Annotated in this window: 55 protein-coding genes and 1 tRNA gene (1 of these 56 running past the window's edge); 25 read left to right on the top strand and 31 right to left on the bottom strand. The window is 68.1% G+C overall.

Features of this window, described 5'->3' with window-relative positions; translation table 11 throughout:
* Nucleotides 1–585 precede the first annotated feature (585 nt).
* Nucleotides 586–831: a site-specific integrase gene (locus tag ACYVKR_RS19895; RefSeq protein WP_460482693.1), complete on the top strand. Its 246-nt coding sequence runs from the start codon at nt 586–588 to the stop codon at nt 829–831.
* 128 nt (nt 832–959) lie between these two features.
* Nucleotides 960–1,036, top strand: a tRNA-Arg gene (locus ACYVKR_RS19900).
* 68 nt (nt 1,037–1,104) lie between these two features.
* Here ACYVKR_RS19900 and ACYVKR_RS19905 read toward each other — a convergent pair.
* Nucleotides 1,105–1,836 (bottom strand): response regulator transcription factor, encoded by a 732-nt coding sequence (locus tag ACYVKR_RS19905; protein ID WP_460482694.1) that lies wholly within the window; start codon nt 1,834–1,836, stop codon nt 1,105–1,107.
* Here ACYVKR_RS19905 and ACYVKR_RS19910 point away from each other — a divergent pair.
* Nucleotides 1,835–1,996: a hypothetical protein gene (locus ACYVKR_RS19910; RefSeq protein ID WP_460482695.1), complete on the top strand. Its 162-nt coding sequence runs from the start codon at nt 1,835–1,837 to the stop codon at nt 1,994–1,996. The genes ACYVKR_RS19905 and ACYVKR_RS19910 overlap by 2 nt on opposite strands.
* 69 nt (nt 1,997–2,065) lie before the next feature.
* Here ACYVKR_RS19910 and ACYVKR_RS19915 read toward each other — a convergent pair whose 3' ends face one another.
* Nucleotides 2,066–2,713, bottom strand: a complete 648-nt coding sequence (locus tag ACYVKR_RS19915) for a transcriptional regulator (RefSeq protein ID WP_460482696.1) — start codon at nt 2,711–2,713, stop codon at nt 2,066–2,068.
* A gap of 372 nt (nt 2,714–3,085) precedes the next feature.
* On the opposite strand from ACYVKR_RS19915, the gene ACYVKR_RS19920 reads away from it, so the two are divergent.
* The 3 genes from ACYVKR_RS19920 (at nt 3,086) to ACYVKR_RS19930 (ending at nt 9,004) form a co-directional block, all read left to right on the top strand.
* On the top strand, nt 3,086–3,664 hold the full coding sequence (locus tag ACYVKR_RS19920; protein WP_460482697.1) for a hypothetical protein: 579 nt from the start codon (nt 3,086–3,088) through the stop codon (nt 3,662–3,664).
* A 17-nt stretch (nt 3,665–3,681) separates the two neighbouring features.
* Nucleotides 3,682–5,049 carry a CsgG/HfaB family protein gene (locus tag ACYVKR_RS19925; protein ID WP_460482698.1) on the top strand — a complete coding sequence of 456 codons (1,368 nt, stop codon included), beginning with the start codon at nt 3,682–3,684 and terminating at the stop codon, nt 5,047–5,049.
* 139 nt (nt 5,050–5,188) lie between these two features.
* The gene (locus ACYVKR_RS19930; protein ID WP_460482699.1) at nt 5,189–9,004 is read left to right on the top strand and encodes a beta strand repeat-containing protein; all 3,816 of its coding nucleotides are present in this window, start codon (nt 5,189–5,191) and stop codon (nt 9,002–9,004) included.
* A 64-nt stretch (nt 9,005–9,068) separates the two neighbouring features.
* Here ACYVKR_RS19930 and ACYVKR_RS19935 read toward each other — a convergent pair whose 3' ends face one another.
* The 4 genes from ACYVKR_RS19935 to yghU all read right to left on the bottom strand — a co-directional run bounded on the left by ACYVKR_RS19935 (nt 9,069) and on the right by yghU (nt 13,002).
* A complete protein-coding gene (locus tag ACYVKR_RS19935; RefSeq protein WP_460482700.1) occupies nt 9,069–9,959 on the bottom strand; it encodes a transporter substrate-binding domain-containing protein in 891 nt (296 codons plus the stop codon).
* Between the two features lie 44 nt (nt 9,960–10,003).
* Nucleotides 10,004–11,062, bottom strand: a complete 1,059-nt coding sequence (locus ACYVKR_RS19940) for a D-cysteine desulfhydrase family protein (RefSeq protein ID WP_460482701.1) — start codon at nt 11,060–11,062, stop codon at nt 10,004–10,006.
* Between the two features lie 127 nt (nt 11,063–11,189).
* The gene (locus tag ACYVKR_RS19945; protein ID WP_460482702.1) at nt 11,190–12,086 is read right to left on the bottom strand and encodes a LysR family transcriptional regulator; all 897 of its coding nucleotides are present in this window, start codon (nt 12,084–12,086) and stop codon (nt 11,190–11,192) included.
* Nucleotides 12,087–12,123: 37 nt separating this feature from the next.
* Entirely contained in the window at nt 12,124–13,002 is an 879-nt protein-coding gene (yghU, locus tag ACYVKR_RS19950; RefSeq protein WP_460482703.1) for a thiol:disulfide oxidoreductase, read from the bottom strand.
* A gap of 27 nt (nt 13,003–13,029) precedes the next feature.
* Between yghU and ACYVKR_RS19955 the strand changes: the two genes are divergently transcribed.
* Nucleotides 13,030–13,662 (top strand): glutathione S-transferase family protein, encoded by a 633-nt coding sequence (locus ACYVKR_RS19955; RefSeq protein ID WP_460482704.1) that lies wholly within the window; start codon nt 13,030–13,032, stop codon nt 13,660–13,662.
* A gap of 9 nt (nt 13,663–13,671) precedes the next feature.
* Here ACYVKR_RS19955 and ACYVKR_RS19960 read toward each other — a convergent pair whose 3' ends face one another.
* Nucleotides 13,672–14,586, bottom strand: a complete 915-nt coding sequence (locus ACYVKR_RS19960; protein ID WP_460482705.1) for a LysR family transcriptional regulator — start codon at nt 14,584–14,586, stop codon at nt 13,672–13,674.
* A gap of 173 nt (nt 14,587–14,759) precedes the next feature.
* On the opposite strand from ACYVKR_RS19960, the gene ACYVKR_RS19965 reads away from it, so the two are divergent.
* From ACYVKR_RS19965 to ACYVKR_RS19980, 4 genes are read left to right on the top strand one after another with little or no spacing between them, the layout of a single operon-like run.
* Entirely contained in the window at nt 14,760–15,965 is a 1,206-nt protein-coding gene (locus tag ACYVKR_RS19965; RefSeq protein ID WP_460482706.1) for a CaiB/BaiF CoA transferase family protein, read from the top strand.
* A complete protein-coding gene (locus ACYVKR_RS19970) occupies nt 15,962–16,978 on the top strand; it encodes an NADPH:quinone oxidoreductase family protein (protein ID WP_460482707.1) in 1,017 nt (338 codons plus the stop codon). The genes ACYVKR_RS19965 and ACYVKR_RS19970 overlap by 4 nt, the downstream gene beginning before the upstream one ends.
* Nucleotides 16,975–17,988 carry a Bug family tripartite tricarboxylate transporter substrate binding protein gene (locus ACYVKR_RS19975; protein WP_460482708.1) on the top strand — a complete coding sequence of 338 codons (1,014 nt, stop codon included), beginning with the start codon at nt 16,975–16,977 and terminating at the stop codon, nt 17,986–17,988. The genes ACYVKR_RS19970 and ACYVKR_RS19975 overlap by 4 nt, the downstream gene beginning before the upstream one ends.
* 56 nt (nt 17,989–18,044) lie before the next feature.
* Nucleotides 18,045–19,121, top strand: a complete 1,077-nt coding sequence (locus ACYVKR_RS19980) for a purine-nucleoside phosphorylase (protein WP_460482709.1) — start codon at nt 18,045–18,047, stop codon at nt 19,119–19,121.
* Between the two features lie 19 nt (nt 19,122–19,140).
* Here the strand turns inward: ACYVKR_RS19980 and ACYVKR_RS19985 are convergent, their stop codons facing one another.
* The 4 genes from ACYVKR_RS19985 to ACYVKR_RS20000 all read right to left on the bottom strand — a co-directional run bounded on the left by ACYVKR_RS19985 (nt 19,141) and on the right by ACYVKR_RS20000 (nt 24,619).
* Nucleotides 19,141–20,139: a catalase family peroxidase gene (locus ACYVKR_RS19985; protein ID WP_460482710.1), complete on the bottom strand. Its 999-nt coding sequence runs from the start codon at nt 20,137–20,139 to the stop codon at nt 19,141–19,143.
* A 205-nt stretch (nt 20,140–20,344) separates the two neighbouring features.
* Nucleotides 20,345–21,067, bottom strand: a complete 723-nt coding sequence (locus ACYVKR_RS19990; protein ID WP_460482711.1) for a PepSY-associated TM helix domain-containing protein — start codon at nt 21,065–21,067, stop codon at nt 20,345–20,347.
* 19 nt (nt 21,068–21,086) lie between these two features.
* Complete coding sequence (locus tag ACYVKR_RS19995; RefSeq protein WP_460482712.1) at nt 21,087–23,183, bottom strand: TonB-dependent receptor; 2,097 nt, start codon at nt 23,181–23,183, stop codon at nt 21,087–21,089.
* Between the two features lie 203 nt (nt 23,184–23,386).
* A complete protein-coding gene (locus ACYVKR_RS20000; protein ID WP_460482713.1) occupies nt 23,387–24,619 on the bottom strand; it encodes an NADH:flavin oxidoreductase/NADH oxidase family protein in 1,233 nt (410 codons plus the stop codon).
* A gap of 90 nt (nt 24,620–24,709) precedes the next feature.
* On the opposite strand from ACYVKR_RS20000, the gene ACYVKR_RS20005 reads away from it, so the two are divergent.
* Nucleotides 24,710–25,132, top strand: coding sequence for a MerR family transcriptional regulator (locus ACYVKR_RS20005; RefSeq protein WP_460482714.1), 423 nt, complete (start codon nt 24,710–24,712; stop codon nt 25,130–25,132).
* A gap of 184 nt (nt 25,133–25,316) precedes the next feature.
* Here the strand turns inward: ACYVKR_RS20005 and ACYVKR_RS20010 are convergent, their stop codons facing one another.
* On the bottom strand, nt 25,317–25,802 hold the full coding sequence (locus tag ACYVKR_RS20010) for a hypothetical protein (protein WP_460482715.1): 486 nt from the start codon (nt 25,800–25,802) through the stop codon (nt 25,317–25,319).
* A gap of 420 nt (nt 25,803–26,222) precedes the next feature.
* A complete protein-coding gene (locus ACYVKR_RS20015) occupies nt 26,223–26,366 on the bottom strand; it encodes a hypothetical protein (RefSeq protein ID WP_460482716.1) in 144 nt (47 codons plus the stop codon).
* 358 nt (nt 26,367–26,724) lie between these two features.
* On the opposite strand from ACYVKR_RS20015, the gene ACYVKR_RS20020 reads away from it, so the two are divergent.
* The 3 genes from ACYVKR_RS20020 to ACYVKR_RS20030 all read left to right on the top strand — a co-directional run bounded on the left by ACYVKR_RS20020 (nt 26,725) and on the right by ACYVKR_RS20030 (nt 29,099).
* The gene (locus ACYVKR_RS20020) at nt 26,725–27,831 is read left to right on the top strand and encodes a DUF4382 domain-containing protein (RefSeq protein WP_460482764.1); all 1,107 of its coding nucleotides are present in this window, start codon (nt 26,725–26,727) and stop codon (nt 27,829–27,831) included.
* Nucleotides 27,832–27,980: 149 nt separating this feature from the next.
* Entirely contained in the window at nt 27,981–28,313 is a 333-nt protein-coding gene (locus tag ACYVKR_RS20025) for a four-helix bundle copper-binding protein (protein WP_460482717.1), read from the top strand.
* A gap of 84 nt (nt 28,314–28,397) precedes the next feature.
* Nucleotides 28,398–29,099, top strand: coding sequence for a DNA/RNA non-specific endonuclease (locus ACYVKR_RS20030; protein ID WP_460482718.1), 702 nt, complete (start codon nt 28,398–28,400; stop codon nt 29,097–29,099).
* 8 nt (nt 29,100–29,107) lie between these two features.
* On the opposite strand, the gene ACYVKR_RS20035 is transcribed toward ACYVKR_RS20030, so the two are convergent.
* Nucleotides 29,108–29,332: a hypothetical protein gene (locus tag ACYVKR_RS20035; protein WP_460482719.1), complete on the bottom strand. Its 225-nt coding sequence runs from the start codon at nt 29,330–29,332 to the stop codon at nt 29,108–29,110.
* A 270-nt stretch (nt 29,333–29,602) separates the two neighbouring features.
* Between ACYVKR_RS20035 and ACYVKR_RS20040 the strand changes: the two genes are divergently transcribed.
* Nucleotides 29,603–30,046 carry an SRPBCC family protein gene (locus tag ACYVKR_RS20040; protein WP_460482720.1) on the top strand — a complete coding sequence of 148 codons (444 nt, stop codon included), beginning with the start codon at nt 29,603–29,605 and terminating at the stop codon, nt 30,044–30,046.
* Nucleotides 30,047–30,103: 57 nt separating this feature from the next.
* Here ACYVKR_RS20040 and ACYVKR_RS20045 read toward each other — a convergent pair whose 3' ends face one another.
* The 17 genes from ACYVKR_RS20045 to ACYVKR_RS20125 all read right to left on the bottom strand — a co-directional run bounded on the left by ACYVKR_RS20045 (nt 30,104) and on the right by ACYVKR_RS20125 (nt 46,565).
* A complete protein-coding gene (locus ACYVKR_RS20045) occupies nt 30,104–31,606 on the bottom strand; it encodes an AMP-binding protein (RefSeq protein WP_460482721.1) in 1,503 nt (500 codons plus the stop codon).
* 39 nt (nt 31,607–31,645) lie between these two features.
* A complete protein-coding gene (locus ACYVKR_RS20050; protein WP_460482722.1) occupies nt 31,646–32,818 on the bottom strand; it encodes an acyl-CoA dehydrogenase family protein in 1,173 nt (390 codons plus the stop codon).
* A gap of 20 nt (nt 32,819–32,838) precedes the next feature.
* Nucleotides 32,839–33,810: a tripartite tricarboxylate transporter substrate binding protein gene (locus ACYVKR_RS20055; protein WP_460482723.1), complete on the bottom strand. Its 972-nt coding sequence runs from the start codon at nt 33,808–33,810 to the stop codon at nt 32,839–32,841.
* Complete coding sequence (locus ACYVKR_RS20060) at nt 33,807–34,631, bottom strand: enoyl-CoA hydratase/isomerase family protein (RefSeq protein WP_460482724.1); 825 nt, start codon at nt 34,629–34,631, stop codon at nt 33,807–33,809. Before ACYVKR_RS20060 ends, ACYVKR_RS20055 begins: the two co-directional genes overlap by 4 nt.
* Before the next feature lies 1 nt (nt 34,632).
* On the bottom strand, nt 34,633–35,808 hold the full coding sequence (locus ACYVKR_RS20065) for a CaiB/BaiF CoA transferase family protein (protein ID WP_460482725.1): 1,176 nt from the start codon (nt 35,806–35,808) through the stop codon (nt 34,633–34,635).
* Nucleotide 35,809: 1 nt separating this feature from the next.
* Nucleotides 35,810–36,799, bottom strand: coding sequence for a Bug family tripartite tricarboxylate transporter substrate binding protein (locus tag ACYVKR_RS20070; RefSeq protein WP_460482726.1), 990 nt, complete (start codon nt 36,797–36,799; stop codon nt 35,810–35,812).
* A 24-nt stretch (nt 36,800–36,823) separates the two neighbouring features.
* Entirely contained in the window at nt 36,824–38,242 is a 1,419-nt protein-coding gene (gene lpdA / locus ACYVKR_RS20075; protein WP_460482727.1) for a dihydrolipoyl dehydrogenase, read from the bottom strand.
* On the bottom strand, nt 38,242–39,411 hold the full coding sequence (locus ACYVKR_RS20080; protein ID WP_460482728.1) for a dihydrolipoamide acetyltransferase family protein: 1,170 nt from the start codon (nt 39,409–39,411) through the stop codon (nt 38,242–38,244). Before ACYVKR_RS20080 ends, lpdA begins: the two co-directional genes overlap by 1 nt.
* A gap of 3 nt (nt 39,412–39,414) precedes the next feature.
* Complete coding sequence (locus tag ACYVKR_RS20085; RefSeq protein WP_460482729.1) at nt 39,415–40,206, bottom strand: enoyl-CoA hydratase/isomerase family protein; 792 nt, start codon at nt 40,204–40,206, stop codon at nt 39,415–39,417.
* A gap of 19 nt (nt 40,207–40,225) precedes the next feature.
* Nucleotides 40,226–41,203, bottom strand: a complete 978-nt coding sequence (locus ACYVKR_RS20090) for an alpha-ketoacid dehydrogenase subunit beta (RefSeq protein ID WP_460482730.1) — start codon at nt 41,201–41,203, stop codon at nt 40,226–40,228.
* Nucleotides 41,200–42,183: a thiamine pyrophosphate-dependent dehydrogenase E1 component subunit alpha gene (locus tag ACYVKR_RS20095; protein WP_460482731.1), complete on the bottom strand. Its 984-nt coding sequence runs from the start codon at nt 42,181–42,183 to the stop codon at nt 41,200–41,202. The genes ACYVKR_RS20090 and ACYVKR_RS20095 overlap by 4 nt, the downstream gene beginning before the upstream one ends.
* 11 nt (nt 42,184–42,194) lie before the next feature.
* Complete coding sequence (locus ACYVKR_RS20100) at nt 42,195–42,560, bottom strand: MaoC family dehydratase (RefSeq protein WP_460482732.1); 366 nt, start codon at nt 42,558–42,560, stop codon at nt 42,195–42,197.
* A 118-nt stretch (nt 42,561–42,678) separates the two neighbouring features.
* Nucleotides 42,679–43,071, bottom strand: a complete 393-nt coding sequence (locus ACYVKR_RS20105) for a hypothetical protein (protein ID WP_460482733.1) — start codon at nt 43,069–43,071, stop codon at nt 42,679–42,681.
* A gap of 8 nt (nt 43,072–43,079) precedes the next feature.
* Entirely contained in the window at nt 43,080–43,478 is a 399-nt protein-coding gene (locus ACYVKR_RS20110; RefSeq protein WP_460482734.1) for a Zn-ribbon domain-containing OB-fold protein, read from the bottom strand.
* On the bottom strand, nt 43,478–44,632 hold the full coding sequence (locus tag ACYVKR_RS20115) for a thiolase family protein (protein ID WP_460482735.1): 1,155 nt from the start codon (nt 44,630–44,632) through the stop codon (nt 43,478–43,480). Before ACYVKR_RS20115 ends, ACYVKR_RS20110 begins: the two co-directional genes overlap by 1 nt.
* Entirely contained in the window at nt 44,629–45,420 is a 792-nt protein-coding gene (locus ACYVKR_RS20120; protein WP_460482736.1) for an enoyl-CoA hydratase/isomerase family protein, read from the bottom strand. The genes ACYVKR_RS20115 and ACYVKR_RS20120 overlap by 4 nt, the downstream gene beginning before the upstream one ends.
* A complete protein-coding gene (locus ACYVKR_RS20125; protein ID WP_460482737.1) occupies nt 45,417–46,565 on the bottom strand; it encodes an acyl-CoA dehydrogenase family protein in 1,149 nt (382 codons plus the stop codon). The genes ACYVKR_RS20120 and ACYVKR_RS20125 overlap by 4 nt, the downstream gene beginning before the upstream one ends.
* Before the next feature lie 257 nt (nt 46,566–46,822).
* Here ACYVKR_RS20125 and ACYVKR_RS20130 point away from each other — a divergent pair, with 257 nt between their 5' ends.
* The 9 genes in view from ACYVKR_RS20130 to ACYVKR_RS20170 are tightly spaced (at most 46 nt apart) and all read left to right on the top strand, a layout consistent with a single transcriptional unit that may run on beyond the window.
* The gene (locus tag ACYVKR_RS20130; RefSeq protein WP_460482738.1) at nt 46,823–47,977 is read left to right on the top strand and encodes an acyl-CoA dehydrogenase family protein; all 1,155 of its coding nucleotides are present in this window, start codon (nt 46,823–46,825) and stop codon (nt 47,975–47,977) included.
* A 46-nt stretch (nt 47,978–48,023) separates the two neighbouring features.
* Nucleotides 48,024–48,992, top strand: coding sequence for a Bug family tripartite tricarboxylate transporter substrate binding protein (locus tag ACYVKR_RS20135; RefSeq protein WP_460482739.1), 969 nt, complete (start codon nt 48,024–48,026; stop codon nt 48,990–48,992).
* 1 nt (nt 48,993) lies between these two features.
* Nucleotides 48,994–50,142 carry a CaiB/BaiF CoA transferase family protein gene (locus ACYVKR_RS20140; RefSeq protein WP_460482740.1) on the top strand — a complete coding sequence of 383 codons (1,149 nt, stop codon included), beginning with the start codon at nt 48,994–48,996 and terminating at the stop codon, nt 50,140–50,142.
* Complete coding sequence (locus ACYVKR_RS20145) at nt 50,139–52,271, top strand: acetate--CoA ligase family protein (RefSeq protein ID WP_460482741.1); 2,133 nt, start codon at nt 50,139–50,141, stop codon at nt 52,269–52,271. The genes ACYVKR_RS20140 and ACYVKR_RS20145 overlap by 4 nt, the downstream gene beginning before the upstream one ends.
* Nucleotides 52,272–52,273: 2 nt before the next feature.
* Entirely contained in the window at nt 52,274–53,254 is a 981-nt protein-coding gene (locus ACYVKR_RS20150) for a Bug family tripartite tricarboxylate transporter substrate binding protein (protein ID WP_460482742.1), read from the top strand.
* 14 nt (nt 53,255–53,268) lie between these two features.
* A complete protein-coding gene (locus ACYVKR_RS20155; protein ID WP_460482743.1) occupies nt 53,269–53,712 on the top strand; it encodes a MaoC family dehydratase N-terminal domain-containing protein in 444 nt (147 codons plus the stop codon).
* A gap of 9 nt (nt 53,713–53,721) precedes the next feature.
* Nucleotides 53,722–54,138, top strand: coding sequence for a MaoC family dehydratase (locus tag ACYVKR_RS20160; protein ID WP_460482744.1), 417 nt, complete (start codon nt 53,722–53,724; stop codon nt 54,136–54,138).
* A gap of 22 nt (nt 54,139–54,160) precedes the next feature.
* Complete coding sequence (locus ACYVKR_RS20165) at nt 54,161–54,991, top strand: SDR family NAD(P)-dependent oxidoreductase (RefSeq protein ID WP_460482745.1); 831 nt, start codon at nt 54,161–54,163, stop codon at nt 54,989–54,991.
* A gap of 23 nt (nt 54,992–55,014) precedes the next feature.
* On the top strand, nt 55,015–55,016 hold a 2-nt sliver of the coding sequence (locus tag ACYVKR_RS20170; RefSeq protein WP_460482746.1) for an acyl-CoA dehydrogenase family protein. Its footprint extends 1,177 nt past the window's final position; only 2 of the gene's 1,179 nt are visible here; the start codon is cut by the window's right edge — 2 of its three bases fall inside, at nt 55,015–55,016; its stop codon lies off the right edge, out of view.

Below are 55,016 nucleotides of genomic sequence, written 5' to 3' on the forward strand. Positions count from 1 at the left end.
ATTGGACATAGTTGAACGAATTTGGTTGCGGATAAATTGTGCAGAATTCTGATTGTCAAAATATGTATCGATAGATTGCCAAGACGTTTTCATTTCGTCAAGACTATGGTTTCCACCATGGGTTGGATGATGCACAACGCCCCACCGAGCCAAACCAAGCAGATACATGCACAAATGAAGGTGCCGGCCTCTACAACTGGATGAACGTCATAGGCTTGCTTCGTGGCACAGCTCCAGAGGAGTCACAACGCCCCCCGAAGGTCACCACGTTCTTTCATTGAGGGGCGGCCACGCCGCGCTCGATGTACACCTGCCGCTTGAGCAACGCTACTGCCGCGTCTTGCCGGACAAGATCCTTTCGGAGTGGACTGCCCCTAGTCAGGTAGACAAATCTCAGCTTCACGCCCGGGCGCGCTCAAACGCTTCGGGATTAAATCCGCCCAGATGACTACAGCCCCCTTTCGTTTTGTGAGCGAGAACAGGCTAGCCGCTTTATTCGGGAGAATCGCTAAGCGGGAAACCGGACACAGGGCTGTGACTGCGGGCCTGCTGATCAATGCCTACGGCCGCGCCATGTCAAAGTAGATGTTGCACGACGCCTTTGAGCCAGCCCGGCTGGCCGCAGCCGACAAAGCAGCCGGCGAGCGAAATGAAGACCTGGCCACCGAGATCCGTGCAATGTGGTTCTACGACCTCCGCTCCAAAGCGGCCGACGACGTTGCCGATGATCGCGGCGAACTCGCGGCCTCCGAGCAACTGGGGCGCATTTCTATCCAGATCACGAAACGGCACTACCTGCGCCACAGCGCGAAGGTCAAAGCTACGAAATAGCGCGGGTCAAAAGCCGGCATAATAACGGGCGGTCATGAAGATGGCCGCCCTGCCGTTGCGGAGCGCTCCGCAATTGGCTCACAAATTGAACTCTGCGATAACGCAGATTATTCAATAAAATCAATCATCTGCCCGTAGCTCAGTTGGATAGAGCAACAGCCTTCTAAGCTGTGGGTCACAGGTTCGATCCCTGTCGGGCAGGCCATCCCCCGCTTTCCAGCCGCGAAAGCCCATGCCGCCACCGGCGGCGCCCGGTCACAAGTATGGTCGCCCCTAGGCCACCACCTCCATCTCGGGCATGAAGATGAATCCCTTGCCGAACACATTGCGCACCGGCAGCACCATGCCGGTGGCCTGCAGGGTCTTGCGCCGCAGGCGGGTCAGCTGCGACTCGACGCGGTGGAAGGCGTCCTTCTCGTGCAGGTAGCCCAGGGCCTGCAGCAACTCAGCCTTGCCGACCAGTTCGCCGCGCGCCGAGACCAAGCGGTGCATCAGCGCCAGTTCGTTGCCGGTGAGCTGCACCGTGCATAGGTTGGGAGCAATCAGGAAGGCCGCCGTGCGCGAGAGCTGCCATGACGGTGCTTCCTCGCCACCGGCATCGGGCTTGCCTTCGGCCGCGGGCCTGACGGTATGGCGCAGGATGGAACGTATGCCGGCCACCAGTTCGCGCGTGTCCGCGGGCTTGACGAAGTACTGCAGCGCGCCGGCGTTGAGGCCGGCAATCCGGCTTTCCAGGTCGCCGCGCGAGGTGAGCACGATCGCCGGTACCTTGCGCGTGGCCAGGCGCTGCACCAAGCTCAGGCCGCCCTCGCCGGGGAGCCCCAGGCCGGCCACCACCAGATCGGCCTTCCTGTGCAGCAGGCTCACATAGAAATCTTCCGCGGACGGCGCCGCCCATGCGTGAAGACCCGCTTCTTCGATGGCGCCGCACATGTCGGCACGGATGCTTTCATCGTCGTCGACGATGGCCACGGTGAATTCGCAGGGAGCAGAAAGGTGCTGCATGAATCGTCCCCACATGGAGCAGGTATTTTTATTCCTACAAATTATAAAAGTCTGGAACAAAAATGTTCAATTCTCACATTTAAAAATAAAGTCAATAAAAGCAAGCGCCTGCGGGTGGTTGGCATGGCCGGAGGTTGCGGTTGTTAGCCGCCAGCGGTGAAAAGGAAGGAGCGTGGCATCGCTGCTGGACGCAGCGCGTAAGCAGGTGCCGCGCGGGCAGCGGGAATCGCTAGGACTCGCTGACGAAGGCCGGCAGCACGCCCTGGCGCTGCGCGGTGGTGACGGCCTGGGTGCGTGTCTGCGCGTCGAAGTGGCGCAGGATGTTGACGACCTGGTTGCGCACCGTGTATTCGCTCACGTCCATGCGCTTGGCAATGGCCTTGTTGCTGAAGCCCTGCGCCATGAGCTTGAGCACTTCGTACTGGCGCGGCGGCAGCGAACCGCCTGCGCCTGCCGGGCGGCCCAACCGGTCTGGCGGCGCCTGCATCGGCTCCGCCCCGCCCTGCTGCCCCAGGCAATGCTGCACCTGGGCGCAAATCACCTCGGGAGCCCAGGCCTTGGACAGGAAGCCGACGGCACCGCTCTGCACGGCCTTGTGCATCAGCTCCTGGTGGTCGTGGCCCGACAGGATCACCACCGGGACCTGCGGCCACCGCTCGCGCAGCCGCGCCATGCCGCTGAGCCCGTCGCAGCCGGGCATGCTGATGTCCAGCAGCACCAGGTCGACCGGTGCATCGAGCGCGACGGCCTCGGCGATGGAGCCGGCCTCGTGGAAATCGGCCTGCACCAGTTCGCTGGTCGACAGCATCATGCGCAGCCCGGTCCTGAACAGGGGATGGTCGTCCACCAGCAGTACGGAGGGCGGGGAGGAAGTCATGAGGGCGCGTTCCATGCGGCTCGGCAATTGGGGCATCGCTGCGGTTTGGGTATGCAGGCAACGTTACACACCAAAGGCGCGAACACCAATAGCGCATCTGCACCAATACTCACCACGCGACGGGAGGTAAAAATTTTAATAGATCAAAAAAGGTAACAAACAGTTGTTTTTGAATATTTTTTTCACTAGATCACTACTCACACACCTCCTCGGTTCTCACTGAATTAGTACATTTGGGCCATTTACATAAGTTACACAAGACACAAAGATGAACAAATGTGAACGCACGGCATGGCTGCGACACATAGGCACCCCTTGTCCCGGGTGATCGCCCGCGGGGCGTTCGCCGAGACCCAACCGAGTGAGGCCCCCATGACACGAGCACCGTTCCTCTTCACCACCGCAGCCCTGCTGTGCATGGCCCCCGCCATCCATGCGCAGGGCTGGCTGGGCGAAACCGTTCCCTGGCAGTTCCAGACCAGCGCCGACCGGGCCAACCGCGCCCTGGTCAACGACCTGGTGGAGAAGAAAAAAGGCGGCTACTACGACTCCTTCCGCAGCACCTACATCACCAACATCGAGCGCCAGGTCAACTGCAACTTCCAGCCCACCGCGGCCGGCAACAGCAACTCGTCCGACCAGGCTTCGCGCGTGGCCTCGCCCGATACCACGGCCACCAGCGGCAACAGCGCCTCCAGCCTGGGCAGCCAGTACCAGAGCACCGACAACCTGGGCCGCGGCGGTGTCTCCAACAACACCCAGGGCAACTCCGGCGCCATCAGCAGCGGCGTGCAGGGCAGCCCGTCGTCGACCACGATGGCGCCCATCAACAGCGATCACAGTAGCGGCCAGCAGGACATGCAGATCGCCCAGAACAACAGCGGCAGCCAGACCACCAGCGTCAGCGGCAGCTCCGCCTGCCAGTTCAGCGCCGGCGGCGCCATCAACTGAGCGCCCAGGGAGACACCATGCAAGACCCCATCCATACCTGCCAGGCTGGCCGGCTGCCGGCCCGCATCGCCAAGATCCACCTGCCCGCGCTGGCCAGCGCCCTGCTGCTCGCCGGCTGCGCCCTGCCCAGCTACCAGCGCGTGCAGATGGCCGAGGACGAGGCCGCCGTGATCCAGGGCCCGAGCCCGCGCCACAACGGCACGCCGCTTGACGGCGTGCTGGCCTGCCTGTCGCACCGCATCGTGGCGCAGAACCAGGGCAAGCCGCCGCTGTCGATCGCCGTGGGCGACATCAAGGACTACACCGGCAAGTACTCGCAGGGCGACGGCAACGTGCTCACGCAGGGCGGCGCGCTCATGGTCTATTCGGCGCTGGGCAAGCTGGGCGGCGCGGTGGAGGTGCGCGAGCGCTTCGACACCCGCGTGGCCGAGCTGGAGTTGGCCTACACCGACCGGCGCCAGCTGGGCGACGGCGGCCAGCATGCGCTGCGCGACGACAAGGGCCAGCGCGCGGTACCGTGGATTCCCTACTACGGCGGCTCCATCCTCAAATCCGACTACTACATCATCGGCGGGCTGACCGAACTGAACTACAACATCCAGTCCGGCGGCATCGAGGCGCAGGTCAACCAGATCGGGCCGCGCTTTCGCGTCTTCACGATGAACGTCGGCGCCGACCTGCGCATCGTCGAGACCCGCACGCTGCGGGTGGTGCGCGCGGTGAGCCTGCAAAAGCAGATCGTGGGCCGCGAGATCGGCGCCGGCATCTTCCGCTTCTTCGGCAGCAATCTCTTCGACATCAACGCCGGCTCCAAGGACCTGGAGCCCGTGCAGCTCGGGGTGCGCACCACGCTGGAGCAAGGCGTGGTCGAGCTGATCGGCGCGGTCACGCAGACGCCGGCGGCGCCCTGCCTCGACAAGCCCAACCCTGGCGAACAGCAGGCCAAGGCCGCACCCGCGGCCGAAGCGCCCGCGGCCGCGCCGGCCGCTCCCCCTCCTGCCCCAACGCCGGCCGCCGCGCCCAGCGAACCGCTGCAGGAGAGCACGTCCGCCGCGCTCACCGCACTGGACGTGGTGTTCGAGGAAAACTCCAGCCGCATCGCCCAGCAATCGTCCACCGCGGCCGAAACCGTGGCCACCCGCCTGCGCGCCGGCCAGGGCGTGCGCATGGCCGTGCTGGCCCGCGAGAGCGAAACCGACCAGAACCCCACCCGCCGCGACGAGCTGACCGATGCGCGCATCCAGGCGCTGCGCGGCCTGCTCGCCCAGCATGGCGTGCCGCCGGAGCAGGTCAACATCATCTGGCGCCCCTCGCCAGGCGACAACACCGTGCACCGCTATGGCGCCGGCTTCCGCCTGCTCGCCAGGCTGCAGGTCGAGCCCTGAACGACCCCGCTTCGCGCGGGCTCCATCCATCACTATCAAAAACATAGCTTTCAGCGCTTGATACATAAGCGCCAGAGGCCGATTTCGCTCAAATTTCCCGTTTCCGCCACCGCTAGTTCCATCGTCAAAGGAGTACGCCATGTCACGCAAACACGCCCCTCTTCCGCGCCTGGCCCCGCTGGCCGCCGCAGCCGCACTGCTGTGCGTGGCATCCGCGGCCACCGCGCAGCAATACATCTCGGTGCCGCAGGTGCAGAACGGCACCACCTCGGCGACAGCGACCTTCACCCCCGGCCCCGGCGGTGCGGTGACGCAGACCTTCAGTCCCACCAACACGACGATCAACAGCAACGGCTTCAACGCCTCGGGCACCGGCAACCAGGCGACCAGCACGCATTTGATCTCCAGCCAGGTGCCGTCCACGCCGACCGTGACCGTCACGCAGACGGTCAACGCGGCCACCTCCGCCACTACCAGCCCCGGCAAGATCGGCATCGACACCACCAACCTGCTGTCGCCGGGCAACGGCGGCAACCGCACCGGAGCCCATGGCACGGTCAACGGCAACAACACCCGCTCCACCGCCACGGCCAATGACAACACCGCCTCGCTGGACCTGCAGAATCCCGCCGGCGTCACGCTGGGCACGCCGGCCACGGTAGGCTCTGGGCAGGCGGCCAACGCCAACGTGACGGCCACCACGCTCGACAACCTGCTCGGCATTGCGCTCACCAAGCGCGCGCAGAGCCTCTTCAGCGACACCTCCTGGTCCGGCCTGGCCCTCGACGTGAACAGCAACAATGCGGCCGCCACGGCCACCGCCAACCAGACCAGCCAGCACCTCGGGATCGACACCGCCGCCGACCTGAATATTTCCGCGCCCGCCGCCAGCAACGTCCTCCAGGTGCAATCGCCCAATGCCAGCGTCGCGGCCGGCAACACGGTCAATACGCTGGGCATCACGCTGGGGCAACAGCTCGGCATCTTCGTTCCACAGGGTCCCAGCGGCAGCAGCTTCAATGTCAATGACAACAGCGCCGCCGCCACGGCACAGGGCAACCAGGTGAGCAATGAGCTGCTGGTCAATGCCTCCAACGTGAACGGCACAGGCGCCGCATCGCCCATGGCTGCGGCCTCCAGTCAGTCGAGCGGCGCCGTCGGCGCCAACAGCAATGTCGGAACCCTGGGCGTGCAGAACAACACGCTGACCTCGGTGAACAACGCCTACGCGGTCAACCAGAACGACGTCACCGCCAGCGCCACCGGCAACCACGGCAGCAACCAGGCCCAGGTCGATGCCTCGGCCGGCATCTCCAACCTGGTGCTCGGCGCCAGCAGCACGCAGGCCAGCGGCGCCGTTGGCGCCAACGCGCAGGTCGGCACGCTGGGCGTGTCCACGGTCGGCTCCGCCGGCGACCGGGTCAACGTCAACCAGAACACGGTCAGCTCCAGCGCCATGGGCTCGTCGGCAGACAACCTGGCCGCAGCCACGGCCGGCAGCGGCGTGACCGGCAGCAGCGTCGGCGCCGCCAACCTGCAAGGCCACGCCGCGGGCAACATCAGCGCCAGCTCCAGCGTGAACACGCTGGGCGCCCAGACCGGGGCCAGCCTGAACGGCAACCAGGTGGTCAACGGCAACAGCGTGCAAGCCAGCGCACAGGATGCCTATGCCCGCAACCGCGCCGTGCTGCAGGCCAGCAGCGCAGTCACGAACGGCACTGCCGGCGCCGTCAACAGCCAGACGCATGGCGACGGCAATGTCAGCGCCACCAGCCAGGTGAACCTGTTGGGCAGCACCACCACCCTGCTGTCCGCGGGCGACACGGCCGTGGTCAACGGCAACGCCGTCGATGCCTCGGCGATGGGTCTGGAAGCCAGCAACCTCGCCGCCGTGAGCAGCGCCAGCAGCGTGACCGGAGGCGTCGCCAACGTGCTCAACGGGCAGGCCCATACCGCGGGCGATGTCAGCGCCAGCGCCAACGCCCCCGTCCTGGGGACCCAGGGCCTGCTCGGCACCGTGAATGGCAACCAGACCATCGCCGGCAACCAGGTGACGGCGGCGGCCCAGGGCATGGCGGCCGACAGCCAGTCCACCGTCCAGGCCGGCAGCTCCGTCACCAATGCCTTCGCCGGCGTGACCAGCGTGCAGACGCATACCAGCGGCAACACCAGTGCCAACAGCTCGGTGGGCGTGTTGGGCCGCAACACGCTGCTGGGCTCCAGTGGCGACATCTCGGTGGTCAATGACAATGCGGTCGGCGCCAGCGCGCTGGGCATGCAGGGCAGCAACCTGGCCTCGATCTCCGGGCTGAGCGATGTGTCCGGCGCCAGCGCCCCGGTGCTGAACACGCAGCTGCACAGCGCGGGCGATGTCAATGCCCGCGCCACCGCCGTCTCTATCGGCACCATCGCCCTCACCGGCAGCCAGAATGGCAGCCAGACCGTCAACGGCAACAGCGTGGCCGCCGATGCCATGGGCTCGCAGGCCGACAACGAATCCACCGTCAAGGCCGGCGGCGCGCTCACCAACGCGGTCGCTACCGTGGGCAACAGCCAGACCCATGTGGCGGGCAACACCATGGCCTTCGCCGGCGCCGGCTTGATCGGCAGCGGTACCGCGCAATCCACCAACGACCAACTGGTGGTGAACGGCAACCAGCTGTCCGCCAATGCCACCAGCCAGCAGGCCAGCAACACGGCGGCACTCGACGGCTCCTCGATCACCGCCACGCTGCCCGCCGGGGCCGCCGTGGCCAACGACCAGGTGCACAACTCGGGCAACGTGACCGCCATCGCGGCCGGCGTGGCGTCCAGCAGCCCCTCGCCGACGCTGGCGGCGCCCGCCATGATCGGCACCACGCGGGGCTCCACCGTCGGCGGCAGCGCCCAAGTGTCTAGCAACGAGGCGCAGGCCAACGCCAACATCAACCTGGCGGCCAATACCGTGAGCCTCAACAGCGGCACGGACCTGGACACGCAAGGCGTCGGGCTGGCCAACACCCAGACCGTGAACCAGGGCGACGCCACGGCGCTGGTTCGGGTCAACTACGGCCTCACCGGCACGCGGGCCGGCGGCAACACCGTAGTGGTGTCGAACAACCACTCGGCATCCGCCGCCAGCCAGAACCAGGCGATCAACACCGTCACGGTGAAGGCCGGCAGTGCGCTGGGCTCGATGGCACCCGCCATCGTCAGCGCCCAGACCTCAAGCGGCGCGACCAGCTCCACCACGCAGACCCAGCTGCTGAGCGGCGTCGGCACGGCTGGCAGCAGCAATGGCGACACCACCATCTCCGGCAACCAGTCCAGCAGCAACGCCCGCGCCAACGTGGCCAACAATGCGCTGACGATCGACTCGGGCACGCTCACCTCCAACCTGGGTGGCTCGCTGACCAACGGCCAGACGAACTATGCCACCGGTGTCGTCACGGCGGTCACCAGCGTGCAGATCCCGATCGGCTCGTCATCGACCAACCAGTCCATGGCTGGCGCCACCACGGTGTCGGGCAACTCGGCCGACGCCCTGGGCGTGGGCAATGCCGCGCTCAACTCGATCGTGGCCAGCGCCGGGACTGCGCTGAACGGTGGTTCGTCGCTGAGCCTGCTGAACGGCCAGTACAACTACGGCGCCATCAACGCCACGACCACGCTGGACGTGCCGGTGTTTTCCAGCGGCAACAGCGGCAACGTCAACGTGGTGAACAACACCGCCACCGCCACGGCGATCGGCAACAACGCGGTCAACCAGATCACCGCCACGGCACTGCCCAGCCAGTTGGTGGCCAGCGTGGGGCTGACCTCGACCCAGATCAACTCGGGCAACGTGACTGCCACCGTGGTCGGCGGCTTCACCAACACCGGTGGCGGCGCCGGCGTCAACATCTCGGGCAACCAGGCGAATGCCGTGGCCGTGGGCAACCGCGCGGTCTCGAGCACCACGATCGGCGTGCAATAAGCGCCGCCTGCCCGCAGCAGCCCACCTTCGGGTGGGCTTTTTGCTGCCCGGAAGCCCCCTGCGCTCAGTTCGCGTAGGCCTCCACGGGCTTGTCGTTCGGCTCGCGCAGCAATTGCTGGAGCGCGGCGCTCATGGGCAGGTTCAGGGACTGGTTGGTGGGCGGTATGGGCTGCATGAACCACTTGTCGTAGATCCTGGCCACCTCGCCGGACTTCATCATCGCCATCAGCGCACCGTCGACCGCCTTCTTGAACCCGGGATCATCGCGGCGGAAAAGCACGGCGATGGGCTCCGATCCCAGCACCTCGCCCACGATCCGGTAGCGCTCGGGCGCCTTGGAGCCGGCGATCAGGCCCGCCAGCAGGTTGTCGTCGATGACGAAGGCATCCGCGCGGCCAGACTCCAGCATCAAAAAGCTCTCGTACTGGTCCTTGCCCAGCAGCGTGTTCAACTGGACGCCATGGTCGCGCCCGAACTTGCGCAGCAGCTGCACCGCGGTGGTGCCCGCGGAGGCGACGATGTTCCTGCCGTCCAGCTGCTTGAACGAGCTGATGCCCGAGTCTGCGCGCACGGCCATGCGCACCTGGCTGACGTAGGTGGTGACGGCAAACGCGACCTCTTTCTGGCGCGCGAGGTTATTGGTCTTGGGGCCGCAGGCGATGTCGATGGTGCCGTTGTTCACCAGCGGCAGGGTGTTCTGCGGCGTCATGGCCATGTATTCCAGCCGGGCTTGCGGCGCGATCCGGGCCAGCGCCTTCTCGCACAGCTCGACGTGGTAGCCCATGTAGCGCCGGTCCGCGCCGGTGGCATAGGACATGGGCGGGGAGCTTTCCAGCACGCCCACCACGACCTTGCCGCTGGCCTGGATCTTGTCGAGCGTGCCGCCCGTGGATTGCGCCGATGCGGTGTTCACCGCCATGCCGGCCAGCACCAGGCCGGCCCAAACGAGCTTCATATTGCCTCCTTCAAGAAATCAGCGAAACCAGGCGCCGCAGCGCGTCACCGGCCGGCCTGCGCGCGGGCGCGGGCGCGGGACTGGAACTCCGGGCCATAGGCGAACACGGCGGGCAGGCCCCCGGTATGGACAAAGACCACCTGGGCCCCGGAAGGGAGATGGCCATCCTCCTTCAGGCGCGGCAGGGCGGCAAACGCCTTGCCGGTGTACACGGGGTCGAGCAGCAGGCCGTCCTGGCGGGCGGCCTGCAGCAGGAAGTCGAGCAGGCCCGGCTCCGGCAGCCCGTAACCCGTGCCTAGGTTGCCGTCGAAGACTTCGACATCGCGCTCGTCCACAGGCGCCTCGACGCCCAGCATGCGGCCCAGTGCGCGGCAATGGGCCTGGATTCTTTGGTGCTGCGACGGTACGTCCCTGCGCACGCTGACACCGAGGACACGGGCCCGGGAGCCCAGCAGGCGCAGGCCGAACAGCAGGCCGGCCTGGGTCTGCCCGCTGCCGGATGCCAGCACCACATGCGTCATGCCGGGCTGCTGTGCCAGCAACTCTTCGGCAGCATGCAGGTAGCCAATGCTGCCCAGCGGCGCGCTGTCGGGTTTCAGCGAAATCAGGTAGGGAACCTCACCGCGCTCGCGCAGCCCCCGCGCCATGGCACTGATGGCGGCATGGGCGCCCTCTTCGTCGTCGGCATCGGGAAAGTGGCTCACCGAGGCGCCGTAGATATCGCTGAGCAGCACGTTGCCGGAATGGCGGTAGCAATCCGTCTCCATGCTTGGCACCCGGTTTTCGAGCTGCACATGGCAGCGCAGACCCAGCTTGGCGGCGACGGCGGCGGTCGCCCGGGTGTAGTTGGACTGGATGGCCCCGCTGACCAGCACCGCCGTCGCGCCCTGCTCGCGGGCTTCGCCAAAGTAGTACTCGAGCTGCCGGATCTTGTTGCCGCCAAAGGCCAGGCCGGTCAGGTCATCGCGCTTGGCGCTCAGCTGGATATCCAACTGCCTGCCGAGGTTCGGCAATGCCTCCAGCGGCGTCGGCGTGAGCGCCAGTGGCACCCTGGGCAGAGGGACCTGGATGCGGCCCCGGTCCTCGGAAAGCAATCCTTGCATGGTGAATCTGATGCACAGCGAATGGGTTCGGGGCATTGAATCACGGATCACTGCGCAGTTCCTGCATGAACATATGCAGGAATGCATAGACCCCCCAGGGCATAAGCAGCCAGGCACCCGCCGGCGGTCAATGGACCTGTTGGCGCAGGAAGCTGGTGAAGCTGCGCAGTGCGTGGTGCGCGATCTCGTGGCGGGGAAAGATCAGATGGCAGTCCCAGCCCATGGGCTCGTCAAGCCGCAAAAGCTGGACGTTGCCCGCCGCCGCAGGCAGGTACCGGGCATCGACCAAGGTCACGCCCGCGCCGCACTCGGCCATCTGGAAGGCGATGCGCTGGTTGCAGGCCTCGATGACCATCGCCGGGGCCAGGCCCAGGCGCGCAAACTGCTGGTCGACCAGCTGCCGGAACGGGCTTTCGGGCAGCAGGCCGATGAAAGGGTGGCTGGCCAGCTCGGCCCAGGTGACGACGCCGGACTGGCCCACGCGAAAGCCCGCGGGCGCCACGGCGACCACCGACCTGCGTTCGAGCAGCGAGCTGCGGACATCGGTGCGCCCCTCGGCGCTGGCCCCTATCCCCAGCTCGAAGCGCCCGGTGCCGACCTCGTCCATCACCCGCGCCATGCCGCCGGCCTCCACCTCGAAGCGGAGATGGGGATGGAGGACGGAGAAATGGCCCACCGCCTTGCCCACCAGCGTGTCCAGAAAAACCGGCAGGCAGATGATGCGGATGCGCCCCAGCTGCTGGCTGCGGATGGCGGTGGCCGTGCGGCCGATCTCCTCCAGGCCGTCGGACATCTTCTCGACGATCTCGAACAGCCGCAGCGCGTCGACGGTCGGCTTCATCCGGTTGCCGTCCCGGGTGAAGAGCACGAAGCCGATTTCTTGCTCCATCGCGCTGATGGAGCGGCTCACCGAGGACTGCGACACCTCCATGGCGTGCGCGGCGGCAATGGTCGAGTGCAGCAGCATCACATGCCGGAAGCACTCGACGTGCCGGAAGCTGAGCTGGGGCTTGCCGTGGGTCAAAGGGGTCTCCAGCCGGGGACGTGCTTCATGCCGCCGATCAACCGCCCGATGCCGCCAGCTTGTCCTGCGTCCGGGTGTCGAAGTCGCTGGCATCGTGCCGCTCGTGCAGCTGGCTGGCCGGCTGGCCCGAGACACGGTTGACCATACGGCCGCGCCGTGCGGCCGGGCGCTGCGCGATCTCGTCGGCCCAGCGCAGCACATGGGTGTATTCCTGCACCTGCAGGAACTCGCCCGCCTCGTAGAGCTGGCCCTTGGCCAGCGCGCCATACCAGGGCCACACGGCGATATCGGCGACGGTGTAGTCGTCGCCAGCCAGGTACCGGCTCTCGGACAGGCGCCGGTCCAGCACATCGAGCTGCCGCTTGGCCTCCATCGCGAAGCGATCGATCGCGTATTCGATCTTGGTGGGCGCATAGGCATAGAAATGGCCGAAGCCGCCCCCCAGGTACGGCGCGCTGCCCATCTGCCAGAACAGCCACGACAGGCATTCGGCGCGCGCCGGCTGCTCGGTGGGCAGGAAGGCGCCGAACTTCTCGGCCAGGTACAGCAGGATGGCGCCGGACTCGAACACGCGCACCGGCTCGGGGCCGCTGCGGTCCATCAGCGCGGGGATCTTGGAGTTCGGGTTCACCTGCACGAAGCCGCTGCCGAACTGGTCGCCGTCGCCGATGCGGATCAGCCAGGCGTCGTACTCGGCGCCGGCATGGCCCAGCGCCAGCAGTTCCTCGAGCATGACCGTGACCTTGACACCGTTGGGCGTGGCCAGCGAGTACAGTTGCAGCGGATGCCGCCCCACGGGCAGCTCTTTGTCGTGCGTGGGCCCGGAGATCGGGCGGTTGATGCTGGCGAAGCGGCCACCGTTTTCCTTGTTCCAGGTCCAGACGGCGGGCGGCGTGTAGGCAGGCGAATTCGACATGCAATAAGCTTCAGGAGTTCAAAGACGATGATGATTCTCTACGACTGCGCCACGGCACCGAGTCCCCGCCGCGCACGCATCCTGCTTGCCGAAAAGGGTATTGCCCACGAGACGGTGAACATCGACCTCGCGCGCAGCGAGCAGCTGAGCGACAGCTTCCGCCAGGTCAACCCGCTGTGCACCGTGCCCGCGCTGCGCACCGAGGAAGGCCCCGTCCTCACGAACAACGCCGCCATCGCCGCCTACCTGGAGGCCCACCGCCCCGAGCCGCCGCTGCTGGGCACCACGCCGCTGGAGAAGGCCGAGATCGCCAGCTGGAACTGGCGCATCGAGTTCGAGGGCATGACGGCCGTGGCCGAGGCCCTGCGCAATAGCACGCCCGCGATGGCCAACCGCGCCCTGCCCGGCCCGGTGAACTACGCCCAGATCCCCGAGCTGGCACAGCGCGGCCTGGCGCGGCTGCAGCAGTTCTTCACCACGCTGAACGAGCACCTGGCCGGCCGCGACTACATCGCCACCGAGCGCTTCAGCATCGCCGACATCACGGCCGCGGTGGTCGTGGACTTTGCGCGCGTGGTGCGCGTCAAGCCCAGCGAGCAGCACCCGCACCTCGTGCGCTGGCGCGCGGCGATGGCGCAGCGGCCGTCGATGGCGCTGTGAGCCGCACGCCTATTTGAAATCCCAGTTCCTGGCGTATTCCACGATCGCCGCCTTCAGGAACTCGATGAAGGCCACGGCGGCCGAGGTCGGCTGCCGGTTGGGCGCCCGCACGATATAGAGCGCGTCGCCCACGCCTTTCACGGCCATCCGCTTGAGCACCCGCACCAGCGTGCCGGCCGCCACCGCGTCGGCCACGGCATAGTGGGGCAGCAGCACCACGCCCAGGTCGGCGCAGGCCGCGTCGAAGAGGAACTGGTAGTCGCCCGATTGGATCGCCGGCTGGTGCTGCACCCAGATGGATTCGCCCGTGCCGGACTGCAGCAGCTCGATCCGCGGGCCGGTGGCCAGCGGCGTGATCAGGCTTGCGGCCTTCAGGTCGCCGGGCGTGCGGATGGCCCGGCCCAGCCGCTGCAGATAGGCCGGCGTGCAGAACAGGCCCCATTGGATGCCGCACACCCGGGTGGCGACATGGTCCTCGAACGGCGTCGAGGTGATGTGGATGGCCAGGTCCACCTTGGACGCGACCAGGTCGTGGATCTGGTCGTTGATGACCAGCTTGAGCCGCAGGCCGGGGTAGTCGCGGCAAAAGCCCAGGATCAGCGGCTTCAGGTAGAAATGGCCCAGGCCGGTGGGGATGCGCACCCGGATGTCGCCGCTGACCGTGCGGTGGATCTCGTCGATGCGGCTGCGCGCGGACTGCAACTCGTTGACGGCCTGCAGGCAGTGGGCATACAGGATGCGGCCCGCCTCGGTCAGCTCGACGTGGCGGGTGGTTCGCCGCAGCAGCTGCGCGCCGAACTCCCTCTCCAGCAGGCCCAGGCGGCGCGACACGTTCGAGCGCGTCACGCCCGAGCGCGCGGCGGCATCGGTGAGGTTGCGCGCCTCGGCAATCGCGATGAACAGACGCACCAGATTCAGGTCCATGGCCAGCCTCGTGGGAACAGGCGGGCATCTTATCGCTGGCAGCCGCCTCGATTGTTGACTGGCAATCAACACCCATGGGTATTTTCTGGTGGTTCCGCCTGGCAACCGTGCGTCTTACGATGCACCTCATACCAACCAGCGGCGCCCAGGGGGCCGCTCCAGGAGACCGATTCGTGACCGCTCAATCAACACAGGGCTTTGCGCCGCTGCAAGGCTATACCGTGCTGGACCTCAGCCAGGGCGTGGCCGGCCCCTACTGCGCCGAGCTGCTGGGCCACCAGGGCGCGAAGGTCATCAAGGTCGAGCCGCCGGAGGGCGACTGGGCGCGCCATGTCGGCGTGGCGCAGCAGGGACAGAGCACCCTCTCCACCACCTACAACGCCGGCAAGCAGAGCCTGGCCATCGACGCCAGGCACCCGCGAGGCAAGGCCCTGGTGCTGGAGCTGGCGCGGCAGGCCGACATCGTGGTACAGAACTTCCGGCCCCAGGCCATAGCGCGCCTGGGCCTGGACTTCGCCAGCCTGAGCGCGCTGGGCCTGCAGCCGGTCTATGTCTCGATCAGCGGCTACGGGGCCAGCGGCCCGTTCGCGGACCACCCCGCCACCGACTCCGTGATGCAGGCCGACTCGGGCTTGATGGCCACCAACCGCGATGCCGGCCACACGCCGCAGCGGGTCGGCTTTCTGCTGGCGGACATCGCCACCGGCGTCTACGCCGCGCAGGCCTGCACCGCCGCGCTGCTGCAAAAGGCCCGCAGCGGCCGGGGCGTGCATGTGGAGATCAACCTCTTCAACGTCTGCTGCGCGCTGCAGTCCAGCGTGTTCTCCGAGCAGATGCTGTCCGGCCAGCCGCCGCGCCCCGCCGTGAGCGCACCCAATGGCGTGTTCCAGGCGGCGGACGGGTTCCTGACGATCCTGGCGCTGAACAACGACCAGTTCTCGCGCATCTGCCTGGCGCTGGATGCGCCCCACTGGGAGGCGGACCCGCGCTTTGCCAGCAACGAGCTGCGGCTGCAGCACAAGGAGGCGCTGCATGCCGAGCTGGCCGCCCTGGTCCGGCCGCGCGCCATGGCCGAGCTCGAAGCCACCCTCCAGCGGCACAACGCGCTCCATGCCCGCATCCGCACCGCGCCGGACGTCGTCGCCCACCCCCAGGCGCTGCACCTGGGCACCTTCCAGCCGCTGGAGCAGCCCGGCTTCGGCCCGGTGTATCTGGCCACTCATCCCTGGCAGTGCCATGCCGGTCCCGCAGCACCAGCGCCGGCCATCGGCGAGCACAGCCGCGACATCCTCGGCGCGCTGGGGCTGGACGCCACTGATATTGACGCGCTGGTGGCCGAGCGCATCGTGGCTACCCCTTCGAAAGGAACCCCCGCATGAAAGCCATCGTCTGCCACGAATTCGGCGCGCCCGAAGCCGTGACCTCGGTGCAGCACTTGCCCGATCCGCCCGCGCCCGGGCCGCTGGAGGTGCTGGTCGAGGTCAGCCATGCCAGCGTGAGCCACGCCACCGGGCTGCTGATCGAAGGCCGCTACCAGAAGCACCCGCCGCTGCCCTTCGTGCCCGGCACCGAAGGCGTGGGCACCGTGCTGCAATGCGGCGCCGGGGTGTCGCATGTCAAACCCGGCGACCCGGTGGCCTTCATCTGCGACTGGGGCTCGTATGGCAGCCGCGTGCTGGTGCATGGCGCCACGGTCTACCCGATTCCCCGCGGACTCGATCCGCTGCAGGCCCTGGCCCTTCCCATCTCGTACGGCACGGCCTACACCGCCCTGCACTGGCGGGCGCAGATCCAGGAGGGCGACACGCTGCTGGTGCTGGGCGCCGGCTCGGGCGTGGGCGCGGCCGCGGTGGAGCTGGCCCGGCAGATTCCCGGCGTGCAGGTGATCGCCTGCGCCAGCTCGGCCGCCAAGCGCAACGACGCGCTGCGCCGCGGCGCCCACCATGCCGTCGAGCCCGCGCACCTGATCGAGCAGGTCAAGCAGGCCACCGGCGGCAAGGGCGCGGACCTGGTGTTCGATCCGGTCGGAGGCGACCTGCTGCTGGCGGCGCTGCGGGCCACGGCGCAGTACGGCAAGATCATCAGCATCGGCTTTGCCAGCGGCACGATCCCGCAGCTGCCGATGAACATGGTGCTGGTCAAGAACCTCACCGTCTACGGCTATTTCTACGGCCAGTACCTAGGCTGGACGCCCGCCAACGAGCGCGTGCGCTACCAGGCCCCCATGCAGGCCATGATGGCCGAGCTCTTCGCGCTGGCGGCGCGAAAGGCCATCGAGCCGCACATCAGCCAGGTTTTCCCGATGGAGCAGCTGTGCCCCGCGCTGCAGGCGCTGCACGGGCGCGAAGTCCTGGGAAAGATCGCGATCCGCATCGAAGGAGACCCCGCATGAAGCCAGCCCACACCCCCACTTCCACGCCTTACACGCTCTCCAGGCGCCGCGCCCTGCAGGCCGCGGCCGTGGCCGCCCTCGCGCCCTTTGGCACCCTGGCCCGGGCGGCGGCGGACTATCCCAAGGCCCCGATCAAGCTCGTCGTGCCCTACCCGCCCGGCGGCCCCACCGACCTGGTGGGCCGGCTGGCGGCCGTGGCCATGGGCGAGAGCTTGAAGCAGACCATCTTCATCGACAACAAGCCCGGCGCCAGCGGCATGGTCGGCGCGGCCCTGGTGGCCAAGGCGCCGGCCGACGGCTACACGCTGCTGGCCAATGCCTCGCTGCAGGTCATCAACCCCACGATCTACGCCAAGGTGCCGTACGACTCGTTCAACGACTTCGCGCCCATCACCCAGATCGTCGACGTGCCCCTGGTGCTGGTGGTCAGCAGCCAGATGCCGGTCTCGACCGTGCAGGAGCTGATCGCGCACCTGCGGCGCAGCAGCGGCACTGTGAACTTCGGCTCGGCCGGCAATGCCTCGTCGCAGCACCTGTCGGGCGAGCTGTTCCGGCTCAAGACCGGCATCGCCATGCAGCACGTGCCCTACAAGGGCAGCTCGCCGGCACTGACCGACCTGATGGGCGGCCAGATCCAGCTGATGTTCGACTCCATGCCTTCGGCCATGCCCTTCATCACCTCGGGCAAGCTCAAGGCCCTGGCCGTGACCACGCGCAGGCGCTCCAGCGTGCTGCCGCAGATCCCGACCATGGAGGAATCCGGCGTGGCCGGCTTCGAGACCAGCACCTGGTACGGCCTGTGGGCGCCCCGGAACACGCCGGCGGATATCGTCGAGAAGCTGGCCCGCACGGCCCAGGCCGCACTGCGCACGCCCGAGGTCGTGGCCCAGTACCAGCGCATGGGCGCGGAGCCCGTGGGCTCGTCGCCGCAGGAGTTCCTGCAGTACATGAAGTCCGAGGAGAAGAAATGGGCCGAAATCGTGCGCCTGTCGGGAGCCAAAGCGGACTGAGGCGGACAGCGCCTGCGGCACAATCGGGCCTTCTCTTTCCAGCCCAAGGAACCGCCATGCACGCCCGCCCGCCCCGCCTGACTTCATTCATCCCCGCCGCCGCCTGCGCGCTGGCGCTGGCCGGCTGCAGCAGCAACCCGGCCATGCCCACCGGCACGGCCGCCGGCATCGCAGCAGCCGCGCCCGCCCCGGCGCCGGCCCCCATCGAGGTCAAGGTGTTCATCGCGGCGATGTTCGAGATCGGCCAGAACACGGGCGACCGCGCGGGCGAGTTCCAGCACTGGTACGAGCGCTACTTCCGCAACGCCCAGCCCATCGCCGTGCCTGGGGCACTGAGCCCGGTGTTCTGCAACGCCGACGGCGTCTGCGGCAGCGTGCTGGGCATGGGCAAGGTCAACTCGTCGGCGTCGATGCAGGCCATCGTGCTCAACCCGCGCTTCGACTTCGGCAAGGCCTACTACGTCATCAGCGGCGTGGCGGGAACGCCGCCGGCGCGCGGCACCATCGGCGACGTGACCTGGGGCAGCTGGCTGGTGGACTACGACCTGGGCCACCGCTGGGCGCCGCGCGAGGGCAAGCCCGGCGCGCCGGTCTTCATGCCGCGCAAGGGCTACGAGGAGTACCGGCGCTTCCAGCTCAACCAGGCGCTGGTGCAGGCCGCCTACCGGATGACGCGCGGTGTGGCGCTGCAGGACAGCGAATCGGCGCAGCGCTATCGCATGCGCTACCCCGATGCGGCGGCGCGCAAGGCGCCGGCCGTGCATGTGGGCACGCACATGACGGGCGACACCTTCTTCCACGGCCCGGGCCTGTCGGCCGAGGCGCAGTACATCGCCAAGCTCTACGGCGCCGACGACTACGTCGCCACCGAGATGGAGGCCGCCGCCATTGCCCTGGTGCTGGGGCGCACCCATGGCACGGACCGCATCCTGAGCCTGCGCGGCTCGGTCAACTTCGACCAGGGCAACCCCAACGAGACCACCCAGGCTCACCTCGACCCCAAGCCCGGCGAAACCGCCGGCGGCTTTGCCGAGACGGTGGCGAATGTGGCCAACGTCGGCGGCCGCTTTGTCGACACCGTGGTGACCGGCTGGGCGCAGTGGAAGGACGGCGTGCCCGCCGCCCAGCGCTGACGCGCGCCGGCTCAGCCCCTCACTGGCCGCTCAGCCGCTTGCCGAAGGACACGGCATAGGCCTGCGAGCGAAAGCGCAGCACCGGGTCGTTGGTCGGCGCAATGCCGTCGGCCATGACCATGGGGTCGAAGTTGACGGTCTCGCAGGCCGCGCCCTTCTGGGCCGAGGCGCTGGCGATGGTCAGCGTGCCGGCCTTGAACTCGAGCCGCCCGGCCGGCCAGGGCTGCGTGGGATCGTCCTGTGGATCGCCAGCCTGCCCCACCGACACCAGCATGTCCCAGCGCACCGGCTGCTTCGCCGTGGCGTCGATCAAGGCCTTTTCCAGGAAGTCGGCGCCGGCCGTCTTCAGGGCCTCGTCGCTCAGGGGCTTGTCGCCGCCCTGCGGCACGAAGCGCCAGCGCACCGGCGTTACCTTGTCCTGCGCGCCGATGAACTGGAAGGTGTGGATGCCGAAGTAGCTGCTGTGGGCGTAGCTGTCCGGCGGGTTGTGGCCGGCCAGGTACTGCGCCTGGGCCTGGTTGTCCGGGTGCGCGGCCTTGAAGGCCTTGAGCTTTTCCGGGTCGGGCTTGCCGGTGGCCGGATCGGGGCGCTGCGCCAGCGTCAGGTCGAGGAAGGTCTGCGGGCTGGCCGCGCCGAACATGGGCGTGTTCAGCATGGCCATCTGGTGCAGCTTGCCCTGCGGCAGCTTGAACTGCAGCGCCATGCCGCGCGGGCTCTTGGCCACGTCGGGCGCCTTGGGGTTGCCGCCGGCCAGCGAGAAGCGCGCCACCACCGGCACGGCCTGGCCGGAAAACAGCGCCGAGCGCGAATACTTCGCCGCCTCGGCGGTGCCGGTGAACTCGCCCAGCGCACAGGTGCCCTTGGTGTGGTTGCGGCGCACGCCGGGGTGCACGCCGAACGTGCCTTCCAGCGCCTCGACCACCTGCGGCCCGGTCACTTGCGGGCCGGCGGCCTGCGCGAACATCGGCGGCAAGGCCAGCACACTGGCCACGGCGAGACTGATTTTCCTGCGGGTCATGGATTCTCCTGGGATTGAACCGCGGTAAACAGTCCCGCCCGGCGGTTTATTCCCGGCCGCCGCACAAATTTGGCTATCGGTTATCGCTCTTTATTTGATAGCTTCTAGCGCTTACCATTTGCCATATTCAGATACTTTTTATTTTGAATTCAAGGCATAGAAAGCGCTAATAGCTCTTTTTTCAATAGCAACCTACCCAGCCGGTCTACCACCCCGTGGCCGCCAGCACCAGCGCCAGCGTCAGGCAGGTGCCCACCAGCCCGGCGGCCCGCAGCCGCGAGCCGTGCAGCCGCGTCCACAGCAAAATGCCGGTGAGCGACAGCGCGATGAGCCCGCCCGCCAGGGTATCCGTCAGCAAAATCCAGGCCGCGCTGGCGCCCGTGGCCATGTGCAGGCGGCTGAGCCGGGCCAGCAGATTCGGGTCCATGCGCCGCACCGACACCGAGGCATTGCCCACCCAGTACTCGGCATTCACCGTCTCGCGCGGCGTGGCGAAGGCGATCGTCCAGCGCTCGGGCTGCGTCGCGCCGGGCCAGGGCGTGGGCCCCGCGGCCTCCACCTTCTTCTGGTGCGGCGCACGGTCAATGCGCAGCTCCTGCTGCAGGTAGGCGCCGAGCGCGCCGATGTCCGCAGGCAGCGGCTGGGGCAGCTGCAACTGCCACTGCGTGTTGGTGTAGCTGGCGCCGGGGATCTTCATCGTCGCCCGGTGGTTGAGCAGCAGGCCGGTGAAGCCGAACAGCAGCCCCAGCACCGCACCCCACACGCCCAGCCAGGCATGCGTGCGCCGCAGCCACTTGAGGACGGCCGGCCGGTGCCAGCGCCACGGCACGAAGAGATGGCCCGTGCCCTCCTTGCGCACCGCCGGGCGGCGGCTTTTTGCCCCATGGCCGGCACGGCCGCTCTCTTCCAACGCGATGTCCCGATTCACGATGTCATTCCTTGCCCGTTCAGAAGCGGTAGCGCGCGGTGAGCTGCACCGAGCGCGGCGCGCCCGGCAGGTTCAGGTTGGCGCTGCTGCCGTGGCCGGCGACGATGTAGCGGCGGTCGAACAGGTTCTTGAAGGCGAGCTGCAGGTCCACGCCGTTCATGCGGTAGTAGGCCATGGCGTCCACCGTGGTGTAGCCCGGCAGCGTGACGGTGTTGCCGGGGTTGGCGAAGCGGTCGCCCACGTAGTTGATGCCGCCGCCCACGCCGAAGCCATTGCCCAGGGCCTTGGTGACCCACAGGTTGGCGCTGTGCCGGGGCGTGAGCGTGGCGCGCTTGCCCTGCACGGGCTGGCCTGCGTCCACGGCGGGCGACGAGGTCATCTCCGTGTCGAGGAAGGCATAGCCCGACCAGACCTGCCAGCCCTGCGGCAGCTGGCCGGTGAAGGTCAGCTCCAGGCCCTGGGTGCGCTGCACGCCCAGCGGCACCAGGGTGTTGGTGACGGGGTTGACGCTCTTGATGTTGGTGCGCTCGAGCTGGAACAGCGAGGCCGTGGCCGAAGCCTGGCCATCGAGCAGGTCCCACTTGACGCCGACCTCGCGGCTGGTGGTCTCCTCGGGCGCCATCTGCGCGTTGTTGGCCGCGAGCGCGAAGGTCTCGCCCGAAGGCTGGAAGGACTTGCTGAACGACGCGTAGTACGACCAGTTCGCCGACGGCTGGTAGACCAGGCCGACGCGGGGGCTCCAGGCGGTGTCGGTGCGGCCCAGGTCGGGCTTGCCCGGCTGGCGCTCGTGGGTCTCCTGCTCGAAGCGGTCGTAGCGCACGCCGGCCAGGGCCTTCCAGTGCGGCGACAGCGTGACCAGGTCCTGCACATACAGGCTGGTCACCTTGAAGACGCTGTGGTTGTCGGCCGCGGGCGTGCCGCCGACCAGCAACGGCAGCGTGGGCAGCACCGGGTCGAGCAGCGACACCGTCGCCACATTGGCGCGGCTGTACGACAGCAGGTCCTTGTTCTGCCGGCCGAACTCGAAGCCGTAGAGCATCTGGTGCTGCATGCCGCCCAGGCTGAGCTTCTGGCTCAGCTCGGTCTGGTTGAAGAAGCCGTCCTCGTCGCGCATCACGTTGCCGTGCGTGAGCGATGCGGTCATTGCCTTCTCGTTGACCGAACCGACCAGCGTGTTGTTGCGGTCCAGCGAGTAGTCGTAGTAGCGGAAGGCATTGCGCAGCGAGAGGCTGTCGTTGAAGCGGTGGTTCAGCGTCATGCCCAGCGACGAGACCTCGGCGCGGCTCACGTCCACATCGCGCGCATTGGCCGCGCCGTAGTAGGTGCCGGGCGGCACGTTGACCGGCCGGCCCTGGAACGCGGGCACGCCGAAATCGGTGAGGCGGCTGTCCTTCAGGTAGTCGGCCTGCAGCAGCACATTCGTGTCCGCGCTGGGCTTGATCAGCACCGAGGCGGCCAGCGCATTGCGGTCGAGGAACTGCTGGTCGCGGTAGCTGTCGGAGCGCTCGATGGCGCCGGTGAGGCGGTAGGAGACGATGCTGTCCTGGGGCGCGCGGGCGATGTCGAATTCGCCGCGGCGCTTCCAGTTCCCCACGACCACGCCGACTTCGTTGAGATCGATGCCCGGCTTCTTGGTGATGCGGTTGATCAGCCCGCCCGACGAGCCGCGCCCATACAGCACCGACGCTGGCCCTTTCACGACCTCGACTTGCTCGATGTTGGAGAGGTCGCGGAAGTACAGCGCATCGTCGCGCAGCCCATCGACAAACTGGTCGGCAATGGCCGAGAAGCCACGGATCGTGACCTGGTCGCGCTGGCCGTCGCCGTGCGACAGGCCGATGCCGGGCACCGCCTTCAGCACATCTTCCATCGATTGCGCCGCCTGGTCGCGCAGCAGGCTCTGTGGCACCACGTTCACGGTCTGCGGAATGTCGCGCAGCGGCGCATCCACCTTGGTGGCGCTGGTGGCCGTGGGCGGGTTGTAGCTGGGCTCCAGATTGCGATTGCCCGTCACCTGCAGGGTGTCCAGCGTGGCCTCTGCGCCCTGCTGCGCCACGGCGCTGCCGGCAAACGCCATGCCCAAAGCCGCCACCAGCGGCCTGTATGTTCCAACCATGTGGTCCTCGTTATATGGAATTTTTTGAATGACAGGACGTGGCTGGCCTCGGACCGATGGCAATCACCGTCCGCACGCTGGCTAAAGTCAGGCGGCGATTGTATGTTGACAAATGCGAATCATTATTAATATCGATTAAGAAACCACGGCGACAGCATTGCGCAGGCTATGGCGCAACCCGCCCACCCGTGGAGCCACCCTGCTTAAGCGCCCTGGGCCATGATCCAGCGGCGGTAGCCGCGGGCACGGCACCTGGCGTGCGCCTGCGAAACGATCAGCGCCCACAGCGGTGACACCCGTGGCTTTGGCTGCCGCTGGCGGCTCATGCGGGCGAGCTGGTAGCGCACGGCGGCCATATGCGCCATGGCGGCCAGCGGCTTGTTGCGCCAAGCAATGGGCCGGAGCATGGGTGCCGGCGCTGCTCCGAGCTGCCATTGGCGCGGCAGGCCCGGCTCGATGGCCAGCGCGGTGGCGATGCCGGCCATTGCCACGCCGCTGTCGAGCACCTGCTGGGCCACCTCGCGCCGACGGATGCCGCCCGTCACCATGAGCGGCATCGAGGCCACGGCGGCAATGCCCTGGGCAAATTCGAGGAAGTAGGCCTCGCGCGCCAGGGTGCGCTGGTCGCGGGCCGCACCCATCATCGCCGGCGCCTCGTAGCTGCCGCCCGAGAGTTCGACCAGGTCCACGCCCAGCGGCGCCAGCATTTCGACCACCGTGCGCGCCTCGTCGGGCGAGAATCCGCCGCGCTGGAAATCGGCCGAATTGAGCTTGACGGCCACTGCAAAGCCTGGCTCAACCACTGCGCGCACGCCGCGCACGATGTCCAGCAGCAGGCGAGCGCGATTCTCCAGGCTGCCGCCCCAGCGGTCCTGCCGCCGGTTCGCCAACGGCGAAAGGAACTGGCTGAGCAGGTAGCCGTGCGCGGCATGGATCTCCACGCCGGTGAAGCCTGCCCGCTCGGCCAGCACGGCCGTGGCCACGAACCGGCGCTGGACGTCGGCGATGTCCGCCTCGGTCATCTCTCGCGGCACCGCAAACTGCCTGGACTGCGCGCCCAGGACCAGGCCCACCGCCGACGGCGCCAGGGTCTGCGCGCCCAGGCCCGCGGGCATCTGGCGCCCGGGGTGGTTGATCTGCATCCACATCTGCGCCCTGCCCGAGCGCCCGGCCGCGGCCCAGGCCGCGAAGCGGTCGAGGTGCCGTTCGTCCTCCAGCACCACGCAGCCCGGCCCGGTCACGGCCCGAGGGTCGACCATCACGTTGCCGGTCAGGATCAGTCCTGCCCCGCCATCGGCCCAGGCCTGGTAGAGGCGCAGCAACCGGGCCGAGGGCGCATGGCGCTCGTCCGCCATGTCTTCCTCCATGGCCGCCTTGGCGATGCGATTGGGAATGACGGCGCCATTGGGCAGCGTGAGGGGTGAGAAAAGGTGCATGTAAGGTACTCCGGGTGAAAATCTGCGGGCACCTTAACCTTGAAGCCAGGTTCAATGTCAAACTGCCACCGAACCCGGAGGAACGCGGACATGAAAATCGGAGAACTTGCCCAGCGCACCGGCCTAGCCCCGTCACGCATCCGCTTCTATGAGCGCATCGGCCTGCTGAAGACCGTTCGCCGCGAGGCCAACGGCTACCGCAGCTATCCGGCGGATACCGTGCTGGCGCTGCAGCTGATCGTGGCCGCGCAGCAGGCAGGCTTCAGCCTCGACGAACTGCGCACGCTGCTGCCAGGCAACCTGGCGAACTGGGAGCATGTCTCGCTGATCGACACGCTGCGCCGCAAGGTGCAGGACATCGAGGCACTGCAGGCCGAGCTGGCGCGCAGCAAGGCGCACCTGCTGGCGCTGGTCCAACAGATCGAGGCCAAGCCGCAGGACATGGATTGCGCCGCGAATGCCAAGCGGGTGCTGTCGGAGATGCGGCTGGATGGCCCGGGGCTCAAGCCATGATTCTTGCGAAAACAGTCCGCTTACACGTTTATTGATCATCAAATCCATATGAAAAAGGGCTTGGCCTTTTTCAGAACCAAACCCTTGCATGGATACCCAAAAGCATAAAAACAAATTCAACCAATCGACCTTTTCCCTTCAACCGCCACTTCACCCTCCATACCACTTTTCCTCAGTGAATCATTTAATTGGGGCAGTAATCCGGAATAGCCAAGAAAGAGCGTGAAAAAGTGCCATCGGGCACAATGGAAATATTATTGGTGGTATCCGTCAGCAAAACATTCACATATTTCACACAGGCCAGCATCAGTTCCTGGCCGCCCGGGCAGGTCAGATCACCCTCGCTCGGCGGGCCGGCCTGAATGCTGCCTCTGACCCGGCCGTTCTTGGTCACATTGAAGGGAACATCCGCCAGCACCTCGCCCGAGACCGCGGTCTTGTTGGAGGCCTTGGGGTGCTTCCCGCCGCCGTTGATGCAGGCATACACGGCCTCCGTATCGGCGCTCAGGCTTTCCAGCACCGAGGCGTTCCCCAGCCCCGCCTCGTCGAAGCTGACGGACAGCATCCCGTTGGAGTTCACCGACGCATCGGCATCCACGAAGTGGGGCCCGGCATAGGCCTGCCCGACCCCGCATACCAATGCCGCAGCCAATATCCATGACTGTTTCATAGCATTCTCCCAAGAAGAGTGAATAGACGCCAGTTCCTGGGCGCACCGAGGCATGGAAAACAGGTCGACAAACAGCAGTCGCTGCGACCCGAGAACGCCATTTATTCTAGGCCTCGCCATTTCAGCGTCAATACGAGAAATGGAAATGTGATTAAATATGAGAGCCGACCGAATAACCACCATGAGAGGCGGGAGAATAAGCCTTCGCTATTAGCTCTATTTTCCAAGAGCATCCCATATATGGACTGCGCTCTGTTTCAGGCAAGGGTAATTGCCTGCATGGCAGCCAGGTGTCTGGCACGCATGGGCGCTGAACGCAAAACAGCCGCGGCACGGCAATGCTCACGGCATGGACATGGGGAAGCCATGGGAGCTTCCAGCTTGCGGAAACGGCCGATGCGGGAAGGCCAGCCCTTGGCGTCAGCAGTTGCCTTTTTTCGCCTGTCCCGGCGGGCAGAAGTCGTTGCCGCGTCCGCCCTTGCGAGGCTCGACCGCCACGGGCGTGTATACGGCGCATCCCGCCAAAATCGAGACCAGGACCGCCAGGCCAATGAGTTTTTGCATGGTTCTATTTCTCTCGTGGGTTTCGCCGGAGTCTATCGCGCCACTTGCCCTTCCAAGGGGCTCCACGTAACCGACTTCACTCATTCGCAACCGCCATACACAGGCACCTACACAAAGTGCTTGTTCCTGAATGACAAGCAGCAAACGAAAGATACATAGAGAAACATTCGTCACGGATGGATGGCCTTTATTTGGCCCGCCGCGCACAGAATGGCGCCCCGCCTGCTGGGTCTTGGAGCGTACCGCCGGCGGTCACCCACACCAATACATAAAGAGGTCCGCCATGCCATCCCTGATGAACGCGCTTTCCCATTTTCCCCGCCCCCTGCGTCATGCAGTGGGGACTTCCAGCTTGCTGGTGCTTGCCGCCTGTGGCGGCGGCGGCGATGGCGGATCCAGCGGGACCGGCACGCTGCGGCTGGCGCTGACGGACGCGCCCAGTTGCGGCTATGACGCGGTGAATGTCACCGTCGAAAAGATCCGGGTCCACCAGAGCAGCACTGCCGGCGACAACGATGCGGGTTGGTCCGAATTCGTGCTGTCGCCCTCGCGCCGCGTGGATCTGCTGACGCTCACCAACGGCGTGCTGCTGGAACTGGGCCAGTGGCCCCTGTCCCCCGGCAAGTACACGCAGATGCGCCTGGTGCTGGCCACGAATGGCACGGCGCAGCCGATGGCGAACTCCGTGGTGCCCAGCGGCAAGGCCGAAGTGGCGCTCAAGACCCCCAGCGGCCAGCAGTCGGGGGTGAAGGCGAACATCGGCATCGACATCGCCGCCGGCAAGATGGCGGACTTCGTGCTGGACTTCGATGCCTGCAAGTCCGTGGTAACGGCGGGCCAGTCCGGCCAGTACCTGCTCAAGCCAGTGTTGTCGGTCATTCCCCGCTATATCTCCGGCGTGCAAGGCTATGTGGATGCCGGCGCGACCGCCACCGTCACACTGCAGCAAAACGGCGAGGTGGTTCGCGCCACCGTGCCGGACGCTTCCGGCCGCTACCTGCTACAGCCTGTGGCGCCCGGCTCGTACACCCTCGTCATGACGGCGCTGGGCCGCACCACGGCCGTGGTTACCCAGGTGCCGGTGACGACCGACGTGGTGACCGCGCTCGGCTCCGCCGCCGCGCCCGTGCCGCTGCCGCCTTCGCCCACCGGCACCGTGCAAGGCTCGGCCCCGGTGGATACGCTGGTGCGCGCCCTGCAGCCCACCACCCAGGCCGGCAGCGTGGAAGTGGCGGCGCGCAGCGTGGACGCCGTGACGAGCAGTTACCTGTTCACACTGCCCACGGCAGCTCCGCTGGTCGCGCCCTATGCCGTGGCTCCGGCACCGCTGGTCTTCACCGCCGACGCAGCCGCCGCAGGCAAGTACATCGCCCAGGCCCGCCTGGCAGGCTATCCGGACAAGCAGGCAGCACTGCCGACGCTGACGCCGGGCGCTACGCTGACTGCAGGCTTTACCTTTCCCTGAACTTGACCGAGGTGGACGCAGGCACACTCTCAGCAGTGCGCCCGCCCACCTGATCGGGCCGACAGGCAATGGGCCCGACGACCTACACCTGGCGGCGCGCCACGGCGTTGAAATGAATTGCTCCAACCACCTCAGCACTGGAGCACTCCATGAACCCGACCTACCCTTACCAGACCTGCATCGAGGCCTGCGACGCCTGTGCGGCCTCGTGCAATGCCTGCTTGTCCGCCTGCCTGCTGGAGGACGACGTGAAGATGCTGGCCCGCTGCATCTCGCTGGACATCGACTGCGCCGCGATGTGCCAGCTGGCGGCCGCCGCCATGGCCCGCAACAGCGAGATGGCCAAGCACCTCTGCCGGATATGCAGCGAAATCTGCCTGGCCTGTGCCAACGAGTGCGGCAAGCATGTCCACGAGCACTGCAAGCAATGCGCGGAGGAATGCCGCCGCTGCGCCAAGACCTGCCTGGAGATGGCCAACTGACCTGCAGCAGAAAGCTGCTGCTGAACAGCGCAGAGGCTGAGGCACCTGGGCGGCGGAGGGCCGAATCGCAACGACAATAGCCGCATGTTCAAGCCTGTTCTCGCGGCCAGTGCAGCCGCGCTTTCCTTCTCTGTTTCTGCGGCGGGCTTCGCTGATTGCCCCCGATTCTTTCCTGCCAAGCCGCCCACCGTTTCCGAGTTCGGCGCGCTGCGCGAACTTTGCTTCGATGAGTTCGCGGTGCTCCACTCCGGGGAAACGAAGACGCCGATCTATGTCGTGCAGCGGCTCAATGCCCGCATGCTCAAGGCCGGCCGCAACCTCAAGCGCAAGGACGACTTCTACCCGGAGGCACGCCTGCCTTTCCGGGAGCGTGCCCAGCTCGAAGACTACCGGCGCTCCGGCTTCAGCCGCGGGCACATGGCACCGGCGGGCGATATGTCCACACCGCAGGGCAAGGCCCAGACGTTCAGCCTGGCCAACATCGTGCCACAGGACGCTACGCACAACGGCGAAGCCTGGCAGCAGATCGAGAAAGATACGCGGAGCTACATCAGGCGCATCCGCGGCGACGTGTATGTCATCACGGGGCCGGTGTTCCGCAGCCCGTACCGGACGGTCGGCGGCGGCCAGGTGCGCGTGCCGGAGGCCATCTTCAAGCTCGTCTACGACTCGGCTACCGAAAAATCCTGGGTGTACTGGCAGCGAAACGCAGCAGACACCCGCGTGACGCCACCCATCAGCTATGCGGAGTTCGTGAACCGCACCGGCCTTCGCTTCCTGCCCTAGCCGCCCGGCTAGGCATCGCCTGATGGATCCTGCAGCAGGTCTTCCAACAGCGGCTGGGGCGGGCCGGTTGCATTGATGGCATGGACCACCCGCTCGATAGCATCAAGATCGCCAATGGCGACCGCCACCGATTCATCGACCCGGTTGCCGACAGCGCACCCCAGCAGGCCGATCGGGTTGCAGAATGCCAGGCGGGTCTGGGTATTGACCCAGGCAACATATTGGTTGGCCATGTACTCTTCCTTGCCTCTGATGAACCAGCTCCGGCTGGCAAAGCAGCCACGATATGGGGCTGCATGTCGCTCCCATGGCCGCCTCTGCCAAAGCCGCTCGTCTACACCCCATAGGTATCACATCGATCCGGCCCTGTCTATCGGATGATGGGCCGCGCCGCATAGACGCCAAGCCCAGCACCTCCGGCTTTCATGCGTGGCATCATGGGCAGCCGGGCTTCCCGCCGGGAAGGTCGAGCCCAGCCCATGCCCCCTCGCAAGGAGAAAGCCATGCCCAATACGATCCGCCTGCATCGCGTCATCCCCGCCAAGCCCGAGAAGCTCTATCGCGCCTTCGTCGAAGCGGATGCGATTGCCAGCTGGCTTCCGCCCTATGGCTTCACCTGCACCGTCCACGAACTGGACGCGAAGGTGGGGGGCAAGCACAGGATGTCGTTCCGCAATTTCACGACCGGCCACAGCCATTCCTTTGGCGGCACTTATCTGGAGCTTGTTCCCGGCAAGCGCCTTGTCTACACCGATAGCTTCGATGACCCCAACCTGCCGGGCGAGATGAAGGTCACGGTGGATCTGCGGGCCGTGTCGGTCGGCACCGAGGTGAACATCGAACAGCAGGGCGTGCCCGATGTGATACCGACCGAGGCCTGCTATCTAGGGTGGCAGGAATCCCTGCGCAAGCTCGCCGGGCTCGTGGAGCCCGAGATCAACCAATAAAGGCCCCGAAGGCTTGCACCAACGGCTCACGCCTCCGAAGGCATGGAGGCACCGGGATCAGCCAGGCAGCGCATACTGCTCCCGCAGTTGGCGCTTGAGCACCTTGCCCGAGGGATTGCGGGGCAAGGCCTGCGCAACGATCAGGCGCCTTGGCATCTTGAATCCACCCAGCTTGCCGGTGCAATGCTCCCGCAGCTGCTCCTGGCTCAGGCTGGCGCCCTCGCACAGCACCACCACCGCGGTCACGCACTCACCCCAGCGAGGGTCGGGAAGCCCGATCACCGCAGCCTCGGCCACCTGCGGCAGCTGGTACAGCACGCGCTCGACCTCGGATGAGGCGATGTTCTCGCCGCCGCTGATGATCATGTCCTTCTTGCGGTCGGTCAGGAACAGGAAGCCCTCCGCATCAAGGTGCCCCACGTCACCTGTGCGGAACCAGCCATCGACGAAGCAGGCCCGGGTTTTGGCCGGATCATGCCAATAGCCCTGGCTGACCTTCGGTCCACGCAGGCAGATCTCCCCGTTCTGGCCTGCCGCCAGAGGCTGGCCCGCATCGTCGAGGATCGCGACCTCGACATGGGCCAGCGCCCTGCCTGTGGAACCGATCTTTTCGATCTCGCGGCCGGCCTCCATCATGGTGTCGCCCGAGCAGGATTCGGTCAGGCCATAGGCATCGATATACCTCGCCCGCGGAAACAGCGAGCCAAACTCGCGGATACGCTCTTCCGGCGTGCGCTCGCCGCCGCCTATGAGCCAGCGCAGGCTGGACAGGTCGAAGCGCCCGCGCTCGGGCAGCGCCAGGCAGCGGTTCAGCATCACCGGTGCCATCCAGCCGCCGGTGATGCGTTCGCGCGCTATCAATGCCAGCGTCGCCTCGGCGTCGAAATCGCGCTCCACCGCAAGCAGGCCGCCCATCTGCCATACCGCCACACCGGGCAGGTCGAAGGCGCCCACGTGGTACAGCGGCCCCACGACCAGCAGGCGCTCCTGGCCCGACAGGCCCAGCGCGGCCACATGGTCCATGCACTTCCAGGCCATGTTGCCGAAGCTGTGCATCACGCCCTTGGGCCGGTCCGTCGTGCCCGAGGTATACATCAGCCGGTAGAGATCATCGGGCCGCCGGTGGACCGGTGCGCACAGCGGGGCAATGCCCGCGTGTTCGCCGAGCGCACGGCTATCGCGCTGCGCCGCGTCGCCCAGCAGGATGGCAGGCACACGCTTGCCTGCCGCGGCCTCGAACTCCGCATCGGCAAACAGCAGCTTCACACCCGCATGGTCGAGGATGTAGTCCACCTCCTCGGCGCCCAGCCGGTAGTTGATGGGCAGCAGCACGCCGCCCGCGTGGGTGACGGCCAGCGCGAGTTCCAGGAAGGCCGCGCTGTTCTTCATCAGCAGGGCCACCACGTCGCCCGGGCCTATGCCACGGCCGGCCATCAGGCCGGCAGCCTGCTCCACGCGCGCCTGCAACCCGCCGAACGAAATGCGCTGCCCCTGGTAGATGAGCGCGTCGCGCGTGGGCTCGGTGCGAGCCCACCAGGCCACACTGGCAGTGATGGACATGTTCGTCTCCTTCCTTCGCTGAATGGCTGCGTGAAGCGCCTAGTACGACCGAGGCATGCCCAGCTCGTGCATCGCCACATAATTGAGCAGCATCTCCTCGGACACCGGCGCAAAGCGGAACAGGCGCGCATCGCGCCACAGACGCTCGACGTGGTATTCCTTGGCGTAGCCCATGCCACCCATGGTCTGCATGGCGCGCTCGGTCGCGCGGGCCACGGCCTGCGCGGCGATCAGCTTGGCCGCGTTGGCCTCGTTGCTGTAGGGCAGCTCGGCATCGAAATTGGTGGCGGCCTTGTGGTTGAGCAGGCGGGCCGATTCGATCTCCACATGGCACTGCGCCAGCGGAAACTGCAGGCCCTGGTAGCTGCTGATGGCCCGTTCGCCGAACACCTTGCGGTCATTGGCGTACTGCACGGCCAGCTTGATGGCCAGCTCGCCCGCCCCTACCAGACCGGCCGTGGTCACCATGCGCTCGGTGTTGAGCACGTCGAGCAGCTCACGCCAGCCGCCGTGCAGCGTGCCGATCAGCTCGTCGGCTTCGACGCGCACGTTGTCGAAGAACACGCTGCTCGAATCCAGCGTGCAGGTGCCCAGCTTGTCGATGGGGGTGTGCGTCAGCCCCTCGCGCTGCACGTCGATCATGAACATGCTCAGGCCGTCGGTGCGCGAGCGGGATTCGGCCAGCTTCCTGGTGCGGGCGATCACCAGCATCTTCTGCGCCGAGGCCACACCGGTGATCCAGATCTTGCGGCCGCTCAGGCGCCAGCCTTCGCCATCTGCGGAGGCAAAGGTCTTGATCTCCAGCGTATTGGTGCCGGCGTCCGGTTCGGTCAGCGCCATGCAGCAATTGATCTCGCCATTGATGATGCCGGGCAGGACCTCGCGCTTCATGCGCTCACTGCCAAAACGCGAGATCGACACGCCGCCGAAGATCGGGTTGATCATGAACAGCTGCCCCACCGTGGAGCCGCCACCGGTGGCCGCCAGCGCCTCCACGATCAGCGACATCTCCATCATGCCCAGGCCACTGCCGCCCTGCTCCTCGGGCAAGGCCACGCCGCAGAGGCCGGCCTCGCATACCGCCTTCCAGTAGTCGGTGGGAAACTGCTTGCGGGCGTCGAGGTCGCGCCAGTACTCCAGGCCGAAGCGCTCGCCGATCTGGCGTGCCGTATCGACCATCATGCGCTGCTCGTCGTTCAGTCGAAAGTCCATGCAATGCTCCTTGGTGGCGGCTAGTCCGCCGTGATGTGGTTGGCCTGGATCACTTTTCTCCAGTTCGCTATCTCGCCGTCCAGGCGCTGGCGCGCGGCGGCGGGCGTATCGGCAATCGGCTCCAGGCCCTGCTCGCGCAGCCAGGCGGCCATTGCAGGGGCTCTCAGGATGGCGACGAACTCACGGTTCAGCCGCTCGACCACCGGCCGCGGCGTTTTGGCGGGCACGAACACGCCATACCAGACCGAGGCATCGAATCCCTTCACCCCGGCCTCGGCCACCGTGCCCATCTCGGGCCACAGGCTGCTGCGCGCGCCGGTAGTGAGCGCCAGGGCGCGCAGCTTGCCGGACTCGGCGTACTTGCGGGCGGTGGCAAGCGGGTCGAGGATCAACTGCACATCGCCGGCCATCGCCGCGGTCAGCGCCAGGCTCGCGCCCTTGAACGGCACATGCACCACGTCCATGCCGGCCGCGGACTTCAGGTACTCGGTCGTCAGGTGGATGGAACTGCCGATACCGGGCGTGCCGTAGTTGAGCTTGCCTGGCCTGGCCTTCGCATAGGCGATCAGCTCGGCCATGGTCTTGACCGGCAGCTCGTTGTTCACCAGCACTGCAAACGGCCCGGCGACAGCCGTGGTCACCGCGGCCAGGTCGCGCTGCACGTCGTAGGACAGCCGGGGCTTGAGCGCAGGGTCCACCGCAATGGCGCCGCTATGCAGCAGGACCGTGCTGCCGTCGGCATCACCGCGCACCGCGGCCTCGGTGCCCACAGAACCGCCGGCCCCGGCGCGGTTCTCGACAATTACCGTGCGATCGATGCGCGCAGCCAGGTCCTGCGCCAGCTTGCGGCCCAGGATGTCGGAGGTGCCACCCGGCGAGAACGGCACGATGATCTTCACGATCTTGCCCGCCGGCGGCAGGTCATCGGCGGCCTGGGCCGCAGCCATGCCCATCAGGCCGCACAGGGCCAGGGCGAAAAATGAACGCATCATGCGGGGTCTCCTTGGGAAGTGTTTGGGGCTGCCGCGTCCAGCCCGGGGAATGCCAGGGGCTCGCGGGCGAGAAAGCGACGCACGGCGTCGCGGTGGTAGTCGCTGTCCATGCACAGGCCCTGGGCGTAGCTCTCCAGCTCGGCCATGGCGCGCTGATCCAGCTGAAAGCTCTGGTTCAGGATGTTCTTGGTCAGGCCTATCGCCAGCGGCGAGGCCTCGGTGAAGCGCTGTGCCAGCGCGAGCGCCTCGGCCAGCAAGTCCCCGGGCTCGTGCAGCGCATAGACGATGCCCAAAGCCTGTGCCTCGGCCGCCGGCAGCACGCGCGCGCTGAACATCAGCTCCTTGGCGCGCTGCAGCCCCACGATGCGCGGCAGCAGGTACATGGCCGCCATGTCCGGCACCAGGCCGATGCGTGCGAACACCTGGCAGAAGCGCGCTCGCGGCGTGGCCAGCACGAAGTCGGACAGCAGCGCCAGGCTGAAGCCGCCTCCGAAAGCCGAGCCGTCGACCGCGGCGATCACCGGCTTTTCCAGATTGGCCCAGGCCGGCAGCCATTCGTGCAGCGCGTGGATGCGCTGGCGCGACTGGCAGGCCGTGCGCGGCTTGGCGCTCATGGCGCGCAGGTCGCCGCCGGCACAGAAATGGTCGCCCGCGCCCTGCAGCACCACGGCCCGCACCGCCTCGTCCTCGCGCAGCTGTTGCAACAGCTGCGGCAGCTCGCGGCGCATGGTTTCGTCCAGCGCATTGCGGGCCCCGGGGCGGTCGAGCGTGACCAGGGCCACGCCGCCATGCCGTTCACAGCGGAGGGTCTGCCAGTCCATGTCAGCCTCCCTGCACCGCAGCACCCAGGGACAGCAGGCGCTCGCAGGCCACCGCGTCCAGGCCCGCCTCGCGCAGCACGGCCCGCGTGTGTTCGCCGATGGACGGTGCCGGCGCACTGGTGGCGCCCTGCAGCAGCCCCGGCATGCGCACCGCCGGCAGGCGGCCGACCTGACCCAGGTCGGTGTCGGCGAAGATGCCCTGGGCCTGGGTCTGCGGATGGGCGCGGAAGCTGTCGTAGTCCTGCACCTGCTGCGCGATCAGGTCGGCCGCATGCAGCAGCGGCAGCCAGTGGGCCACCGGCTGCTCGGCCAGCGCGGCGGCGATCACCGTGCGCAGCCTGTCCTGGTTCTCGAAGCGGGCCTGCGGGCTGCCAAAGCCCGGCTGTTGCAGCAGCGCCTCCTGCCCGATCAGCCTCATCAGGTCGATCACCTGCTGGTCGCGCATCGCGCTCAGCGCGATGTAGCCATCGGCGCAGCGGTAGATGCCAATGGCGGCGAACAGCTCGCGGGCGATGGTGCCGCCGCTCGCCTGGTGCTCGGCGAACTTGTAGCCCTGCACGGCCGCAATGCAGTGCATCAGCGACAGGTCCACATGCTGGCCTTCACCAGTGCGGCCACGCTGCACCAGGGCGGCCAGCACTGCCTGGCTCAGGTAGATGCCGGTCACCACGTCCACCAGCGAGATCCGCACCCGGATCGGCTGCACCATGTCGTTGGCGGCGAACGACAGCCCGCTGAAGGCCTGCACCGCCGCATCGGTGGCCGGCCGGTCGGCATAGGGCCCGGTGCGCCCGAAGCCGGTGACCGAGGCGTAGACAATGCGGGGCTGGATGCGGCGCACGCGCTCGTAGTCCAGGCCCAGGCGCTGCATGACGCCGGGGCGGTTGCTCTCGATCATCACGTCCGCGTCGGCGATCAGGCGGCGCGCCGCCTCCAGCGCCTCGGGCTGCTTGAGGTCCAGCGCCAGCCCGCGCTTGCCGCGGTTGAAGGTGCCGTAGAGCACGCTGGAGCCGTTGCGCTTCACGCCCAGCCCACGCAGCCAGTCGCCGGAGGGTGGCTCGATCTTGACCACGTCGGCGCCCATCTCCGCCATCAGGCAGGCGCCGTGCGGCGCGGCGATGCCCTGGCTGAAATCCAGTACCTTGATGCCCTGCAGGGCCTGTTGCAATGCCTGCATCTCAGTCCGCCTTGATGCCGGCATCGGCGATCACCTTGCGCCAGCGCCCGGTGTCCTCGGTGATCCACTGGCGCAGCGCCTCGGGGCTGGAACCGCCGGGCACGATGGCCTGGGCCGCCAGGCGCGTGCGCATCTCGGGCTCGGCCAGGACGGCCAGCAGCTCCCGGTTCAGCCGCTCGATCGCTGCGGCGGGCGTGCCGGCGGGCGCCAGCACCGCGTACCAGCCCAGCGACTGGAAGCCGGCCACGCCCGCTTCCGCAATGGTCGGCAGCCCAGGCGCCAGCGGCGTGCGCTGTGCGGAGGTGACGCCCAGCAGCCTCAGCCGGTCGTTGTGCAGGTGGGGCAGCACCGAGCCCAGCGAGCTGAACGCCACGTCCACCTGGCCGCCGATCAGGTCGTTGAGCGCCGGCGCCTCGCCCTTGTAGGGGATGTGCGCGAGCTGCAGGCCGGTGCGGCGCTTGAACAGCTCCATCGTCAGGTGCGCCGTGGTGGCGTTGCCGGCCGAGGCATAGCTCAGCTGGCCCGGCCTGCTGCGCGCCAGCGCCATGAAGGCCTGCAGGTCCGTGGCCTGCACGCGCGAACTGGCCACCAGGGCCAGCGGGAAGCTAGCCACCTGCGCCACCGGGGCGAAGTCGCGCAGCGTGTCGTACGGCAGCTTGGGGTACAGCACCGGATTGACGCTGGCCACGCCCTGGTACACCAGCACCAGGTGGTAGCCGTCGGCTGGCGAACGGGCCGCCGCGGACATGCCGATCGTCCCTCCGCCGCCGGGCCGGTTGTCGACCACCACCTGCTGGCCCAGCCGGGTGGACAGGCCGCTGGCCAACATGCGCGCCAGCGCATCGGTCAGGCCGCCGGCCGCGATGGGCGCGATCAGCTGCAGCGGCCGCTCGGGCCAGCGTTCCTGCGCCGCAGCCAGGCCCGGCAGGCAGCCGGCCAGGGCCAGTTCCAGGCAGGTGCGGCGGCGGATGGAAAACGGGTCAGTTGCCATGGATTGCCTCCTCTTGCATGCCCGTCAGATGTGCAGCGGGCGTCCCCAGGCTGCCAGCACCGATTCGTGCATCGCCTCGGACAGCGTGGGATGGGGAAAGATGGTTTCGATCAGCTCGGCCTCGGTGGCCTCGAGCGTGCGCGCCAGCGTGAAGCCGTGGATCAGCTCCGTGGCCTCGGCGCCCACCAGGTGCGCGCCCAGCAGCTCGCCGGTCTGCGCGTCAAAGATGGTCTTGGCGAAGCCGCTCGCCTCGCCGATGGCGATGGCCTTGCCGTTGGCCTCCAGCGGAAAGCTGCCGACCTTGAGCCGCCGGCCCGTGGCCCGGGCCTGCGCCTCGGTCAGGCCCACGCTGGCGCTCGGCGGGTGGCTGTAGACGCAGGCAGGCACGGTCAGCACCGGCGGTGCCTCGCCCGCGTGCAGGCCGGCGATGCGTTCGGCGCACAGCAGGCCCTGGTGGCTGGCCCGGTGCGCCAGCATGGGCGCGCCGGTCACGTCACCGACCGCATGGATGCCAGGCTCGGCCGTGGTGCCCCAGCCGTCGACAGCGATCTGGCCACGCTCGACCTGCACGCGCGTGCCCTCCAGCCCCAGTCCTTCGGTGTTGCCGATAAGGCCGATGGCCACGAGCACACGCTCGGCCTGCACGCCTGCTTCGCCCTGGGCGGTCTGCAGTTGCACGGCCACGCCATCCTGGACGAGCTGGGCGCCGGACACAGCTGCACCCGTGTGCAAGTGAATCCCATCCTTGGCGACGGCCTGCCGCACAAAGGCCGCCACATCGGCATCGCTGCTCGGCAGCAGCTGGGATTGCGCCTCCACCACGGTCACTTCGGTACCCATGGCCGCATAGAACGATGCGAACTCCATGCCGATGGCGCCGGCGCCGATCACCAGCAAGGACCGCGGCGCCGCCTTGGCCACCAGCGCGTCGTGGTAGCTCCACACCCGTTCGCCATCGAACGGCAGGCCGGGCAGCTCGCGGGCACGGGCGCCGATGGCCAGGATCACATCCTTGGCCTGCAGCACCTGGCTGCCGCCATCGGCAGCTGTGACGCGCAGCTGGCGCATGCCATCCGCCAATGGTTCCAGGCGGGCCGCGCCCATAAACACCGGCACCTTGGCCTTCTTCAGCAGGTGCGCAACGCCGCCGCCCAGCCGCTGCGCCACCTGGCGCGAGCGCGCAACCAGCTTTGCAAAGTCCACCTGTGGCTGGGCCACCTCGATGCCCAGTTCGCCGGCGTGTGCAATGCGCCGCAGCGTGTCGGCCGCATGCAGCAGGGCCTTGGTGGGGATGCAGCCCCAGTTCAGGCAGATGCCGCCCAGGTGCTCGCGCTCGACCAGGGCCACGCGCTGGCCGAGTTGCGCGCAGCGCAGCGCTGCCACATAGCCGCCGGGGCCGCCGCCGATGACGATCACGTCGAAAGTCTTGGCCTGCTTTGCCATCACGCCACCAGCAAGGCCAGGGGGTTTTCGAGCAGGCCGGTGATGCGCTTGAGCAGCCCCAGCGCCGACACGCCATCCAGCACGCGGTGGTCCGCCGACAGCACCAGGCCCATCTCCCGGCGCAGCCGGGGCTTGCCCTTCTTGCCGGGCCGAAAGACTTCGCGTACCGCGCCCACGCCCAGGATCATGGCCTGGCCGGGGTTGATGATGGAGCTCATGTAGGTCACGCCGTGCATGCCGGCGTTGGACACGGTGATCGCGCCACCGGCCATCTCGGCCGCGGTCAGCCGGCCGGCCTTGGCCCGCTCGGCCGCATCGCGCGCGGCCCGGGCGGTGGCCGCCAGCGGTTGCGCCCCCACGTTGCGCAGCACCGGCACCAGCAGGCCGCGCTCGGTATCCACCGCCATGCCGACGTCGCTGTGCGCGAACGAGCGTATGCCCGCATCGGTCCAGACACGGTTGAGCTGCGGCATCTCGGCCAGCGCCCGCCCCACCGCCGCAAGCAGGAAATGGTTGAGCGTGAATGCCTGGCCCTCCTGCGCGGCATTCAGCCGCGCACGCAGCTCCAGCAGCTGGCTGACCTCGGCCTCCACCGCCAGGTAGAAATGCGGCACCTGCTGCTTGGCCTCGGTCAGCCGCCGGGCCACGGTCTGCTCCAGCGCCGTGGGCGGGCGCAGATCGCCGGCCTGCGATTCGGGCTGCGGGCATGCAGCGGCAGCCATGGCAGGGGCCTGGGCCTCGGGCAGGTCGCGCGCCCGGATGCGGCCGCGCGGCCCCGAGCCCGCCAACTGCGATAGATCGATGCCGCGCTGCGCCGCCAGCCGCCGGGCCAGCGGCGTCACCGGCACGCGCGCCGTGGAGGCAGGTGTGGCGGGTGTGGCGGCCGTTGCAAGCGCTTGTGCCGGACCGCCGGCGGGCGGCCCGCCCTCCCGGCCATCGTCCCAGTAGCCGATCACCGCGCCGCAGGGCAAGGTCGCCCCGGCCTCGGCCGTGGTCTCCAGCAGCACGCCATCGGCCTCGGCGCCGATCTCGTTCGCGGCCTTCTCCGACTCGATCACGAACAGGCCCTGCTCCACCCGGAAGGTTTCGCCCGGCCGCACCATCCATTCCACCAGCACGCCCTCGGACATGGTCAATCCGAGCTTGGGCACCAAGAGTTCGCGGCGCATGGCTTATTTCCCGCTGAACTGGGCCGCGCGCTTGGCGAGGAAGGCGCCGCAGCCCTCGTGCGCGTCGCGGCTGTCCAGCACCAGGCCGATCATGGCCTGCTCGTGCGCCAATGCGGCACCCAGCGGCATCTCGGCGCCGTCGCGCAGCGTGCGCTTGAGCAGCTTCAGCGTCAGCGGCGACTTCTGCGCGATCTGCTGCGCCAGCGCCATGGCCTCGCCCATGAGCTGCTCGCGCGGCACGGCGCGGTTGCACAGGCCCAGGTCGACCGCCTCGGCGGCGGTGATCTGGCCGCCGGTGAACATCAGCTCCTTGGCGCGGCACAGCGGCACCTGGCGGATCAGGCGCTGCGAGCCGCCCGCGCCGGGAAACAGGCCGAGGTTGATCTCGGGCAGGCCCAGCTTCGCCTCCTGCGCCACCAGGCGGATGTCGAGCGTCAGCAGCAGCTCGGTGCCGCCGCCCAGGGCCCAGCCGTTGATGGCGCCCACCGTGGGCTTGTCGCACAGCTCGAAGCGGCGGAACACGCGGTGGATCACCTCGGCGAACTCCTGGTAGTGCGCCAGGCCCTGGCGGCTGTCGAGGTCGGCGATGTCGCCGCCGGCCACGAAGGCCTTGTCGCCGGCGCCGGTGATGACGATGGCGCGCACGCCCGCGTCGCGCTCCAGCTCGCCCAACGCGGACTCCAGCGCCAGCAGCGTGGGAATGTCGAGCGCATTCAGCGTCTTCGGGCGGTTGATGGTCAGCACGCCGACGGCGCCGGTGCGCTCGCACAGGATGGGGTGGGTGGCTTCGGACATTTCGGGTCTCCTCGGGTTTTCAGGCCAGCGCACGGCGCACGGCGTCGATCACGCGCTGCGCCGTCACGGCGTAGCCCTGCTCCAGCGAACTGGCGAACGGTGGCGGCATGAAGGGCGCGGCCACGCGCAGCACGGGGGCATCGAGCTCATCGAAGCCCTCGTCGGCCACGGTGGCCACGATCTCGGCGCCCACGCCGAAGGCCTGCACGGCCTCGTGCACCACCACCATGCGATGGGTGCGCGCCAGCGACTGCAGCACCGCGGCCTTGTCCCAGGGCTGGAGCGAGCGCAGGTCCAGCACCTCGGCCTCGATGCCCTCGCCGGCCAGCTGCTGCGCGGCCTGCAGGCAGACCGGCACGGCGGCGCCGTAGCAGACCAGGCTCACGTCGCGGCCGGGCCGGGCGATGCGGGCCTCGCCGATGCGCGCCGGCTGCGCGGTATCGACCGGGCCCTTGGCCGCGTACATGGCCTTGTGCTCGACGAAGACCACCGGGTCGGGGTCGGCGATGGCGGCGCGCAGCAGCGCATAGGCGTCCTGCGGGTTCGACGGGCAGACCACCTTCAGCCCCGGCACGTGGGCCAGCCAGGCTTCCAGGCACTGCGAGTGCTGCGGCCCGGCGCTCAGCCCGCCGCCATGGGGCGTGCGCAGCACCAACGGCACCGAGCCCTGGCCGCCGAACATGTAGCGCGCCTTGGCCGCCTGGTTGACCAGCGCGTCCATGGCCAGCGTGACGAAGTCCATGAACATGATCTCGACCACCGGCTTGAGCCCGGTCAGCGCCATGCCCACGGCGGCCGACGCGATGCTGGCCTCGGAGATGGGCGTGTCGATCACGCGCTGCGGGCCAAAGGCCTCGAGCAGGCCGCGCGTGGCCTTGAACGAGCCGCCGGCGGCGGCGATGTCCTCGCCCAGCAGCACCACGGATTCGTCCTGCTGCATGCTGTCGCGCAGCGCCTGGTTGATGGCGCCCACGGTTCTCATTTCTGCGGCGCTCATGCGCGAGCCTCCTGGTGCGGGGTGTAGACGTCGGCCACGGCGGCCTCGAAGGCGGGCAAGGCATCGGCGCGCGCGGCCTCGATGGCCGTCTCGATCTGCGCCGCGGTGCGCGCGTCCAGCGCGTCGATGTCGGCCGCAGCGGCGCCTGCCGCCAGCAGGGCCTGGCGCGCGCGCGCCAGCGGGTCGTGCGCGTCGAGGCCGCTGATCTCGCCGGCATCGCGGTACTTCTGGGCGTCGCCCTCGAAGTGGCCGCGCACGCGGTGCGTCACGCACTCGAGCACGCTGGGGCCCTGCCCGGCGCGCAGGCGCTCGGCCACCTGGGCCGCGGCCTCGGCCACGGCCTGCACGTCGTTGCCGTCGACCTGCTGGTAGTGCACGCCAAAGGCGGCGGCCAGCGCGGACAGCCTGGCCGCGAACTGGCGCTCGGTGGGCGAGAACTCGGACCAGCCGTTGTTCTCGCACACCAGCAGCAGCGGGCTGCGGTACAGCGCGGCCATGTTCAGGGTCTCGTGCAGCACGCCCTCGGCCATCGCGCCGTCGCCGAAGAAGGCCACGGCCATGCCCTGGGTGCCGCGGATGGCATGCGCCATCGCGCTGCCCAGCGCGATCGGGATGCCCGCGCCCACGATGCCGTTCGCGCCGAGAATGCCCAGGCCGAGGTCGGCCACGTGCATGGAGCCGCCCCGGCCCTGGCACAGCCCGCCCGCGCGGCCCATGATCTCCTTGAAGAAGCCGCCCACGTCCATGCCGCGCGCCAGCACATGGCCGTGGCCGCGGTGCGTGGTGGCCAGCGTGTCCTGCGGCTGCATGGCGCTGGCCACGCCGGCGGCCACGGCCTCCTGGCCGATGCTCAGGTGGATGAAGCCGGGCACCTCGCTGTTGGCGAAGAGGCGTGTGAGCGCCTGCTCCACCTGGCGGATCAGCGCCATGCGCCCATAGAGCGCGAGCAGTTCGGCGGTCGTCTGGTCTTGGCTGGACATGCTGGTCTCCTTCAGGCCGCCACGCGGATCTGGCCGTTCAGCCGGTCCGCGCCGTCGGGGCCGCGCACCCACACGGCGTAGCCGCCATCGGCCTGGCGCTCGCCTCCGGCCGTCAGCAGCTCGCCCACGCGCACCGGCTTGACGAAACGGATGTCGAGGTCCAGGTCGTCGAACACCCGCGCCGGCAGGCTCTGCTGCACCGATTGCCACAGCAGGCAGATCGACATGGTGCCGTGCGCGATCACGCCCTGCATCGGCGTGGCGGCGGCGAACACCGGGTCGATGTGGATGGGGTTGAAGTCGTCGGTCAGCACGCCGTAGGCGCGGATGGCGTCCATGGTCACGGCCAGCGTGGCCGGCGCCAGCACGGACGGCAAGGCATCTGGTTCAAAAAGCGGAGCGCCTGGCGCTTGTCTATTGTTCATTTCAATGCCTTTTGATATGGATATCGTTTACTGATGAGCGCGAGCAGCTATCTTTTTTAAATAGCCCGGATCAGGCCGCCCAGATCAGGCTCAGCTGCGCATCGAACAGCGGGCGCCCGCCCTCGCCAATGCCCACGGCCCGCAGCTCGACATAGCGGCGTTCGCGCCGGATCTCCTTGTGCTCGCAGGACATGACGGTGCGGATGCTCTCGCCCAGCCGCGGCGTGCCGGCCAGGCGCATGCGCTGGCGCGCGTGCATGTTGCCCGGCGGGCGCGGCGTGACGACGTTGAGGTAGGCGCGCATCATCATCACCACGGCCATGCTCGCGGCCTCGGCCGGGCCGCCGCCCGCCCCGGCGCCGAAGATGCTCTGCCAGCCCTGGGCCAGCGCGGGCTCGAAGGGCAGCACGATCTCGCCGATGGCGGCGCCGGGCACGAAGTCTTCGTACAACATAGGCTTCATGGTGGGCTTCATGGCAGCACCTCCGCCTGCGGCAGCGCCGCGCCATCCACGGTGGCGAAGGCGATGCGCACCGGCTGGTCCACGCGCAGGTCCTGGCGCGCGCCGTCCTTCACCTGGGTCATCAGGCGAAAGCCTTCGTCCATGTGCACGATGGCGATCACATAGGGCACGTCGGCCTTGAAGGCCGGCACCGGCGCGCGGTGCACCACGGTGTAGCTCAGCAGCCGGCCCTGGCGGCCCGAGACCTTCCAGGCCAGCTCGCGGCTGTGGCAGCGCTCGCACAGCGCGCGGGGGATGAGCTGCACGGCGCCGCAGTCCGCGCACTGCTGAAAGCGCAGCTCGCCTTGCGCGCAGCCCTCCCAGAAGGGCCGGGTTTCGGGCGTGGGTTTGGGCAGGGGTCGGGTCATCAGTGCGCTCCAAGAACCAGGGAACAGTGGGCGGACAGGATGCCGCCGTCGCCATGCACAAAGGCCAGGCGCGCGTCGGGCACCTGGCGCGCTCCGGCGTCGCCGCGCAGCTGGTGCACGGCCTCCACCGCGTGGAACATGCCGCCGGCCGCGCCCGAGTGCGCGTACGACATCAGCCCGCCGTGCGTGTTGCAGGGCAGCCGGCCGCCCAGGCCCAGCTCGCCGCGCGCGGCCGCCTGGCCCGCCTCGCCGCGCTCGAAGAAACCGATGGACTCCAGTTCCACCGCCAGCGTGATCGTGAACGAGTCGTAGATCTCGGCCACGTCGATCTCGGCAGCATTGACGCCGGCGCGGGCGAACGCGGTGCGGCTCGAGGCCTTGCAGCCGAAATCGACCAGGCTGGGCGCGACGACGATGTGCTCGTGCGTGTGGCCCTGGCCCGCGCCCAGGATCTCGATGGGACGCGACTTGGCATCGCGCGCCGCCGCGCGGCTGGAGACCACCAGCGCCGCGCCGCCGTCCGAGATCAGGCAGCAGTCCAGCAGGTGCAGCGGCTCGGCGATGGGCTTGGAGGCCAGCACGTCCGCCACGGTGATGGGCTCGCGCTTTTGCGCCTTGGGGTGGCGCGCGGCATGGCGGCGGTGCTCCACCGCGATGGCGGCGAGCTGTTCGCGGCTCACGCCGTATTCGTGCATGTAGCGCCGCGCCACCAGTCCGTAGGACGCCGGCACGCTGATGCCGAAGGGCCGCTCGAACTGCGGGTGCCCCACCTCGGCCAGCGCCGCCACGGCGCCGTCGCGCGACAGGCCGGTGAGGCGGTTGTCGCCGGTGACCACCAGCACATGGTTGCACTGGCCACTGGCGACCAGCGCGGCCGCCTGCATGACCATGATGCAGGCGCTGGCCCCGCCCGCCTGGATGGCCAGGCAGGTGCCGGGGTGGATGCCCAGGTACTCGCAGAACACCGAGGCCAGCATCAGATGCGGCTCGGTGAACGAGTAGGCGCAGAGCACGCCGTCGATGTCGGACAGCTTGAGCCCCGCGTCGGCCACCGCGCCAAGCGCGGCCTCGGCGTGCAGGGCCATGCAGCTGCTGCCCGGCAGCTCGCCCACGGCGGTGTCGTAGGCGCCGGTGATGAAGGCATTCATGCTCATGGCTTGGCAATCCCCTGGAAGGCGAGCGGGCGCTTGCCCAGGAAGTTGCCCACCGCTTCGGCGTGGTAGGCGCTGTGGCGCGCCACCGCTTGGGCGGACGACTCCAGCTCGGCCAGCGTGTCCTGGTCGAGGTTGAACGAGCGGTTGAGGATGTTCTTGGCCATGCCTATCGCCTCGATCGAGGCCGATTCGAGCTGCTGCGCGAGCTGCAGCGCCGCGGGCATCAGCGCGTCGGGCGCCACCACCTGCATGGCGATGCCCAGCTCCTTCGCCTCGGCCGCGGGCAGCTCGCGGGCGGTGAACACCAGCTCCTTGGCGCGCTGCAGGCCCACGATGCGCGGCAGCAGGAAGAACCCGCCCAGGTCGGGCACCAGGCCGATGCGGCCGAACACGGCGCAAAAGCGCGCGCGCTCGGTGGCGATGACGAAGTCGCAGGCCAGCGCCAGGTTGAAGCCCGCGCCGAAGGCCGGACCGTCCACCGCGGCGATCACCGGCTTTTCCAGGTTCACCAGCTCGCGGAACCAGGGGTGCAGCCGCCGGATGCGGTCGCGGTCCTGGTAGACAGTGCGCTCGCCCTCGGTCAGCGACTTGAGGTCGCCGCCGGCGCAGAAGACGCCATCGGTGCCGGTCAGCACCACCACCTTCACGCTGTCGTCGTCGCGCGCATCGAGGATGGCCTCGGCCAGACCCTGGCGCACTTCCAGGTCGAAGGCGTTGCGCCGCTCGGGGCGGTTGATGCGCACGATGCGCGTGGCGCCCTGGTTGTCGATGTGGATGAACTTGCTCATGCCTTGAACCCCAGATCGCGGGCGATCAGATTGCGCTGGATGTCGCTGGTGCCTTCGCCGATGACGTAGACCAGCGCGTCGCGGTGGATGCGCCCCACGGGGTACTCGCGCATGATTCCGGCGCCGCCCAGGATGCGGATGGCCGCCTCGCTGACCTTGAGCGCCGTTTCCGACGCCACCAGCTTGACCTTGGCCGCCGTGGCGCTGTCCAGCGTGCCCTGGTCCACGCGCCAGGCGCCGTAGTACACCAGCCATTTGGCGGCCTCGATGTCGGCCGCCATGTCGGCGAGCCGGTGCGCGATGGCCTGGTAATCGCCGATGCGCCGGCCCGCCACCAGGCGCTCGTCGGCATAGGAGCGCGCCGCATCGAAAGCAGCCCGCGCCATGCCCAGCGCATTGGCAGCGACCGCCACGCGGTTCTCGCTGAGCGAGTCCAGGATCACCGGGTAGGTGCCCACGCGCTCGCCCAGCAGGCAGTCGTCGGGCACGAAGGCGTTCTCGATGTGGATCAGCCCGGTCTCGGAGGCGCGGATGCCCTCCTTCTTGAGCTTGTGGATGTCGAAGCCCTTATGGGGCAGCTCGACGATGAACAGGCTGATCGCATCGGGCCGCAGCTCGGGCGAGGTGCGCGCCGCCACCAGCAGGAAGTCGGCTATCGGCGCATTGGTGATGTAGAGCTTGCTGCCGTTGAGCACCCAGCCGCCGTCGACCTTGTCGGCCCGGGTCTTGAGCGCGCGGATGTTGGAGCCGCCATCGGGCTCGCTCAGGCCGAAGCCCGACACCTTCTCGCCACGCAACGCGGGCGCCAGGAAGCGCTGCTTCTGCGCCGGCGTGCCGGCCTTCCAGATGGGCCAGATGCCCAGGTGGGTGTGTGCCGACCAGCTCGACGCGAAGGACTGGCACAGGTAGCTGAGTTCCTCGCGCACGATGCAGTCGCTGACCTTGTCCAGGCCGCTGCCGCCGTCGGTCTCGGGGTACTGCACGCCCAGCAGGCCCAGCTCGCCCCAGCGCTGGAACACGTGCCGGGGGAAGGATTCGTTCTCTTCCGCATCGCGCACCAGCGGGGCCAATTCATCCCGGCACAGCCTACGCACCGTGTCGCGCACGGCTTCATGCTCCGCGGAGAACTCGAAGTTCAAGGACATCGCTCACCTTTCAAAATTCTTCATAGAGAATTTAATTCTTTTAAAAGAATATCAAATACAGATTTTCCCTAGGAACCCAGGATCAGGCCACACCCCGCGACAGTCGGTATCTTGTGTGGCTCTTATCAGATATGAACGGAAGGTGTTTCCTATGCAGGCAGCGGTAACGCCCGCTACCTGCATGGGGGAAAACCATATTGCAATCGTTCTTCCTGAAAAATATTATTCTTAATAGAGAATAATTTTGGAGACCATTGATGAGCGACAGCAACCGCCGCCCCGTCAACCAGGTGGACCGCGAAGCCTTCCGGGACATGTGCCGTGCCTTCGCGCAGAAGGAGATAGCGCCGCGCTGGGCGCAGGCCGATGCGACCAAGACCTTTCCGCGCGATTTCTACGTGGCCGCGGCCCGCGCCGGCCTGATCGGCATCACCGCCAGCGAGGACATCGGCGGCTCGGGCCTGGGCGCCTACGAGGAAGCCATCGCCATGGAGGAGATGTCCAAGGTCAACCCCAACCTGGCGGTGTCGGTGCTGGTGCAGAACGTGGCCGGCTCCATCCTGTACGAGCATGGCGGCCCCGCGCACCGCGAGCTGGCGCGGCGCATGATCGCCGGCGAGCACATGGTGGCCATCACTATCACCGAGCCCGAGGCCGGCAACGACATCCAGAACGTGCGCACCCGCGCCACGCGCGACGGCGATGGCTGGGTTATCGACGGGCTGAAGTCCTTCATCACGCTGGGCGGCGTGGCCGACACCCTGGTGACGCTGGCGCAGACCGATCTCGCCCAAGGGCGCCATGGCATGCGCTTCTTCGCCATCCCGCGCGAAACCGCTGGCATCCAGACCAGCCAGATCGATACCTACGTCAACCGCCCTGCCCCCACCTACCGCGTCGCCTTCAACCAGGTGCGGGTGGCAGACGAGGCGCGCATGGACGCAGGCTTCGCCGCCATCATGGCGGGCTTCAACCGCGAACGCATCATGGTCTGCGCGCGCTGGCTGGGGCACATGGAATCGGCGCTGCAGTGGGCGCTGGACTATGCCCGCACGCGCCAGCAGTTCGGCCGCGCCATCGGCGCCAACCAGTCCATCGCCTTTTCGCTGGCACAGGCCCATGCCGATGTCGAGGCCTCGCGCACGCTGACCTACAAGGCGGCCGAGCGCTGGGATGCGGGCGCACCGTTCGACGAGGTGATCCTCGACGTCTCCACCGCCAAGCTCTTCGTCACCCAGGCCGTCACCCGCGTCACCCAGACCGCGCTGCATGTGGGCGGCGGCTGGGGGCTGACCTCCGAGCTGCCGGTGATGCGCATGGCCATGGATGCGCTGATCGCGCCGGTCACGGTGGGCAGCGTCGAGATCCAGCAGCGCGCCGTCGCGCGCCAGCTCGGCCTGCCGGTCGACTGAACCACGCCAGCCTCCTCCCGTTCGAGATTCCCCCGGAGACAACACCATGACCGTCTTGCACCGCCGCTCCCTCCTCGTCCTGGCACTTGCCGCCTCCGCGGCCGTGCAGGCCCAGCCCTGGCCCGACAAGCCCATCCGCCTGATCGTGCCCTACACCGCGGGATCGGCGTCCGACCTGATGTCGCGCGTCATCTCCGAGCCGCTGGCGAAGGCGCTGGGCCAGCCCATCGTCATCGACAACAAGCCGGGCGCCAACTCCACGCTGGGCACGCACCTGGCGGCCAAGTCGGCGCCCGACGGCTATACGCTGCTGATGGCGACCAACGCCGGCCTGGCCGCCAGCCCCGGCGGGTTGACCGACAACGTGCCCTACGACCCGCTGAAGGACCTGCGCTACATCACGCTGGTGGGCTCGGTCTCCTATGTCTGGATCGCCAACAACGACATGAAGGCGCGCAGCGCCAAGGAGATGCTCGACTACATCAAGGCCCACCCGAAACAGACGAACTACGCCAGCGGCAACACCGGCGGCATCGCCTACGGCGGCTTCCTGAAGAACACCTACGGCCTCGACATCACCCATGCGTCCTACAAGTCCACGCCGCCGGCCATCGTCGATCTGATCGGCGGCCAGGTGCAGGTGATGATGGCCGACGTGGCCTCGGCCACGCCGATGATCCAGTCCGGCAAGGTAAAGGCGCTGGGCGTGCCCGTCGCCCAGCGCAACCCGCTGCTGCCCGACGTGCCCACCTTTGCCGAGCAGGGCCTGGTCACGCCGCCCGATATGTCGGGCTGGTGGATGGTAGCGGCGCCGGCCGGCACGCCCGAGGCGGTGCTCACCCGGCTGAACACCGAGCTGGTCAAGGTGCTGGGCCTGCCCGAGGTGCGCGCCAAGCTGCTGCAAAGCGGCATCGTCGCCTCGCCGTCCAGCCGCGAGGAGGCCGCGAAATACCAGCGCGAGCAGTTGGACGTGTGGCGGCGCATGGTCAAGGAACTCGACCTGAAAGGCAATTGAAGTGGCGCCCTTTCCCACGATCAACCAGGCGCTCGACGGCGTGACGGTGCTGGACCTGAGCCAGGGCATCGCCGGCCCCTACTGCGCGGCGCTGCTGGGCGAGCTCGGCGCGCGCGTGCTCAAGGTGGAGCCGCCCGGTGGCGACTGGTTGCGCCGGGCCGGCGGACGCATCGGCAGTTCCACCGTGATGTTCGAGAGCTTCAACCGCGGCAAGCAATCCATCGCACTGGACCTCAAGACGCCGGCCGGCGCAGCCGCGGCCCGCCAGCTGGCGCTGCGCGCCGATGTGGTGGTGGAGAACGCGCGCGTCGGCGCCATGGCCCGGCTGGGCCTGGGCTACGGGCAGCTGGCCGCCGAGCGGCCCGCACTGGTCTATACCTCCATCAGCGGCTTCGACCCGCAGGGCCCGCGTGCCCGGCAGCCCGCCACCGATACGGTGATGCAGGCCTACACCGGTATCGCGCAGCATGCCACCTCGGTGCCCGGCCTGCCGCGGCTGCGCATCGCGCTGGTGGACATCGTCAGCGGCCTCTATGCCCATCAGGCCACGCTGGCCGCGCTGATGCAGCGCTGGCGCGGTGGCGCAGCCGGCAGAGGCCAATGGGTGCAGGTCGACCTGGCCCATGCGATGGCGGCACTGCAGGCCTACAGGATCGCCGACACGCTGGTCAACGGCCCGTCCGGCGACCGCGAGGCCTTCGCCATCGCCGGCAACTACCAGGCGCGGGATGGCGCCCTGTCGATCAGCGCCGCCAGCGATGCCCAGGTGCTGGCCGCGCTGCAGGCCCTCGGCCTGATGGGCTTGGTCCAAATGCCCGCTTTCGCCGATGCCGCCGCGCGCCAGGCCAACCAGGCTGCGCTGCGCGAGCGGATCGCCGAGGCGCTGGCGCCCCTGGCGCTGGGCGATGCGCTGGCCCGGCTGCAGGCCGCCCAGGTGCCCTGCCAGCCCATCCTCGACTATGCAGGGTTCGTGGCCGACGCCGAGGCCAGCGCCCCCGGCCTGTTCCAGTGGCTGCGCTGTGCCGACGGCGCGCAGCTGCCCGCGGTGCGCACGCCCGGCACCGCCGGCGATGCGCCGCTGGTGCGTGCCCCCCTTCTCGACGAACATGCGGCGCCGCTGCGCGCCGAATTCCAGCTGGAGTACGAATGAATCCTCTCGCCAAGGCCTTCGCGCCCGCCTCCATCGCGGTGCTCGGCGCCTCCGACAACCCGCACAAGGTCGGCGGCCGGCCCATCGCCTTCATGCGGCAGTACGGCTACCAGGGGCGCATCTACCCCGTGAACCCGCAGCGGCCCGAGATCCAGGGGCTGCGCGCCTATGCCTCGCTGGCGGATCTGCCGGAAGTCCCGGAGCTGGCCGTGGTCGCCGTCGGCGGCCGGGGCGGGCTGGAGCTGGTGCAGCAATGCGCCGCCGCCGGCGTGGCCGCGGTGGTGGTCATGGCCTCGGGCTATGCCGAGTCCGGCGACGAGGGCCGGCAGCTGCAGCAGCAGATGGTGGCCGCCTGCCGCGCCAGCGGCACCCGCCTGGTGGGCCCGAACTGCCAGGGCCTGTCCAACTTCCGCAACGGCGCCATCGCCAACTTCTCCACCATCTTCCACGAGCAGCCCGGCCAGGACGGGCCGCTCGCCATCATCGGCCAGAGCGGCGCCGCCACCCAGTCCGTCTACGTGCTGGCACAGGCCCGCGGCCTGCACGCACGCTACGTGCACGCCACCGGCAACGAAGCCGACGTGACCGCGGCGGAGCTGCTGCTGCAGACCGTGGAGGATGCCGACATCCGCGCGGTAGTGATGTATCTCGAGGCCCTCACCGACCCGCAGACGCTGGCGCGCGCCGCCGCCAAGGCAGCCGAACGTGGCGTGCCGGTGATCGCCGTCAAGGGGGGGCGCACCGCCAATGGCCAGCGCGCGGCCACCTCGCACACCGGCGCCATGGCCACCGAGGACCGCGTGGTCGACGCCTTCTTCGAGCGCCACCACATTATCCGTGCCACCGACCCATATGAAGCCATCTCCATCGCCGCGCTGTGCGTGGGCACGCCGCTGCCGCATGGCTCCAACCTGGTGGTGATGAGCAACTCGGGCGCCAGCTGCGTGATGGGTGCCGACACGGCGGACGAGCTGCGCATGCCGCTGCTGCGCTTTGCCGAGCCGGCTACCCAGGCGCTGCGCCAGGTGATGCCCGCCTTCAGCAGCGCCAGCAACCCCATCGACCTGACCGGAGCCATGCTGACCGACCGCCAGCTGTTTCCCGGCGTGGTCGAGGTGCTGGCCGGCCTGGACGACCTGCACCTGCTGATGGTCTCGTTCCCGATCGCCGGCAGCGGCTACGACGTGGACGGCTATGCCGATGCCCTGGCCCGCCTGGCGCGCGAGCGCTCGGTCACGATCGCCGTCTCGGCCTACCAGGAGCCGGTGCGCGAGGCCTTCCGCCAGCGCGGCCTGGTGGTCTACGGCCGCGAGCGCGAGGCGCTGCAGGCGCTCGATACCTATGCCGCCTACGCCACGCGGCTTCGGGCCCCGGCAGTCCGCGGCGCTGCCGGGCTGCCCGTGGTGCCGCCGCTGCCCGGCGATGGCAAGGGCAGCACGCTCGACGAGGCGTGCAGCCTGGAGCTGCTGCGCGCCATCGGCGTCGAAACCATCCCCTTCGCCCTGTGCGCCGATGCCGATGCCGCCGTGGACGCCGCCGCGCAGATGGGCGGGCGGGTCGTGCTCAAGGGCTGTTCGCCCGACGTGCTGCACAAGAGCGAGCACGGCCTGGTGGCGCTGAACCTGAGCACACCGCAGCAGGTGCGCGAGGCGGCGCAGCGCCACGAGGCCACGCTGCGCACGATGCAGGCACGCAGCAGCGGCGTGCTGGTGGCACGCATGCTGGGCGGCGGACGCGAGCTGGCACTGGGCGCGCGGGTGGATCCGGTGTTCGGCCCCATCGTGCTGGTGGGCGATGGCGGCATCTATCTGGAGGCCCTGCAGGACCTGCGCCTGCTGGTGCCGCCCTTCACCGAGGCCGATGTGGCCGAGGCGCTGGCCCGGCTGCGCATCGCGCCGCTGCTGGCCGGCGTGCGCGGAGAGCCCCCGGCGGATGTGCCCGCCTTCTGCCGCATGGCCGTGCGCCTGGGCCAGGCCGTCCTGCAATGGGGTGGGCAGCTGGCATCGATCGACATCAACCCGGTCAAGCTGATGCCTGCGGGACAAGGCGCCTTCGCGCTCGATGCGGTCGTGGAACTGGCCATGCCGCAGACCCCATCAGCCACGACAACCACCCAGCAAGGAGACTGAACATGCCCATTTCAAGAAGACAGTGGCTCGCCCGTGGCGCCTGGTTCTGCGCACCGGCACTCCTGGGCCAGGCGGCCATGGCCCAGGCCTGGCCCGCCCGGCCGATCCGTCTCGTGGTGCCCGCACCGCCCGGCGGCGCCTCGGACAACGTGGCCCGCCTGCTGGGAGAGCACCTGACCCAATCGCTGGGCCAGCCGGTGGTGGTGGACAACCGCCCCGGCGGCAGCACCATCATCGGCAACAGCGCGGTGGCCAAGGCAGCCCCGGACGGCTATACGCTGCTGCTGGGCTTCACCTCCCTGGTCCAGATCCCCAGCCTCTACGCCAACCTGCCCTACGACTACCAACGCGACCTGGTACCGATCTCGCTGATCTCAACCTCGGCAGACCTGTTCATCGTGTCGTCCAAGGTGCCTGCCAACACGATGGCGGATTTCGTGGCGCTGGTGAAATCGGGCAAGGCCAGGCTCAACTATGGCTCCTACGGGACCGGCACCTCCTCGCACATGCACGGCGAGCTGCTCAAGATGCGCGCCGGCATCGACATGGTGCATGCCCCCTACAAGGGCGCCGCGCCGCTGCTGCAGGACATCCTGGCGGGTCAGATCGACTGCGGCTTCGTGGACATCAACTCGGCCTCGGGCCACCTGCAATCGCCCAAGATCAAGGTGCTGGGCATCACCGGCGCGGAGCGCTCCACCAAGCTGCCCGACGTGCCGACGTTTGCCCAGCTCGGCTACGCGGGTTTCGAGCCCTATGGCTGGATCGGCATCTTCGCGCCAGCGGGCACGCCCACGGCCATCACCACCCGGCTCGCCACCGAGTTCAGCCGTGCTACCCGCTCGCCCGAAGTCAGCCAGCGACTGGTGGCCTCCGGCATGACACCGGTGGGCAGCGGCGCGAAGGAGCTGGCGACCGTGCTGCGCGACGATGCCCCGGTGTGGGCCGAGATCGCCAAGACCGCCAATATCAAACTCGACTGAGGAAGACCCTTCCCATGCTTGACCGTTCCCACATCGGCGCCGTCATCTCGCGCCACACCACCGTCGTGGAGCCCGGGCGGCTGCGGCTGTTTGCCAAGGCCACCGCGCAGAGTGATCCGCGTTACAGCGACCTGGCCGCAGCCCGCGCTTCGGGCTACGAGCAGCTGCCCGTGCCGCCGACCTTCCTGTTCTGCCTGGACATGATGGATTCGCCCAACCCGCGCGCCACGCTGGAGCTGCTGGGCATCGACGTGCGCAAGATCCTCCATGCCGAACAGGGTTTCACCTACCACCGCATGGTGTTTGCCGGCGAGCAGCTCACTTTCGAGACCCGCATCACGGATATCTACGACAAGAAAGGCGGCGCGCTGGAATTCGTCGTGCGCCAGATCGACGTGACCGATGCCGGCGGCGCGCTGGCGGCCGAGCTGCGCAGCACCTTGGTCGTGCGCCACTGAGGAGTCTCCATGCCATCCCTGAAATTCACTGACATTCCGCTAGGCCGCGAGTTGCCGCCGTTCACCACCGGCCCCATCACCCGCGGCACGCTGGCCCTGTATGCAGGCGCCTCCGGCGACCACAACCTGGTCCACATCGACTCCGACTTCGCCCAGGCCGCAGGCATGCCCGATGTGTTTGCGCACGGCATGCTGTCCATGGCCTACCTGGCCCAGTTGCTGACGAACTGGACCGCCCAGGAATCGATACGAGACCTGCGCGTGCGCTTCAGCGCCATCACCCACCTGCACGAGCGCATCACCTGCACCGGCATCGTGGTGGAGAAGAACGAAGCCGCGCGCACGGTAAGGCTGGAAATCCGCACGGCCAACGAGGCCGGTGAAACCAAACTGTCCGGCGAAGCCATCGTGGCGCTGGACGCATGACCCACACAGCAAGGAGAACCGCATGAGCAGAAAACTGGAAGGCAAGGTGGCCATCGTCTCGGGATCGGGCCGCGGCATCGGGCGTGAGATCGCCCTCAAATTCCACCGCGAGGGTGCGGCGGTCGTGATCAATGACCTCGACCAGGAGCCCGCGGACGAAGTCGTGCACCTCATCACCAGCGAAGGCGGCCGGGCCACCGCCTGCGTCGGCAGCGTGACCGACGCGGACTTCGGCACCCGCTTCGTCAACACCGCGCTCGACACCTACGGGCAGCTCGACATCATCGTGAACAATGCCGGCTATACCTGGGACAACGTGATCCAGAAGATGACGGACCAGCAATGGGACGACATCATCGCGGTCCATGTGTCGGCCCCGTTCCGCATCCTGCGCGCGGCGGCGGACTATTTCCGCGAATCTGCCAAGAAGGAAGCCGGAGAAGGCCGCGAGGTCTTCCGCAAGGTGGTCAATATCTCGTCGGTCTCCGGCGTATACGGAAATGCGGGCCAGGCCAACTATGGCGCAGCGAAGGCCGGCATCAATGGCCTGACCCGGGCGCTGGCCAAGGAATGGGGCCGCTACAAGGTGTGCGTCAACAGCGTGGCCTTCGGCCTGATCCACACCCGCATGACCGTACCGTATGCCGGCGAGGAAAGCGCCACCATCGATGTCGGTGGCCGGGAGATCAAGGTCGGCATCAACGAGCAGTTGGCCAGGAACATCGCCGCGATGATCCCCATGGGCCGCGGCGGTACACCGGAGGAAGCCGCCGGCGCCGTCTACGCACTGTGCATTCCGGAGACCAACTTCGTCACCGGCCAGGTCCTGGTCTGCGGCGGCGGCCGCCCCTGAGACCAGCGAAGGAGAACGCCCCCAT

This window comes from Comamonas humi, assembly GCF_054782535.1.

What these genes read in the sequence shown, in the direction of transcription:
- ACYVKR_RS19895 (WP_460482693.1), top strand. Translation starts at nt 586, where the DNA reads ATGTTGCACGACGCCTTTGAGCCAGCCCGGCTGGCCGCAGCCGACAAA.
- ACYVKR_RS19910 (WP_460482695.1), top strand. Translation starts at nt 1,835, where the DNA reads ATGAATCGTCCCCACATGGAGCAGGTATTTTTATTCCTACAAATTATA.
- ACYVKR_RS19905 (WP_460482694.1), bottom strand. Translation starts at nt 1,836, where the DNA reads ATGCAGCACCTTTCTGCTCCCTGCGAATTCACCGTGGCCATCGTCGAC.
- ACYVKR_RS19915 (WP_460482696.1), bottom strand. Translation starts at nt 2,713, where the DNA reads ATGACTTCCTCCCCGCCCTCCGTACTGCTGGTGGACGACCATCCCCTG.
- ACYVKR_RS19920 (WP_460482697.1), top strand. Translation starts at nt 3,086, where the DNA reads ATGACACGAGCACCGTTCCTCTTCACCACCGCAGCCCTGCTGTGCATG.
- ACYVKR_RS19925 (WP_460482698.1), top strand. Translation starts at nt 3,682, where the DNA reads ATGCAAGACCCCATCCATACCTGCCAGGCTGGCCGGCTGCCGGCCCGC.
- ACYVKR_RS19930 (WP_460482699.1), top strand. Translation starts at nt 5,189, where the DNA reads ATGTCACGCAAACACGCCCCTCTTCCGCGCCTGGCCCCGCTGGCCGCC.
- ACYVKR_RS19935 (WP_460482700.1), bottom strand. Translation starts at nt 9,959, where the DNA reads ATGAAGCTCGTTTGGGCCGGCCTGGTGCTGGCCGGCATGGCGGTGAAC.
- ACYVKR_RS19940 (WP_460482701.1), bottom strand. Translation starts at nt 11,062, where the DNA reads ATGCAAGGATTGCTTTCCGAGGACCGGGGCCGCATCCAGGTCCCTCTG.
- yghU (WP_460482703.1), bottom strand. Translation starts at nt 13,002, where the DNA reads ATGTCGAATTCGCCTGCCTACACGCCGCCCGCCGTCTGGACCTGGAAC.
- ACYVKR_RS19955 (WP_460482704.1), top strand. Translation starts at nt 13,030, where the DNA reads ATGATGATTCTCTACGACTGCGCCACGGCACCGAGTCCCCGCCGCGCA.
- ACYVKR_RS19960 (WP_460482705.1), bottom strand. Translation starts at nt 14,586, where the DNA reads ATGGACCTGAATCTGGTGCGTCTGTTCATCGCGATTGCCGAGGCGCGC.
- ACYVKR_RS19970 (WP_460482707.1), top strand. Translation starts at nt 15,962, where the DNA reads ATGAAAGCCATCGTCTGCCACGAATTCGGCGCGCCCGAAGCCGTGACC.
- ACYVKR_RS19975 (WP_460482708.1), top strand. Translation starts at nt 16,975, where the DNA reads ATGAAGCCAGCCCACACCCCCACTTCCACGCCTTACACGCTCTCCAGG.
- ACYVKR_RS19980 (WP_460482709.1), top strand. Translation starts at nt 18,045, where the DNA reads ATGCACGCCCGCCCGCCCCGCCTGACTTCATTCATCCCCGCCGCCGCC.
- ACYVKR_RS19985 (WP_460482710.1), bottom strand. Translation starts at nt 20,139, where the DNA reads ATGACCCGCAGGAAAATCAGTCTCGCCGTGGCCAGTGTGCTGGCCTTG.
- ACYVKR_RS19995 (WP_460482712.1), bottom strand. Translation starts at nt 23,183, where the DNA reads ATGGTTGGAACATACAGGCCGCTGGTGGCGGCTTTGGGCATGGCGTTT.
- ACYVKR_RS20000 (WP_460482713.1), bottom strand. Translation starts at nt 24,619, where the DNA reads ATGCACCTTTTCTCACCCCTCACGCTGCCCAATGGCGCCGTCATTCCC.
- ACYVKR_RS20005 (WP_460482714.1), top strand. Translation starts at nt 24,710, where the DNA reads ATGAAAATCGGAGAACTTGCCCAGCGCACCGGCCTAGCCCCGTCACGC.
- ACYVKR_RS20010 (WP_460482715.1), bottom strand. Translation starts at nt 25,802, where the DNA reads ATGAAACAGTCATGGATATTGGCTGCGGCATTGGTATGCGGGGTCGGG.
- ACYVKR_RS20015 (WP_460482716.1), bottom strand. Translation starts at nt 26,366, where the DNA reads ATGCAAAAACTCATTGGCCTGGCGGTCCTGGTCTCGATTTTGGCGGGA.
- ACYVKR_RS20025 (WP_460482717.1), top strand. Translation starts at nt 27,981, where the DNA reads ATGAACCCGACCTACCCTTACCAGACCTGCATCGAGGCCTGCGACGCC.
- ACYVKR_RS20030 (WP_460482718.1), top strand. Translation starts at nt 28,398, where the DNA reads ATGTTCAAGCCTGTTCTCGCGGCCAGTGCAGCCGCGCTTTCCTTCTCT.
- ACYVKR_RS20035 (WP_460482719.1), bottom strand. Translation starts at nt 29,332, where the DNA reads ATGGCCAACCAATATGTTGCCTGGGTCAATACCCAGACCCGCCTGGCA.
- ACYVKR_RS20040 (WP_460482720.1), top strand. Translation starts at nt 29,603, where the DNA reads ATGCCCAATACGATCCGCCTGCATCGCGTCATCCCCGCCAAGCCCGAG.
- ACYVKR_RS20045 (WP_460482721.1), bottom strand. Translation starts at nt 31,606, where the DNA reads ATGTCCATCACTGCCAGTGTGGCCTGGTGGGCTCGCACCGAGCCCACG.
- ACYVKR_RS20050 (WP_460482722.1), bottom strand. Translation starts at nt 32,818, where the DNA reads ATGGACTTTCGACTGAACGACGAGCAGCGCATGATGGTCGATACGGCA.
- ACYVKR_RS20055 (WP_460482723.1), bottom strand. Translation starts at nt 33,810, where the DNA reads ATGATGCGTTCATTTTTCGCCCTGGCCCTGTGCGGCCTGATGGGCATG.
- ACYVKR_RS20060 (WP_460482724.1), bottom strand. Translation starts at nt 34,631, where the DNA reads ATGGACTGGCAGACCCTCCGCTGTGAACGGCATGGCGGCGTGGCCCTG.
- ACYVKR_RS20065 (WP_460482725.1), bottom strand. Translation starts at nt 35,808, where the DNA reads ATGCAGGCATTGCAACAGGCCCTGCAGGGCATCAAGGTACTGGATTTC.
- ACYVKR_RS20070 (WP_460482726.1), bottom strand. Translation starts at nt 36,799, where the DNA reads ATGGCAACTGACCCGTTTTCCATCCGCCGCCGCACCTGCCTGGAACTG.
- lpdA (WP_460482727.1), bottom strand. Translation starts at nt 38,242, where the DNA reads ATGGCAAAGCAGGCCAAGACTTTCGACGTGATCGTCATCGGCGGCGGC.
- ACYVKR_RS20080 (WP_460482728.1), bottom strand. Translation starts at nt 39,411, where the DNA reads ATGCGCCGCGAACTCTTGGTGCCCAAGCTCGGATTGACCATGTCCGAG.
- ACYVKR_RS20085 (WP_460482729.1), bottom strand. Translation starts at nt 40,206, where the DNA reads ATGTCCGAAGCCACCCACCCCATCCTGTGCGAGCGCACCGGCGCCGTC.
- ACYVKR_RS20090 (WP_460482730.1), bottom strand. Translation starts at nt 41,203, where the DNA reads ATGAGCGCCGCAGAAATGAGAACCGTGGGCGCCATCAACCAGGCGCTG.
- ACYVKR_RS20095 (WP_460482731.1), bottom strand. Translation starts at nt 42,183, where the DNA reads ATGTCCAGCCAAGACCAGACGACCGCCGAACTGCTCGCGCTCTATGGG.
- ACYVKR_RS20105 (WP_460482733.1), bottom strand. Translation starts at nt 43,071, where the DNA reads ATGAAGCCTATGTTGTACGAAGACTTCGTGCCCGGCGCCGCCATCGGC.
- ACYVKR_RS20110 (WP_460482734.1), bottom strand. Translation starts at nt 43,478, where the DNA reads ATGACCCGACCCCTGCCCAAACCCACGCCCGAAACCCGGCCCTTCTGG.
- ACYVKR_RS20115 (WP_460482735.1), bottom strand. Translation starts at nt 44,632, where the DNA reads ATGAGCATGAATGCCTTCATCACCGGCGCCTACGACACCGCCGTGGGC.
- ACYVKR_RS20120 (WP_460482736.1), bottom strand. Translation starts at nt 45,420, where the DNA reads ATGAGCAAGTTCATCCACATCGACAACCAGGGCGCCACGCGCATCGTG.
- ACYVKR_RS20125 (WP_460482737.1), bottom strand. Translation starts at nt 46,565, where the DNA reads ATGTCCTTGAACTTCGAGTTCTCCGCGGAGCATGAAGCCGTGCGCGAC.
- ACYVKR_RS20130 (WP_460482738.1), top strand. Translation starts at nt 46,823, where the DNA reads ATGAGCGACAGCAACCGCCGCCCCGTCAACCAGGTGGACCGCGAAGCC.
- ACYVKR_RS20135 (WP_460482739.1), top strand. Translation starts at nt 48,024, where the DNA reads ATGACCGTCTTGCACCGCCGCTCCCTCCTCGTCCTGGCACTTGCCGCC.
- ACYVKR_RS20145 (WP_460482741.1), top strand. Translation starts at nt 50,139, where the DNA reads ATGAATCCTCTCGCCAAGGCCTTCGCGCCCGCCTCCATCGCGGTGCTC.
- ACYVKR_RS20150 (WP_460482742.1), top strand. Translation starts at nt 52,274, where the DNA reads ATGCCCATTTCAAGAAGACAGTGGCTCGCCCGTGGCGCCTGGTTCTGC.
- ACYVKR_RS20155 (WP_460482743.1), top strand. Translation starts at nt 53,269, where the DNA reads ATGCTTGACCGTTCCCACATCGGCGCCGTCATCTCGCGCCACACCACC.
- ACYVKR_RS20160 (WP_460482744.1), top strand. Translation starts at nt 53,722, where the DNA reads ATGCCATCCCTGAAATTCACTGACATTCCGCTAGGCCGCGAGTTGCCG.
- ACYVKR_RS20165 (WP_460482745.1), top strand. Translation starts at nt 54,161, where the DNA reads ATGAGCAGAAAACTGGAAGGCAAGGTGGCCATCGTCTCGGGATCGGGC.